The following is a 57,671-nucleotide window of genomic DNA, read 5'->3' on the forward strand; positions in this document are numbered from 1 at the left end:
CTTTGCTCCACTCACAAAAAACACCTCGCGGAATACTGCCCGTGAACAGTAACCTTGCGTCGTTACTAAATTCCCATTTATAAAAACAGATCTTGCAAATAAAATTGATTTGTGTTAGATTATAAGAACCCCATAAAACATTATGGCGGTGTAAATTGAAATTATATTCAGTATTATCAGAAGTCTATTTTTCTAAGGCGGGCAGAGAGTCAGACTGCGAAGCCGTTTATCATTGCCGACATTCCGGCATAATTTCTTTAGGTTTTGTATTTTTGAAAAGTTTGAATGCTTTTTTTAGTTCGCAGTTTTTTATCTTGATTGTACTTTAAGATTCGTGTTTCAGGCGAAAATTCTATTTTGTTTTTTTGTTCTTTTTTATTTTCTTAATTCCATTGTGCTCTTTTTAAATTCCTGGATTGCTCTTTTGAGTTCATTCCGGTTCTTTAAAGTTTCTTTTTTATTCCATTAAGTTTTTATTACAGATGGTTTGAGGTTTTATTTCACTCCGGTGTTTTATTGTCCGGCGTCCTGTTTTTGTGACGGTGGGGAGGAGGCGGCGTTCCCTCTGACATGGAGACAAGCGGCGGTTCAGCGCTGGCCGCTGCCGCATTCTAAGCCGTTGCACGACGTGTATTAAAAAGCAGTTTATCAAAAAAGTATTTCATTAAAAAGACAGAAAGAAGGGAGGAAAGACGTGAAAAAAGAAATATTCATATTAGTCATTTGCACAGCCTTCGCCGCATTGTCGGCGGGAGGTGTGACGCTTGCTTCTGCGGAGGGGGAAGGGGAGATAAAATACACGGTTTCTTTTGTGGATGCCGACAACTATGATACGGAGATATTTAATATGCAGCGGGGAACTGTCCCGGAAGGAACAACGCTGAATGTATCCTTTCCGGAACAGATTATCGGATCGGACGGGCATATCTGGAAATCGGAGGCTGCCAGCCCGCAGGAATTTACCGTGTACCAGGCCGGAACCCACAAGTATTATGTCGAATATAAACAGGGGGAAAAGGTATTGGAACCGGACGAGCCGGATGCGGGCGGCAAAGCAAAGCTTGAGGAATGGCTTCAAAAAGCCTGGAAGGCCGACTGTGCCATCACCGGACAGTCAGCGGAGGAAAGCAGGGATCCCGCTTTGACGGTGGATAATGATTCGCGGAATAACAGCCGGATAACAAATCTGATTTCCATGATCCGGGACGGGGAATGGCATTATTTTTACATGATTGGCAGAAATTATGTACCTCAGACGCTGGTGATTGGTACAAACTTTGATGCGGAATATTCTGCCGTGACGGAAGAAACATTCCCGGTTGACAGGGAGAACTATACCGTGCTGCGCATTGGAGTACGCAGAAACTGGCGTCCGGAAAGCTGTGCTCACGAATGGGAGGTAGTGGAAACGGTGGTGAACGGCTGTCTGGAATATGGCCGTGAGGTCTGCCGGTGCCTGAAATGCAGGATGGAGGAGACCGTATCACTTCCGGCTTCGGGGCACCGCGATACGGACGGAGACTCTCTCTGTGATCTTTGTGGAAAACGGGCCTTTGAGCAGACGGTGGGCGATACGATCCGGACCCTTATCAGGGCAGAAAACGGAGACATCCCGCTTGCATTCCGCTGCCTGGACACGGACTATAACGGAACAGGAATGATGATGTACCTGGCCGAAGAGAACCTGGGGGAAGAAATCACGGGAGTCTGTTTTGAGGAGAACGATTATAACGATTCTCCGCTGAGAAAGTACTTTAACATGGCTTTTGCAAATAACAGTTCCGTTGCGGCGGCCCTTCAGCCGATTGCAAGGGAGGATGGAGACGGCCGGGACGATTATGCGTCCCTGTTGTCGAAAGAGGAGTATGAACGGTATGAGGATTCTATCGGAGGGGAAGGAGACTGGTTCCTGCGCACCCTGACGGACGACGGTATCTATGCGGTCAATTCCGACGGAATGCTGACACAGGCTTCGGCTGCCGGAAATACCTCCTTTGGGGCAAGACCCTTCATTCTTTTGAAAAAGCCGGAGACCGGGGAGCAGGCCGAACCGGTGTGGTGGAAAAAGGATGATATCCAGATGAGGGAGATAGGAAAGAAATTATACCGGTTCCGGTGTATTGATGAAGATTACAGTGATAATCAGGATGGACACCGGAAATCCGCCCTGTTTCTATGTGACAGCGTAATCCGGGCCGATGTGGACAGAGACAGCCGGAACTTGAAGAAACTGACATTCGGGGAGGATAACAATTACAAAACTTCCGTTATCAAAAGATGGCTGGATCAAAACAGTTTAAACAGCAGCTTCAATCTGGAGCCGGTTTCCATCGGTGTCAGTACCGCGTACACGGGCAGTACGGCAGCCGGAACCCGGGAGCAGATGGAAGACAGCCGTCTGGTTCGTCACCCTATCGGATACCAGTTCATGCAGGGACGTCTGTTCTGTCTTTCCATGGAGGAAGCGCTTAAATACAGGGATACGCTTTGGCGGTTCGGTACTTTTCAGGGTGGGCCGGAGAGCCAGATAAGTCCCTATTCACAGGGATATTATCTAAGGACACCGTTCTACAGGGAGGGAAATGGCGGAGATTTTTGTTACGGTGACGACATTTATACGGTCGATCTGGTAAAGGGAAACATTCACACGGTAAAGACGTCAAGTGAGACGTATGGCATACGGCCGGCTTTTACGCTGCCGCAGGAATAAATCCGGGAGGAAGAAAAATGGAAAAGAGACTGGGAAGAAGAGGAAGAAACCTGACATCTGCGGTTCTTATTACGGCCATGCTGCTTACGGGGGCGGCACCGGCAGCCGCGTCCGCGGGCAGCTTTGTTTTTGAAGATTTAGGCGGAGCAGCCGGACAGGAACGCAGGCCGGACGGGAGATTTACCGGTACGGGGAGTGAACTTTACGGAGAAGATTCATTCGCCGCTTCAGGAAGCAGCATGGCGTCCGGCAGTGAAATACCGGCATCGGTTTCGGTTGCATTATTTGCAGCAGGAGCCAGTTCCCTCGGAGACATATGGGATGGATGGGGAGGTGATTTCTCTTTCCTGAACGGGAATTTTGGGGATGGTTCGGAGCAGAAACCGTACCAGATTAAAAATAAAAGCCAGCTTATGGGATTTTCACAGCTTGCCGCAATGGGAATGAGAGTCCAGGCCGGGGAAGGCGGCAGTGATATAATCGGTTCCTATGATGGGAAATACTTCAGGCTGATGAACCATATCGATCTGGGAGGCATGGACTGGAAACCAATCGGTTTTTACCGGGATTCCTCGGAGCTGGCCGGAGATGTGGCTGGTAAGTTCTGCGGACATTTCGATGGGAACGGGAAGACGGTATCCAACTTTAAGCTGAACAATACGTCATGGAACCATGTCGGTTTCTTTGGGGCGGTGGAAGACGCCACAATCAAAAACCTGACGCTGAAACCGGGAAAGACCGTATATGGCAGGGATCAAACTGCAATTCTTGCCGGCAGCGCAAAGAATTCCAAAATCACAGACTGCACGGTAAACGGCAGTGTGTCGGCGGCAGGTACGGCCGGAGGCATCGCGGGAACGGTAGAGGGAACGGCTCCTTCCGATTCGGTGATCGAGAATTGTACGGCCAGCGTTACCCTGGATACGGGCGGCCAAAGGGCAGCCTGCGTTGGAGGAATTGCAGGAAAGGCGGCGGGAAGCAGTATTGTGGACTGCCGCGTTGAAACAGGAGACAATGATACGGCCCGGATACAGGGGCGGGATGCTGTGGTTGGCGGTATAGCAGGTTTTCAGAATGGAACGGATATTTATAACAGCTACGTATCGGGCACCATCGGGGGTGTCGGATCGAAGGTTGTAGGGGGCATTACAGGTCAGTATGCGTCCGGTCATTTAAAAGTAGCCAGATTCGAGGGAACAATCGGCTTGTCGGGAACCGGAACAGCCGGTCACAGAGGACTCTTTATCGGCCACCGCGAGCCGGGCGATTACTACCGCTGGGGGACGGATATCGGCTATCTCTTCTCAGATTCAGAAGAAAAGATCGGTTTTAATGTATGCGGAAGTGAAATACCGGATGATAACGAATATACGTACTCAAGCAGAGTCGGCTATTCCCATTCCGGAGACTTGTACTGTTCCCTCGTGCAGGGAGGCGTGTCAAAGGATATATCCGATCGGTATTATTATGAGCTGCTGGAGGAGGGAATCCTCTCCATCCTCGATCTGGATCATGGAGGAGCCGGTGCGGAGGAAAACGGATATTCTCTCGACCATTTTGCGCCGAACGATGCCGGGCGGCCGACCAGGGGATATCTGGTATCGGTTCCCAGAATCGATACGGTATCTTCCGGAATTCATTATTATGATGCGGCGCTGCTGGAAGTCCGGGGGAACGGCAGCTATTACCGCACCATTGATAAAGAAAACAGGGGAGCCATTGCCCCGGGAAGGAGTGTTACGGTTACCACCTCGCCGAAAGACACGGAGGAGGCAAAATTCCAGATGGAAGGGGCGCCGACCTACATAAAAAACGGAAGAGAAACCGATACGGTATACAGGAGCGGCGGGGAGTATATTTTCACAATGCCGGCTGAAGATACGCAGGTCAATGCAGAATATAAAAAGGTTGCGGTGAAGGTATCCGTAATCCCTGACATTTTCAGCATCCATGTGGTGGAGGAACGCACCGGAAACCGTAAGAATCCAACAAAAATTACAAAGGTGACCGATCAGGGAGGAAAGCTGATTGCGAGCTATATCAACGGCGAACTTCAACAGGGCACGCAGATCCAGCCGGTTCAAATCCAGGCCGTTGTGGATGTCAATAACGATGTGGCCGATAATTCCGTAAAATGGTCGGTAGACGACCCCGACCTAATTCTTCTCTCTGCAAATGATGACGAGGACGCGGAAGGGTATACCAAAAAGAGCGCCACCATCCGTCTGAATATCAATGCATCATTTTTTACGTATACGCTCAGGAAACTGGAGAAAGACCAGGCGGAAAAGAATTACCGCTATCCGCTCCCCGACACTATTTTCGGGGCCGGACATCAAAACGGCGGCGTTGCCATCCTGACCGCCTCCACCAGACCGGCGGCCAGCTTTGAAGGGAAACCTTGTACCGGCAATTGCCGGCTTAACATCACCTTTCAGGTAAAGGATAAAACTTATGTGGGAAATGAGGGAGCCGCCCTGGATAAAGAGGAACTTGTCTTTACCGTTACACGGACTCTGAGCGGAGACAGGAGGAATCCGGATGAGAATATCCGGGTAACGCCGCCTCAGAACCTGACCGCCTCATTTACACCTGACTTCTTTGATAAAAAAGATATTTTCTGGTCGGTAGACGACCCGTCTTTACTAAGCGTCGACGGAGAGAATAAATCGGCAGGTGTGTCGGCACGGAAAGATGCAAAGTGGATTCTGGATATCATAAAATCGGATGCCGGTATTCATGCAAATGACCCATATGCAGCTTTGAACGGTTCCGGAAGCAGGACTGCCGGAGTGACCGTGACGGCCGATGATATGCTTGGCAGCCGCCGGACCGCGGTCTGCAATGCCGTAATTCGTTTTGTGACCGATGATCAGACAACGGTTTATGCAGAAGGAATATCGGCCGTTCCTGAGAGACTGAGTTTTGAACTGGGCTGCGAAAAGAGCGGAAACCGCAGTAATCCCGTCATTACCTGGACGGGCAACGGAGCGAGACAGCTCAATGTCGCCGTGTTCCCGGAGCAGGCATTTAACAGGGAATACCGTTTTACCGTCTCCGACGATTCACTGGAGATAAACGGAGATGGAACCGTGACGGTAAATACGGATGCCAAATGGATTCGAGAGGCCAATCAAACGTATCCCTATGAAGCAGGACATACGGCGGTCATCACCGCAGTGGCGGAAGACGGCGGATTTAAAGCACTCTGTGACGTTGCATTTAAATATAAGCTGACCGACAATACTTACAGCTCCGGAGGAAAAGGTTCGTCCGGGGGCTCGTCCGGCGGCGGAAGTTCATCGGGCGGAGGTTCCTCCTCCGGCGTCAGCCCGGACGGAGGCGTGGGTCCTGCCGGTAACGGTCCGGCGGCGGAGACGGCAGCTCCGGCAGGAAGCGTTGTTGGAACCTGGGTAAATACGGCAGACGGCCTTTGGGCATTCACGGCAGGCGGCAGAACCTACCATAACGAGTGGGCTTATATCCACAATCCATACGCAGGCGGGGAACAGAGCGGCACGGACTGGTTCCGGTTTGATGAAACCGGCCATATGGTAACCGGATGGTATAACGATACGGATGGAAACACGTATTATTTATGGCCGTTTCCAGATGGAACACAGGGCCGCATGGTGACGGGATGGCAGTGGATTGCCGGTTCGGATGGGAAAGAACGCTCCTTCTATTTTAATTCAATATCGGACGGCACCAGAGGAGCGATGTACCGCAGCAGAACAACGCCTGACGGGAAGAGCGTCAATGAGAAGGGAGAGCGGACGGTAAATGGGGCCGTTCAGATCAGGGAAGACGGCCGGTAAACAGAGTCGTCCGGATCAGGAGAGCGATCGGTAAACGGAAGCGCCCGGACCAGGAAACGGGTACGGTGAATGAAGCCGGTGAATGGAACCGTCCAGACCGGGATTAAACCGGGCGTACCGACCATTTATTTTCTTTGCGGTGAAAATACAGGGAAATCTGTTTTTTATATCCGTGATCAAGATATTCGCACTGGTAGATGGTCCCAAAGATAGAGTTCGGCTTTCTGCCTAAAATTTTCGTGATCGGAATATCGATGTAAGTTCCGTCGGAATTCATATGGCGGAAGTATAAAGGCATACATTCACCTTCAACATTGTAACTTGCTATCACAGAAACAAAGGTGTTTAAGGCCGGGTTGATCTGCTCAACCGGCGTCTGCTCTGATTCGTAAAACGGCATGACGCAAGTCTCCTTTCATAGAATAGGGGTAACTTTTTGTTACTGTTCACGGGCAGTCGTTTTGCAATGCGCAGAGAACTCGTGAAGATGATTTTATTGTAACGAACAAACGTTCTGATTTCAAGAGGGGGAAAATGGGAAATCGTATGGGAAAAGGTAAAACTGGAAAGCGTGTGACGGCACTGCTGCTTTCCGCCGTATTGTTTTTAGGCAGCATATCATTTTCGGATTTACATCCGGCATTTGCAGCAGCCGGGCAGGATATATCATGGACGCGGGAAGCGCTGGATGCCGCGGCGGCCAAAGGCTATATCCCGACCGGCCTGGCTTACCGGACCAGTACATCCGCGATAAAGCCGGAGTTTGGCTTTATGGGGGAGAAACAATATCTTCACGGTTCGGGAGCGTATTCAGAATTTGCCAACCGGTACATTTACTGCATTAATCTCCATAAAGACAACGGCGGTAAATTGCTTTATGATTCACAGGCATTCCACTCGGGCACTTATAATATCGACAAACTTCCGAGTGGGATTATAAAAGGCGCTTCCAGCGAGCAAAGGAAATTCAATTTCCTTGTGATTGTCTATGCCGCTTCCTATCAGGCAAAGCAGGAGGTCAAAACATTAGAACCGCCCAACGCCAATGTGGGAGTGGATATATTGACGGTCTGCAGCCCGATCATTCAGAATGCCGCCGACAATGCCGTATTTACCGGTGACTGGGCGGCCGATTTTGCCTGGTTTAAAAATGCGATTTATCCGTTGACTCTGGCATCGGTAGGTCCGGTCAATACGATGGGGGATGCGGCCACGTACCGACGCCTGACCTCCGCGGACATTCCGCAATGGACACGGGAAAAAGGATGCATCAACAGGGCTCAGGCAATATTCTGCTACATATGGACGGCAGCGAAGCTTTCCAGCCACGTTGAACTGAACAATGGAAAAGACACCTGGAAGTTTAAGGCGGCATTGGAGGAGGACGGGCTTTATCACGTCCGAATTCCGTTTGACGGCGAAAATAAGTATATTACGGAGTATTTGCGCGTCATCCGGGCCGAATGCTATGGAGACTGGCAAAAGCAGGAGGATACCGCCTGCCTGCACTTTATTTCCCCGACGGGGCAGACGCCGTCCGGAGGCAGCATTGCAAAGCTGACCTATGCCGACAGCGAGGGAATGATTGCCGGAAACCTTTCGGAGGCAAAGCTGTACGAATTTAAATTCTATACCACAGGAAACTGGGAAACGGGTTTTGATAACGTCCAAAGCTATTTTTCCGCTATTATGGATCGGGAGCTTGAAATCTATCTTGTAACGGGAGATGTATCCGGCGGCTTTGCCGGTACTCAGGTGAACCGGCATGAGCACGAAGAGTCCTGGAATGCCGATTACAACGTCAGGCTGATCAAATACGATTCAGAGACTGGAAAACCGCTGGAGGGAGCCCGTTTCGATATATTGGAGGCCTTTGATGATTCGCAGCTTGATGAAACGGCGTTGGATATACAGAACGGCGCCGGAACCGATGTATCTTCGGGTTCACTGAATTCCACGGTCTGGGGAGACGATACCATTGAGTCGAATTACAGCGGGGACACAGGCCTTTTGAAGACGGATGCTCTGCTTTATAATTGGGCCAATGAAGAGGGCAGCCAGTTTGAGCGGTGGGAAGATCCGACGGACGACCCCTGCATTGATGATTCCGATGTCACGGACTCTACGGGGAGGCTGACATATCAGGACGGAACCGGGACGCCGACCGGCGAACCGGCCCATTCGGATGTGCGGAGTTACATTTATCATAAGGGATACTGCGACGGTCATCCGGCTCCCGTGATTCAGTATGAAGAATCGGAGGATGAGGGAGGTGATGAAGACGGGGGCGACGGCGGTGAAGATGTGGAGGCCTATAACCAGCAGCTTCACGATGAAGCCTGGGCAGCCTGGTACGCAGAGGTGGAAACGTGTGCGGAGCTGACGGCGGAAGGCGGTTTCTTTCATGCGATTGAGCCGGAAATTGCCAGGGAGGCCATGGAGGCGGATCGGGACCGGTTCTATGAGGATTTTATATCACTGACCTATGATTACTCTGCCCGGGAACTGGAATCCCGGAAGGGGTATATCCTCCACGGCCTGCATGAGGATGACGTGGAAATTGAGTGGCGGACCGTAACTTCCAGCCAGTACAAGGACTTTATGAAAAACGGTATATCCCATTCGGAAGGCACAGGAGACGTTGATAATGATATCCGGTCTTCTGAAGCACCGTTGCAAGCAGAATTAATTACGGTGAAGGGGGATGAGGGTTCTCAAGAGACGGATGGAGATGGACAGTCTTTCGATAACGGGAAGAAGTTCCTGTTTATTGATGAGGAGGAACGATACACTTCTGTATTATACTCCGGGGGAAAAGAGAAAGCATATTCCAAAGGCAGCCCCTCAGACGCCGATATGGCGGCACCGGAAGAAGCAGCCAGCCCCTCGGAAGCGGCCACTCCGTCGGAGGCACTCCGAAAAAGAATCGCTTTAACCGGATTTATGGCGGAACAGCTTATAAACCGCAATGCCGGAATCGGACTGTATGCGCTTTGGGCAGACAGGGGAGGCAGCATAAGAAATTCCATATCCTTTGAGAAATCACAGGCAGGGACGGTGGAGCAGGGGGAAAGTGGCACGGTTGACTGGACGTTTATTCTCTATGACCACCGGACCGAAGGAGAAGTTCATATCGGCAAGCAGGACCTGGATTTAAACAGAGGAAAAAACGGTACTTATGACAGCTATGGCGACACCCAGGGCGACGGCACGCTGGAGGGGGCCGTATACGGTCTGTTTGCCGCTGCGGACATCGAGCACCCCGACGGAAAAACAGGTGTTGTATTTAAAAGGGATGAACTGGTAGCCGTGGCGGCTACCGATAAGAACGGAGAAGCCTCATTTCCCGCCATTACCGAGGCTCCGGGAACCCGTTTCAATTTTGATACCGGAGCGGTTGAGAGGCCGGAGGCCGCCGGCCCGGAGAATCTTTATACCGGCCGGGAAAAAGCGGACGCGGTACAGGATAATGAACGGTTTGAGGGACACAGTGGGAACGGGCGCAGCCTGGCGTTGCAGGAAAGTACAGACGGAGACGGTACGGGATACCGGAAACTGACTTCCAACCAGGGCGTCGATGGGACCGGGGACGGCGAGGCAGGCTACCGGATCCAGAATAATGAGGCCAACAATGGAAATTGCTGGATTGGACGTCCGCTGATCATCAGCCGGGAGGGCGGCAGCTATTATATCATGGAACTGGCGCGTTCCGAAGGATATGAACTGTCACGCTATGGCGCAGATGCGGACGTGACCAACCGGGAGGCGGATGCAGCCGGGAATTTACCATCTGCGGAGGGAACGGTCCACGTGTCTGAGCTGGAGATGAACCGAAAGGGCGGTTATAACCAGTTTTCGGCGCTCAGTAAGGATGCGGCAAACGGATATGACATTGCAGTGACCGGACTTCGGGACGGCGCAAAATTCTATACGGTCAAAACAGAGATTGTGGTAAATCCGGATGGAACTCATACGGAGCTGGTGCCGGTCAAAGAACCGGTTTACGGAATTCCGGGAAACCAGGTCATTATTGACGGAAAGGCCGTTGAGGCATCGGTTGGAGATATCGTTGCACTCCCGAACGGAGGCAGCGCGGCGGTCAAACGGATTTCAGACGCCCCCCGGCTTCTGACAGGGATTCGTCCGGGCAATGCTTTTTGGGTGGAACCTCCTGAGATCATCGGTGAAGAGAAAACAGCGGTGAAAGACGAGTTTATACAAAAGGTGAACGAGGGATTTAGAAAGGCCGGTTATAAAATACCGGAAGAAGGTTCCCCGTGGATTAAGGCAGCATTGAACGGAAACTCAGAAAAGAGCTGGTGTGAGGCGGTAAATGACAGCCTGAAGCGTTACCGGGTATTCAATGCATTCCTGCTGGAAGATGTGGTGGAGGAAAACGGGGAGTTTTATGGGATTCTGCGTTATACCTATCTCCAGGCCGGGATATCCCTGCCGGCTCTTTATGACGAGACCGGAAAAAGCGTCTGGATCAGGAAAAAGATGACCTACCAAACAGATGAAAAACAGGTGGACGGATATCTTTACTTTGAATATCCCTCCGGCCGTTATGATATCACAGAAAAAAATTCCGCCGGTTTTGTGACGGCGGCAACGATAAGGCAGCAGTCGCCGGAGAAAGGTACAGCGGCTTGGGGCGAGGATCTTTCCGGTATTCAACTTAAGGATGATTTGGGAAAACAGTACTGGGTCTATGCAGAACACGAGCAGGCATATGACAACAGAGGAAATCTGGTCTATAACACCCGCTATGAAAGTGAGGAGGCAGCCCCCGGATACGAAGAAAAAGTAACGGAAACTTTGCTTGACGGAAACTTCGATGAGGATACGATGCTCTATACCGTCCATGTGGCGCCGGAGCTGATACCGGCTGACGGCAGACTGGATTACAGGATCCGGTATGATGAAGAGTTTGTGGACGGTGGTAACACATCCTATCCCGATTATGTACAGAGGAATGCGATTGTGTCCGCATACCCGGTTAGAACCTTTCATGACACTTACATTAAAAATGTCCTGCTGACTTACCCCGGACAGACGCGGATATATCAGGATGCCGGGACAAGAGAACACCCGATTCCGGTATTTGAGCGGATTATCCGTCAGAAAGTAAGGATTGTGAAAGACATAGGAACGACGCCGGAAGGAACTTATGCCCATAACACCAATGCCGGAACCGGCCATCAGGATGGTTTTATATCCGGTCCGGGAGGGAAGGGGGCGAATGCGGACAAACTTCCGAACTTCCGTTTCAAAATATACCTGAAGTCGAACCTGGAGCGGCTGTACCGGAACGGGGGAGGCGAAATAAGCTGGATAGACCGAAACGGAAATGCAGTCAATATTGAAGCTTACAAAGCCTCTTATCCTGAGACGGAGCCATTCGGCAGCGTCCAGAAGCTGTATACCAAAGTGCCTCACAAGGCAGGCTCCCTTACCACGGGTTCTGTCAGCAACAATACATGGGAGGAGGCGGTAACGGCTAACAGGACTCTCTATTCCTTTGATGACGAAGGAAGAATAGGAGAAAACCAGAACACGGGTTATACCCGTCTGCTGGAAACGGTGACCCGGACAATGGAGGACGGAGCCGGTAAAACGAGACGGGTGGAGGGTTATAACTATGACAAGTTCTTTGAGGCCATCCGGACGGCCAATTATGATAAATGGGATGGAAACGGAGATGCCGGCACGTCCTTTAAACCGGCAGCTTTCATCCGGGGGCTTATATTTGGAACAAACGGAGGGGAGAAAGAGTATCCTGTTTCCCACAACAACAGTGTGGCAGAAAACCAGGCCAGCACATCAAAAGAAGCCAAAGAAAATGCGAAACGTTCCGATTCTGTGCGCCAGTTTGCAATCAACTGGTACCTGGATGAGGAAGTGAAGAAGCTGACGGAAGAGATCGGACAGGGAGAAAGCCAGGCGTCCGGCGGGGATGAATCCTATCAGGATGAGGTTTACGACAGGGCGTTGTATGCGGCTATTCTAAAGGCGGAGAACTACTTAAGCCCGTTTTTTGCCTATGATCTGGATGAAATATATGCGGTTGCCTGGGACGGTGAGGCGGGCGGAGGAAGCGACGGAGACAGGACTACGCTATCAGCGGATAAACTTTATGAAACGGCTGGATATTATTACGGAGTGTCAAAATATCTGCCGTACGGAGCCTATGTTGCGGTGGAACAACAGCCGTTCAGTGCAGAACTGGGAGACTTTTACAACAAACATTATAAGACGGATCAACCGAAAGAAATTGTTCTGCCTGCCCTTTATGAGGAGGGAGGAAATGAGGGGGCGCCGGAGGTCTATAACAGGAACTATCAATTCAACAGTGAGGATACTCCGGAAGAATTGCAGAAAAAATATGATATACGGGTCAATGAAGAGTGGAAAGAAAACCATACGGACGACTTAAGAAACTACGTAATCCGGGCTCACAATAATGATGGTGACTTTGAAATCTATAAATACGGACTGGACTCCGGCAGACTGACCGGCCGGATTACCTATCCGGGAGGCAGTTTTGACTATCAGGGGTTTTCGGTTACCCAGGAAGAATTTGATCCTTATAAAGATGTATACAATACAGAGAATGCGGCCAGTGTTTACCGGAGCGACGAAAAGGTGGGAATGTATTACCGTTATGCTTCCCTCTCAGAACGGGTCGGGACTGCCGACAATGTGCTGTATCAAGACGGAACCGCCGCCGATGACAACAACCCGTCCGGATTTTATTTTAAGGATGGCGTAAAAACAATCACGGGAGCCTTAACCGGGTACGATGGAATGTATTTTGCCGCCCTGGTGCCGTGGACAGTGACGGAACCGGTGGATGCCGGGATAGATAAAACGGATGGCTTTACCGGATATGCGGATGGGAAATACAGAAATACGTTCTATGTTTCGAAACTTCGGATTGAAAAGCTGGATTCGGAGTCAGGTGAAACGATTCTGCACGATGGGGCCGTATTTTCAATTTACAGTGCGGAACGAGAGGATGGAGAACACAGCAGCGGCCGGGTGAAATTTTATGAAACAGATACGGTTATCACCGGAAGCCGGGAATTTCTGACAGCGATGGGAGCGGCCGGAATCACACCGCTTGCCAGGCCGTCCCTTCCGTGGCAGGTGCCCTATAACGGAAAATATTATGGGACTGTGCCGGGTGGAACGCCGATCTGCCGGGAGAGCGAACAGATTATAATGGCCGATGAGGCAGGAGAGAAAACAGGACAGTTCCGGGCCTTTACGACCACAAAGGATCGGGGGACGGAAAACGGCAGCCAGAACGTGGGATATTTAGAAACTCCGGAGCCTTTGGGAGCCGGCTGTTACGTCCTGTGTGAAATAAAGGCGCCCTCCGGTTATGCCGGAAGCAGGCCGGTGGCGGTCGAACTTTATTCAAATGAGATTGCCTATTATCTGAATGGCTCTGCTGATAACCGGGTAGTGGCGGCGGTTTACAAGGAGAATGTCACAAGAACACAGGATAACGGTGGGGAGATTATAAATCCGGACGGCACGAAGCCAAACGGAAACAAGCCCCAGGACAAAGGAGCCACGGCAAGGATTTACCTGAACAATACGCCCATCCGCCTGGAAGTGGCAAAGACAAAACCGGATGGAGATATGGTGTCATATGAACTGAAAGGCCGCCTGGAGGGCAGTATTACAGAACTGAAAGGACGTTATGCCTTGGAAAATCTGGAACTGGCCTGCAGCGCTTCGGGAAAATATCTAGGCTATGGGTGGAAAAAGGGATTTTTAGATTCCCTGAAGAAAAAGCAGGAGGCGGGCGAGAGTATAGAAATCCTGTATGAAGATGGAGTTTTCACCGGTAATGCAAGGCTCTTCAAAGTTCCGGAAACAGCCGATGATGTGAACCGGTATCTGCCCGGCGCGGTGATGACCCTGTATGATGCGGTTGAAGTGAAACAAAACGGGGACAGGGAAGACTACCGGTTTGACGGTGTGAATGTGGAGCGGGACCGTTATGGGAATGTAAGCAATATGTACGTTCAGAAAGGATTTGCCGGAACAGGGCTCAGATTTGTCCTGGATAAAACAAAGGCGGACAGTGACGGCCTTGATGATTACAGGAACTACACCTGTGATGATCAGGAAAACGACAGGGGAGCGGGAACATGGACATATAAGACCGTAGAACGGGAGGATACCGATATCCTGTTTTATGACCTCGGGAGTCTTAATGTGCTCCGGAAAGAGAATGGTGTTCTGTATGGTTTTGATAAAGAGGGGAGGAAGATACGGGCCAAAAACAACAGTTCGCTTTTTGCGCTGAAAAACGGGACGCCGTTTCTGGAAATCATTTCACCGGACTATGAGACACTGCGGTATAACGAAAAAGACCGCGTGTTTGACCGGGTGCCGGAAGGAACGGTGCTGTACCATTTAGATGCGGAGAGGAACCGGGACAGCCTGGTTGATCCCTATACAGGAATGGCATACGTGGTAGAGGAAAAGACCGGGAAAATCCTGGTCTGGCCGATAAAGATTTCAAAGGATCAGTATGGTAATGTGACGGCAAGAGAGAAGATTACCACCGGACGTATCGCCACGATGGAAGCGGATACGGAACGGGAGTGGACCGTCGGAACGATGAAAAAGGGAGGGTTTAAAAAGACGGTAAATCCCGTTCTGAATGAGCACGGGCAGCCGGTTTATTACCGGAGAACGGATGAAACATATCAAAAAGGCAGCCCGATTTACGACAGGGACGGCGATTATATCCGGTATCGGTATGACGATAAGCTGAAACAATTTAATGATAACGCATGGAGGATTGACAGAATCCCCGCTCTTAAAGATATAGGCCCAGAACCGGAAAATCCAGCAGACGACCGTCCTCTCTATCACCGCCAGGGAGAAAGCTATATTATTGAAAACACATGGACGACCGGCGAGACAGCCCCAAACGATCCATTCCAAAGTGGGATGACGGACGGGCAGGTGGACGTGCTTAAGAGGGTTCCGGCCGGCCTGTACATCATGGAGGAATTAACGGCGCCGGAAGGATATGTAAAAACGATGCCGGTTGGTGTGACGGTGGAGGATAAAACAGAGATTCAGACAGCCAGGATAACCGACCGGCCAATCGGCGGATACCTGGAAAAGGTGGACGCTCCGGCGGCCTTCCGTGTAAAGGTCCGGGATTGCGATAAGGCGCTCGATGAAGCTGAGACACGGATGGAAGGAAAGGCATCTTATTCCTATGGCAGTGTAAAAGGAGCCAGGCTGGCTCTGTTCCGGGCGAAACGGGTCGCCACAAACGATCTGGACAAGCACCCTTCCGGCTACTATCTGGAAAAGACGGAAGAAACTCCGGCCAGGTGGACAAAACTTGATGAAAATAACCGGAAAAAAACGTTTGTGGCCGAATGGGTTTCCGGTGACAGCCCGGAGTATCTGGAAGCAATTCCAAAAGGATTTTACATTCTCGAGGAAATAAGCGCTCCCGCCGGTTTTATCCGGTCATCTATGGAACTGGAAATAAAAGAAACGGAGGAACTGCAGTATTTCCTGCTGCCGAATGATCATACCAAGGCAGAGATATATAAATATACGGAGAGGGATGGAATGAAACATCCTGTTACAAACGACAATCCCGCCGAATTTGCCCTGTATGACGGCGAGGGAGAGCTGTTCGACCGGTGGACGACGGATGACTGCGCTGAATACACAGCTGCCGTCGACACTTCAAAATATAAAAATCCGGGGTTTTTAAATGCGCTGCGTCTCAAATTCGGTGTATCAAAGGCTACCGGTCTGAGCGGCTTTACATATAATTACCGGAGTCTTTTCAAAGAATATGGGGCTGCGTTTGATGAGCTTTACTGGGATGTGGAGCGCACCGCCGTTAGGGATGCTGTATCAGACAAAGTATTCAGGACGTCGACCGGTTTTAAGATTATTGTGGGGCAGGACTCAATTACATTTCAGGAGGGGATGGATCCTGACGAGAGGGAGCGTTTTACAGAAGGGTACCGAAAGAACGAAAACGCACTTACCGTAAGCTGGCTGACCCGGAGAACGGCACGCAGGCTGACATCGGAAAATACAGATAAAAATGAGTCTGTGCGGCAGATCTGGGAGACAGATACGGGGAGCCAAATACTGATTTGTTCCGAAAAAAACCTGACGCCGGAAGGAAAATGGGACTACAATTTCGATTACAAGTTCAATTATAAAAGAATCAGGCCCGCTCAATACCCCTGTGCGGTAAGTTATGACACTCCGCAGGGAAATCATAGAATGGATTATATTCCACAGGGCCGGTACAGGCTGGCAGAGCTGAAAGCGCCTGAGGGGTTCGCCGGAATTTCCGAGCGGATTATCACGATAGAGGAAACCACCGATATACAATTGTACTCCGTGGAAAACAAACCACGCTGCCTCTATGTAGAGAAACTTTCGGAAGACGGAAAGGGGCTGGCCGGGGCCGGACTGGCATTATATCGTTCGGATGACCGGGGGAATTTTACACCGGCTCAGGAGTATCTTCAGGACACCTGGATATCGGGGGAAGAAGGATATTATACGGAGGATGACTATCACGAGGGAAAGATACCGGATGGTTTCAAGGCAGGAGATATGAAACCGCACCGGATTGAATTCCTGGCGGCAGGAACTTATTATCTGTCGGAAATCAGGGCTCCGGAAGGACTTGAAACGATGGAGCCGCAAAAGGTGGAAATTCCCGGCGGTGTGCAGAGTGGCAGTCCCCTTCTTGTCACGGCAGTGAATCGGATAAAAAAAGGAACGCTTCTCATTGAAAAGGCAGATGCAAAAGACAATGATAAAAAACTTCCCGGAGTAAAGTTTGAGGTGAAAAACGAGAGCACAGGTGAGAGGTATCTCCTTGTCACGGATGAAAACGGCCGTGCTGTGCTTTCGGGTCTGGTGACAGGTTCTCTCCGGGAAGGAAAATGGATTCCGTATCAATTCGCCGTGAGAGAACTGGCGCCTCCCGAACGGTATTCCCTGTCGATGGAAACGAAAACATTCAGTTTTACCGATTCAGAGGACAGCAAAACACTTACTTATCAGTGTGAATTTAAAGACGAACCTACCGATATTTTGATTTCGAAAACCAATTTTGAATCGAATGAATTTGTAAAAGGAGCCAGACTTGCCATCTATCGGGCGGTAGAAGAAGAGGGAGTGTTTGTGCCGTCGGGAGAACCGCTTGAGGAGTGGACTTCAGATGGAAGGAAACACCGCGTTATTGGAAAGTTGACGGCAGGAGGAGTCTATTTCCTCACAGAGCTTGAAGCGCCCGACGGATATCTAAGGTCATCCCCTATTCTGTTTGTCCTGGCCGATGACGGCAGGAAGATAAGCAGCATCTGCGATCAGGAACGAATTGTTGATTTTAAGACATCGGAACTGTTTAGCGATGCGGTGGAATCGGTCTCGGTTCAGGGAAGACGGCCGGTGGGGACGGAACGATGGCTGACCCATCTGGACACGGGAAAAATATACGTTATTCCGTCCTATCAGACCGCGCCTCTGACCGGAGCGGACGGTCTGTTAAACGGCGATCTGTATGAGGAAAAGGAAATCATCCGATACACGGACGGGAACAACCGGATCACGGGACGCCAGATCTTCCGCATGAGTCTGAATACGGAGGGAGAATACCGGCCGAAACTCAGGACAGCCGAAAAGACACTTTTAAAAATGGAGACGGAGAGCAGTGGCCTGGTTGAAGAATGGGAGGTGGAAAACAGAGAAGGAAGCGGGTACCGCCATGTGATTCAAAATCCCGTATATGAGGAAAAAAACGTGATAGAGGTGTCGGGAGAAAATGGAAAGAACGGTTCATCCGTTCAGACCGACAGCGTTATAAGATATAGTCTCACCTGTAAAAATATGCAGAAGACGGAAAAGGATATGGAAGTTTCTGTCCTTCTGGATCCGCAGCTTGAATACATGCCGGCCAATTCAGATAAAAGATGGAACAGAGAAAAGAACGGAAAACTTACGATGACATTTGAGAATATGGCTTTCGGGGAAGAAAAAAGTGTTTTCCTGACTGCGGCGGTAAAGCCGGATGCCGAAACGGCAGTTTCCTGCAGCGCGGAAATTGGAGGCGTTTCGTGCCTGTGGAAGAATCCGGTTGCAGGGGAGGGCAGTCTCGCAATTGTGAACCGTCTGACAGGGACGGCGGCAGACCAGACGACGGACCAGACGGAACGTGAACCGTATACATATACCGTTGAACTGCACGATGGAAACGGTCAGTCTTTGACAGGCAGTTTCGGATACATCGGGGATCGGCAGGGGAGTGTGAAAAGCGGCGGCCAAATTATGCTTAAAGGAAATGAAAGTATTGTAATCACGGGTCTTCCCTGGGGAACCGTATATAAAGTTTTCCCGTCGGACAGGGAAGATGCCGGTTCATCCGGCAAAACATTCGATACGGAGGGAACGGTTGGACGGGAGGCTAAGAGCGCAGTTTTCATCCTCAGGAAGAATGACGGCTCTATCCGTGAAGTCTTTAAGCGGGGAGACGTCTGCCACCTCACGGAAACAACGCTTTATGCAGACGGAAGCAGTCTTGTAACGGGAAAACTCACATTTACGCTGGATGAGTCCGCTGCCGCCGACGGTCTGGACATGAAGGATCAACCGGTCCGTGTCCTGATTTCCAAGACGGATTTAACGGGAGGAATAGAACTTCCGGGAGCGGAGTTCTGTCTGCGGGACAAAGGCGGTACTATTTTAGATGAATGGGTATCCGACGGCAAGCCTCACGAGACGGATGCCCTGCTGAAACCGGGAGAAAAATACTGTCTTTCGGAGGTGAAACCGCCTGACGGCTATGCGGCGGCCGAAGATATCTGCTTCACTGTTCCGGAAGACGGAGCGGAGACAACTGTCATAGTAAGTGACAGGCCGACGAGAATTCTCATTTCAAAGAACAGCGCTGAGGCAGCAGCAAATCTGTCAGCAGCAAGTCCGTCAGCAGCAAATCCGTCAGCAGCAAGCCCGTCAACAGCAAATCCGTCAACAGCAAATCCGTCAGCAGCAAATCCATTGGCAGCAAATCAGACAGGAGTAAACCTGGCGGGAGCTGAGCTGGAAATTATAGACAGTGAAGGAAACAGGATTGAAAAATGGATCTCAGACGGCACTGTCCACATCCTGGAGGGAAAACTCATAGCGGGAGGAACGTATACTTTGAGAGAACTCGCCGCTCCTCCCGGATACCGCATTGCGGAACCTGTCAGTTTTACCGTGCCGGAGGATGGCGGTGACGACATCGTTATCATGGAGGACGAGCCCACCAGGCTCATGATAGAAAAAGTCGGCTGTGAAGCGGACGGAAAAACGGAAACGGGGAGACTTGCCGGGGCATTGATTCGGATCGAGGATAAGAAGGGGCGGGAAGTATACCGTTTCCTGACCCGGGAAGACGGCGCCCATGAAATTACCGGAATACTGAAAGCAGGGGAGACTTATACGGCCGTTGAGGAGGAGCCGCCCTACGGGTACGAGTATGCCGAACCCGTAACTTTTACAATTCCTGAAGAGGATGAAGTGGTATGGATAAAGCTCATAGACCGGAAAAAAGCCGAGCCGCCCCATGAGAGAGAGGACGGGAAAACGTTCCCGGAGATAGCTGTCCGCAAGTATGACGGCGTAACATTAAAAGGAGTGGCTGGTGCAGAGTTCGCCGTTTACCGCAGTGATGGAAGTTTTCTGCTTTCAGTAAGTACGGGCGAAGACGGCAGGGCTGAAATTAAGATACATGAGCCGGGAATGTACACGCTGGTGGAGACAAAAGCGCCCCCGGGATACAGGCCGTCGGAGGAGGAATATCCATTTACGGTAACAGGGAATGAAAACGGAAGGAAAGAACTGTCCGTCGCAAATTATCCCGTTCCGGAAACAGCAGGTGTTATTACGGTACATTATGACAGGAGGCTTGAAGGAGACGGAAACATTTTCCTAAAGAGAAGAAGACTATTTCCGCTGCCAATGGCCGGTGACGGCCCGGCAGGGGCGGGAGATTTGATATTGGGGCTCATTCTCTTCGGGGCAGCAGCGATGTTGTGGGTGCGGAGGAGAAAACGGAAGAAGTAACCAGGCCGAACTGAAAGAACAGGAGGATAAACAGTATGAAAGAGGGCATGGGAAAAAAGATTATATTTGCCGTGGCCGCCGGTCTGTTTGCCGTGGCGGGGAGTATCCCCGCCATGGCGGCAGAGATTAAGAAAGTAAAGATAAAGCTGGTGGCAGAGACGTTTGATGAAAAAGGAAAGCCGGAAGTGGATTTCCTGACGGACAGCGATGAGTATGAAATCATTGGTTTTGAAGAACAGCCGGAGCATGTTTACGAAGTGGAACTGGCGGCGGAGGACGGCAAAGGTTTTGGAAGGCTGGAGCAGAAAGATATCAGGCTTACGGGGCTCAAAGCCACATGCAGCAGGGCCGTCAGGAAGAGCGGAAAGGAGGCGCTGGAACTTACAATCAAAGCGGAAGGGCTTGACGATGTCATCGGAGAAATAGGCCGGGCCGGTTTCAGGAATGGTTCGGCTGTGTGGGTCAAGGCCGACAACGCCTGCGCCTATTCCGTAATGCTGTTTAGAGATTCAAAGCGGATCGGATATACCCACAGAACGCAGGGAAACAGTTATAATTTTGCCCCTCTGATGAAAGAGAAGGGCATTTACCACTATAAGGTTTATCCTCTCTCCATAAATGAAAAAAAGGGAATTCCGGTTGAATCGGAGTGGTATTCGGTCGATGAGAGCGAGGCTGAGAAATACCGCTCGGAGTATGAGACGGTAAAAATGAAATTTCCCGGGTGGGAACAGGATGAAACAGGTTGGCGTTACTGGCAGAAGGACGGAATTTTTCCGCAGGAGAGCTGGCTTTTTCTGGATGGAAACTGGTATTATTTTGATTTTTGCGGATATATGGTGACGGACCGTTTGATACCCCGTAACGGCCGGCAATACTACCTGAATACAGACGGAACGGCACAGGAGTGGGAAGAAAAGTGAGGGGCAGCGGGACGATAAAAACGGCCAGGCCCAAAACATAGAAATGCTTATGAACGGCAAGGGTTTCGAGAGGATTTTGGCCCGACAGTAATAAGAGGGGGTAATAAGTGTAATTATTAAAATTATATAAATAAAATAAAAAAAGTGATTGAACATACAGGAGATCTATGATACCATGTAAAGCACAAATATATATCCTATCAGTTCCGTCCTGCATCTGGGCAGGCAACGGGAGCTTCCGTCTATAGAAGCGATAGGGTACTCTGGAGAGTCTCCATTTTGAGGAGCGCCGAAGGTGTAAGACAGATTCAAGTCCATGGTATCTGTTGATCTCTCAGGCAAAAGGACAGGGCATACATAAAAAGCAATGGGATAAGTCCCGTTGTATGCAAATGTTCTACTCTTTGGAGAGCTGGTATTTATCAGCTCTTATTTTATTGCCGCAAAACGGCAGCGCAATTAAAAACATAGAGGAGGATAACAAAAATGGACGCATTATTAGAAGTGGTAAAAACAGGTAACGATTTTCTCTGGAGTTTTCTTCTGATTGTACTGTTATGCGGTACGGGTGTGTACTACACAATCAGATTGAAATTTATTCAGGTGAGAAAATTCGGTGAGGGATGCAGGCAGGTATTCGGCCATATCAAGCTGAATGGCGAAAAGCATGAAAAGGGTGAGATGAGCCCGTTCCAGTCTATTGCAACGGCAATAGCAGCACAGGTTGGTACCGGAAACCTGGCAGGTGCGGCAACAGCCCTGATCGGCGGCGGTCCGGGAGCAATTTTCTGGATGTGGATCAGCGCTTTCTTCGGAATGGCTACTATTTATGCAGAGGCAGTACTTGCACAGACCTATAAAACTGAGGTAAACGGTGAAGTGACGGGAGGTCCTGTTTACTATATCAAGGCGGCCTTCAAGGGAACGTTTGGAAAGGTGCTTGCCACATTATTCGCCATTTTCATCATTCTGGCCCTGGGATTTATGGGTAATATGGTTCAGTCCAATTCTATCGGAGCCGCTTTCGTGGAGGTGTTCCATGTATTTAACCTGAACATTCCTCCGGTAGCCGTAGGTGTCGTTGTTGCAGCATTTGCAGCATTTATTTTCCTTGGCGGCACACAGAGACTTGCTGCGGTAGTTGAAAAGATCGTTCCGATTATGGCGGGCGTTTACATTGTGGGCAGTGTTATCCTGATTGCAATGAACTTTACCCAGATTCCGGAAGCATTCAGAGTGATTTTTGTGGGAGCCTTTGATCCGAAAGCAGTGCTTGCTGCAGGCGCCGGTATTGCGGTAAAAGAAGCGATCCGTTTCGGCGTGGCAAGGGGATTATTCTCCAACGAGGCCGGTATGGGTTCCACACCTCATGCCCATGCAAGAGCAAAAGCGGAGACACCCCATCAGCAGGGACTCTGCGCTATGATCAGCGTGTTTGTCGATACATTTATTATCCTGAACCTGACCGTATTCTCCGTGCTTACAACAGGAGCAATGAACTCCGGTAAAGACGGCACAGCTCTGACACAGGCCGCATTCATGCAGGGATTCGGCACATTCGGCATCATATTTGTGGCAATCTGTCTGCTGTTCTTTGCATTTTCAACAATCCTCGGCTGGCATTTCTTCGGCCTGATCAATGCAAAATACCTGTTTGGTGACAATGCCGCTAAGATATATTCCGTGATTGTTGTCATTTGTATTGTGATTGGCTCAACCCTGAAGCTGGAACTTGTATGGTCACTGGCAGACTTCTTCAACGGACTTATGGTAATTCCGAATATCATGGCGCTTTTGGCGCTCAGCGGAGTTGTTATAAAGGCAGGACAGAAGCTGAAATAGAGACTAAAATAGAAACTGAAATAGAGACTGATACAGAAACTAAAATAGAAGCTGAAATAGAGACTGATACAGAAACTCAAATAGAAACTGAAATGGAAACCATAAAATACAGCCGTGGAAAGCAGCAGAATAATCTGCCGGTTTCCACGGCTGTTTTATAGGTTTCTTTTTATGGCCGATACCCTGTTTTATCTTTATCGGTTATTTCACGAATTACTTTACAAGGGATACCGGCGGCCACGACGTTGGCGGGGATGTCTTTTGTTAAAACACTTCCGGAGCCGATAATTGTATTGTCACCGATGGTGATTCCCTGATTGATATGGACTCCGGCGCCAACCCAGACATTATTTCCGATTTTAACAGGTTTGGCGTAACAGGCTCCATTCACTCTTTCCCATGCATCGGCAGCATGGTTTGACGTATAAATGCCGACCCGGGGCCCGAATAGAACGTTGTCGCCTATCTCAATGCCGCCGCCGTCAAGCATCACACAATCAAAATTAGCATAAAAGCTGCTGCCGATTGATATATTACAGCCGAACTCACATCGGAAGGTGGGTTCGAAATGAACGTTTGTGCCTATCGACTTTAACAGGGTTTTCAAGATTGCTTCCCGTTCCGCCTGTGGCTTTCCAAAGCTTGCATTATATTCATTCGTAAGAAAAACCGTCTTTTCTCTCAGCTCAACCAATTCTTTTGTGAGGTCATTATACATTTGACCGCTTAACATCACTTGTATTTGTTCTTCTAAATTCATACAGGTTCTTTTCTCCCATTCTGATAGTCCGGGTCCTCCCGGGTTTACTGCTTTTCCGTCACCATCATATACCGGTTATGGGCGTCTTTCATACAGGCGATCAGCGGTTTTTGGGTCAGGGCAAAATAGCGCTCCTTGATTGTCCGCTCCAATTCATCCAGATCCGTTTTGATGCTTTTGCCGATAAACATGGATGCTACAAAATTCCTTGTGACGGCAAGGATGGTATTGCATTCGATGTCCAGGATCTTTCCCGAGTCTTTTTCAACTACGAGGCTGATGTAAAATTCTCCGTGGAGGGTATAGATGGCATCCTCCCGGCTCGGTTTGGCCTGGCCTACTATCAGCAGAGTATCATTATTATACATGGTATTAATTCTCCTTCCGGTCCTACTTCAATGTACCGTCTTCATATGTTTCAATTCTTTTCTCACCATGAGATTATATCAGTACCACGGCAATTTTTCCATACAAAAAAATCCTGATTTTGGTTTGTCTGCCGGAAGCAGGGAATTAATATGGCAAAATCCGTTTTTTCCACCGGATATCGGCACTATGGAAAGAGCGGGGAGGAATTTGTCTGGCGGGAAACGGAATGATGTGTTAAAATGACGTTGTTAAAGTTGGGGAAATGGGGGAGGCAGGAAGTCATGACGTTAAATCAGCTAAATTATTATGTGGAAATTGTCCGGCAGGGCAGTTTCACCAAAGCCGCAGAGAAACTCTTTGTAAGCCAGTCGACACTCAGTAAGGCAATCCGGGCTCTGGAGGAAGAGTTTCAGATGGAGCTTATTAACCGGGGAGCCAAGGAATTCCAGTTGACGGCGCAGGGCGATGTTTTTTACGAATATGCGGTCAGGATACTGGATTTTTATCATACACAGACGCAGGAACTGTTTCAGCGTCTCCACAGTGCAAACGGCACGCTGAAACTGGGAATTCCGCCGACGGCGGGAGCCATCTATTTCTTTTCGATTCTATATAAATTCCGCGAAACGTATCCGGGAATCAATCTTAAAATAGAGGAAATCACATCAAAAGCAGTTCATGAACTGGTGGCCGCCGGAAAACTGGATATGGGAATTGTGATAGAACCGTTTTCCGATGACAAATTTTACAAGCGGCCCAGCTACACCTCCGAGGCCGTTCTCCTGGTTTCCCGGAAGCATCCGCTTGCGGCAAAGCGCAGCGTTTCATTTTCAGCCCTCCGGGGAGAGAAGTTCCTGCTCGTAACACCGGATTATATGTTCCATGACGTTGTATTGGAAAAATGCCGGGAGGCGGGATTTGTACCCGATGTCACGTTTGAGAGTTACCAGTGGGAACTACTGTTTGAGATGGTTGCCGATAATCAGGGGATCTGCATACTGCCGAAACCGCTGGTAGACAAATTTAACAATACGCGGGTACATCAGGTTCATTTAAAAGATCCGGAGTTCCCCTGGACCCTTTCACTGATTTACCGCAAGGATAAATTTATTACGGTTCCGATGCAGTGTTTTCTGGATCTGTGTTTTGGAACCTGACACAAGGGACGAAAGTGACGTAACATAGTGGAAAGAACAGCAGAGTGCAGGATCAATGCCATTTGCAGTATGGCGCCGGTCCTGCACTCTGCTGTTCTTTGTTGTTTTGGGGTATGAATTGAATTCATACCCCATTAAAAAAGGCTATTTTCCATTTGAAAAACACCATGCTATAATCAAACCACAAAGCCGCAATGGCCATGCGGACCAAAGTGATTTTCAAATTCAATCAACAAAAAACGGCGCTGGAATTTATTGATAAGAGGGATTCAATCTGAAAAAGAAAGTTACAGTAAATGGGTTTCACTTGAAAAGAGGAAAGGAATTGTGAATTATGGGGAATCAACAAACAAAGGCTTCTTCATCGAGAGCTGTTATAATCGAGTTCGTAATGTTTTTCACCTATGCGTTTTTTGCGGTAAACTGGATTGCGGGGAGTACGCTGACACCGCAGATTATGGAACATTTTAACCTGAAAACTTTTGCTTCGGCAACCTTTATTTCCAATGCGATTACGCTGGCAAAGATTATCGGAAATTTCATGGCGGCAGGTATTTTAAGCAGACTGTACCCGAAAAAGGCCATCGGCCTTGGTTCCGGGCTGATTGTACTGGGAAGCACCCTGGCAATTTTCGCCCCGCAGTACTGGCTGTTCATTCTCGGCCGTTTCATCATGGGATTTGGAGGCGCATTATATGTGGTATATTTCAGCCCCGTGGTGATTCATTATTTTGAGTCCAGGAAACGTCTCACGGTCAATGCGCTGAATGGCGCGGCGTACAATTTCGGCGGTATTGTCGCCATGTTAATTGTAGGACCGGTTATTGCCTGGCTCAAAACCTGGCAGTACAGCATGGGATTTTTTGCAGTGGTCAGCGCCCTTCTCTGGGTTTTATGGCCGGTTATCGGCCAGGACTTTGAACTGAACCAGGGGACCGGGGCAAAACAGGCGCCGTATACGATCGGCCAGGCCCTGAAAGAAAAAATCAACTGGATTCTGCCGTTTACCTATTCCGGTCTGCTTACTTTTTACATCGTCATGCTGAATATCTTCCCGATTTCGGGAACGACGGCAATCAGCAGCAAGGCACTGAGCACGCTCGTGGCGGTGGGGGGAATCATCGGTTCCCTGCTTGCCATTGCAATGGGAAGAGTCTATTTTAAACGCCTTCCGGTGATTCGCATCTCCGGCCTTGCAATGACACTCTTCGGCGTGCTGATGTTCAGGACGGACAGCGGAGTCTTGTCGGCAGTGGCGGCTCTTCTCATCGGACTGTTTATGTTCCTGCCGGTCAGCTCCCTGATGATGATTCCACAGGAACTTCCGGGAATGACACCGGCCAAACTGACAACGATTATGGGACTTTTCTGGGCGCTGTCCTACATTATTGAGACCACCGCCTATTTTATCATCGGTTTTATTATCGACCGGTTTGGTTACGGAATGGGATTAAACTTTGCACTGATTATGAGCGTTACATTTTTCCTGGGTTCCTTCCTTCTGCCGGAAACAGGAAAGGACGGCACAAAGGAAACATCCGATGCAAAACTTAAATGCAGCTAAGGTTACCGCCGACAGCGGATATTATAAATAGAAGAGGAGAGTAAAAATGAAATCATTCGAAGAAATCTACCGTGAAAAAGTGATGACAGCCGACGAGGCCCTTGAACTGATAAAAGACGGAGACTATATGTTTTCCGCACAGGCGGCGGGAGAGCCGGCGGCAATCCTGTCCCATCTTCAGCACCTGAAAGAGACGGGAGTTAAAAATACAACCATCAATACCTGTCTTCCATTACAGTATTATGATGCATTCAAGGATCCGGAAATGCAGGGAGTGATGTCCCATAACGGATGGTTTTTCAGCCCCGGACTGCGCGATGCGCATAAAAAGAAACTGGTCAGCGCCATCCCACAGAGTTCCACCTCGGTTCTGCGCAAAGTACTGAGCCGTCTGGAATATGAGAAGCGCCGCCCGGTAGTCCTGGCAACGGTTTCTCCGATGGACAGCCACGGATATATGTCGCTTTCGGTGAGCGCAATCTATGAGCGGGATTTAATCAACAGCGGAGCGCTGACGATTCTGGAAGTGAACCCTAATTTCCCACGTACCTTCGGGGATACGCAGGTCCATGTTTCCGAGGCGGACGCCCTCGTGGAATCCGACCGTCCCATCCCGGTGAGCAAGCTTGCGCCGTATACGGAAGTGGACGCGGAGATTGGAAAATATGTGGCCTCCCTGGTAGAGGACGGTTCCACAATTCAATTGGGAATCGGCAATATTCCCAATGCCGTTGCCGCCGAGCTGAAGAGTAAAAAGCATCTGGGAATTCACACCGAAATGTTTACGGAGACCATGGTCGACCTGATCGAGTGCGGGGCGGTGGATAACTCCTGCAAGGGTCTTTTAGACGGATATTCGGTCTGCTCCTTTACGATGGGAAGTAAGCGCCTCTATGATTATATTGATAACAATCCGGCCGTACTGTTTAAATCATGTACATTTACAAATGATCCGTACACGATCGGACTCAACAACCGATTTGTCTCAGTCAATGCGACCCTGGAGGTGGATCTCACCGGCCAGTGCGCCTCCGAGACGGTGGGCTATGATCAGTGGTCGGGCACCGGCGGCCAGTCTGAGACGGTGCAGGGCTCCCAGATGTCCAAGGGAGGAAAATCTATCATTGCAATGCATTCCACATACAGGACCAAGGATGAGAACGGCGGGGAAGCGCTGCGCTCCAAGATTGTGCCCTTCCTGCACGAGGGGGCCGTCGTCACCACATCCAGGAACGATACGGATTATGTTGTGACCGAGTATGGAATCGCATGGCTGCGCGGAAGAAATGTGGCCGAGAGGGCGGAGGCATTAATCAATATCGCCCATCCCGATTTCCGCGACGAGCTGAGGGAGAAAGCAAAAGAATACGGAATTTGGTAAATAACAACGAAAAGCACGCTTCGCAAACTTTTCACTGCCACTCAGTAAAAAGAGCGCCCGATACCTGTTTTTAAGCAGATACCGGGCGTTCTGTCATTTATATGAAAACGGAAGATGTACGGATAAAAGTTACCATGCGATACCCTGGGCCATCATCGCATCCGCGACTTTCTGGAAGCCGACAATGTTGGCGCCTGCTACCAGATTATAGCCGAGGCCGTACCGCTTCGCCGCGTCGGCCGAGCCGTCATGAATTTCGGTCATGATCTGATGAAGTTTTGAGTCAACTTCTTCGGCAGTCCACGAAAGTCTTTCGCTGTTCTGGCTCATCTCAAGTCCGGATACAAGCACGCCCCCGGCATTGACGGCTTTGGAAGGAGCAACCACCATGCCCGGCTGTTCCATCAGGAATTTAAGCGCCTCATTTGTAGTGGGCATATTGGCGACTTCAATATAGTACTTAACACCATTTGAAACAATTTTTTTCGCCTGTTCCAGATCGATATCATTCTGGGTAGCGCAGGGCATGATAATGTCGGCTTTCTGTCCCCAGGGTTTCTCGCCGGGGTAGAACGGCACGCCGAATTTATCCGCATAGTCCTGGACTTTGTTGCGTCCGGACGCTCTCATTTCCAGCATGTAACTGATTTTCTCATCGGTCACAATGCCGTCCGGATCGTAAATATATCCGTCCGGTCCGGAGAGAGTAACCGCTTTGGCGCCCAATTCGGCCAGCTTCTTGGCGGCGCCCCATGCCACGTTGCCGAATCCGGCCAGGGCAACGGTCTTACCGGCCAGCGTGTCGTTCTCATGCTTCATAACCGCTTCTACATAATAAACGGAACCGTAACCGGTAGCCTCCGGGCGGATGAGGGAGCCGCCGAAGGATCTGCCCTTTCCGGTAAGGACGCCGTTCTTAAATCCGCCGACAATTTTACGGTACTGGCCGTACAGGTATCCGACTTCGCGGGCTCCGACGCCGAGATCTCCGGCGGGAACGTCCACATCCGGTCCGATATGGCGGTATAATTCAGTCATAAAGGCCTGGCAGAACCGCATAACTTCCCTGTCGCTTTTTCCGTTTGGATCAAAATCGCAGCCACCCTTGGCGCCGCCCATTGGAAGCGTTGTCAGGCTGTCCTTGAACGTCTGTTCAAATCCGAGAAACTTCACAACCGAAAGATTGACTTCCGGTGAAAAACGAAGTCCTCCTTTGTACGGTCCGATTGCGCCGTTAAACTGTACCCTGTAGCCCGTATTTACATGGATTTTTCCGTTGTCATCCTCCCAAGGGACACGGAATTCGATGACTCTTTCCGGGATGACCATCCTTTCCAGGAGCGCGTTATCCTCATATTCAGGATGTGCATCAATCACGGGACTTAAAGAAGTGAGAACCTCTTCAACCGTCTGGACAAACTCCGGCTCATTCGCATTTTTTTCTCTTACCTCATTCAGAACTTTTTCGATATATGCATTCATGGAAATACCTCCTCTAAAATTGATTGTTTTCGGAAAAATTAATAGGTCTGATGGCAGTACATTTTTTCAAATTCTTCCCGGATAACCGGTGAAATCCACTCGCTGGAGAACATCGGATGGGAAGTGGCGATTTTATAAACCTCCTGCCTGATTTCATCGAGCACGGCCGGATTGTCCTTGTTCTTAAGCCCCCGGCCCAGCATACGGCCGATATTGTACATTTCCTCTTCTTTGGCGCCTCTTGTGGTCATGGTAGGAGAACCGATTCTCAGACCGCTTCCAAGGCTGGGCGGAAGTGTGTCGTAGGGAATCATATTTTTATTGGTGATAATGCCGAGACTGCAGAGAAGAGTCTCCGCCTCCTGCCCGTTGGCAATGACGGGAGTCACATCCAGCATGACCATGTGGGTATCCGTGCCCCCGGTAATCAGCCGCATTCCCTCGTCTTTACAGCCCCTTGCCAGCGCTTTTGCATTCAGGCAGACCTGTTTTGCATATTCTTTAAATTCGGGCTGAAGCAGTTCCTGAAAGAGGACTCCGCGTGCGGCCAGCATGTCGCCCTTTGGACCGCCCTGAAGTCTTGGGAATACACCGCGGTCGATTTTCTGGCCCAGTTCCTTGCGGCAGAGGATAACGCCGCATCCGCGGGGCCCCCTGAGTGTTTTTTGGGTGGACATGGTGACAACGTCGGCGTAGGGAACCGGGCTGGGAATGGCGCCGCCGGCAATCAGGCCGCAGTCGTGGGCACAGTCTACCCAGAAATAGGCGCCTGCTTCATCGCAGATTTCCCGGAATGCTTTGTAATCAATGGTGCGCGGATAGGAAGACGCGCCGGTTACAATGAGTTTTGGTTTGTTTTCAAGGGCCATCTGCCGAATCTGTTCCATATCAATGCGCTCGGTCTCCTTATTTACGCCGTAATGAAGGGCGTTAAATTCCCGGCCGCTGTAGTGGAATTTGGCTCCGTGGCTTAAATGGCCTCCATTGTCGAGTTCAAGGGCAAGGAAGGTGTCGCCTTTCTTTAATAAACCGGTGAGAACCGCCATGTTGGCAATGGTAGCGTTGCCCGACTGGATATTGGCGTGTTCCGCGCCAAAGACCTTCTTGACACGTTCAATGGCAAGGAGCTCGGCCTGGTCTGCCAGCTGGCAGCCGCCTACAAACCGTTTTCCCGGGTAGCCTTCGGTGTTTTTGTTTGTAAATGCGGAACCTTCCAGGGCGGAGGCAAGTGGGGAAACAACGTTTTCTGAAGCAATAAGACCGATTGTTTCAAACTGGCGCTTTTCTTCGCGGTGAAGAAGGCCGGACATTTCAGGGTCAAAGACATCAAGTAATTTGACAGCATCCTGTTTTGTTGAGTTGGACATGAGAAAATCCCCTTTCATAGATAATTTATGGTTTATTTCGAACGCCTGCCGGCAATTCTACTCCTGTGAAATAAAAAAGGAAGAACAAACAGACATTGGTTGCAATGCCGGGTTTGTTCTTCCCTAAGATGATTAATCGGGGGTGACCGAATAATCTTTAAAAAAGATCGTATAATGGATGTTAAAACACTAAAGCTTAGCTTCCGGATACGCCATCAGATAACGGTTCTGCGCGTCCCTCAGAGCGACAAGGACCGCCTTTTGGGCCAGGGCCAGGAATCTTTTTTTGATGATTTCGCTGATGAGGGCGACGTCGGTGACAATGTTTTTCCCAACGAGGATTTCTCTTAAAAAGAGATTGGTGTCTTCCATAACCATGTTGGCGCTGGCATTGATAATCGTGTTCGTATGAATATCAATTACCATACTGAGGGAAAATGCACCGTACATGGCGTTGATGGCATCTTCCTTTGATACCTTGGCAACGCCTGTAATAAATACTGAATCTTCCGGAAAAATTTTGACCATACCAGTTCTCCATTTCTTTAAAACAACGAAAAGCACGGTTCGCGGACTTTTCATTACCAATAACAAAAAGACGAGAGAACTACTCCATAATGATAGTTCTTTCGCCTAATTTATTTTAGTTCTGAGAGGATATCCCAAAACCAATATATTCGACTGACATCAGAATAAATGATCTTGAAAAAATAGTCAATCATAAAAATAGCTAAAAATTAAGCGACAACTTTGTTCAATATTTCCATTGTCATCTTTTGAAAACTATGCTTTACTAATCTCAAAGTAAATGCTTCTGCGCAGAACATTGGCTTCAGACAATTGAAACCTTATATACACGTATATGGATGCAATGGATGCTCCCCCTATATGAATGTTTTTAAGGCTCAAAAGAATGGCATACATCTTAAGATGCATGCAGTTCTTTTGGGCCTTTTTGTATATAAGAATATCACAATATAACTTAAGTGAAATGAGAAGGGGAGGGGACAAAGATATGGAATTATCTTTAAATCTTTATCAGTCAATGGCATTGGCGGTTGCAGTGTTTTACCTTGGAAGCTTTTTAAAAACAAGAGTCAAATTTTTTCAGAGGTATTGTATTCCGAGTCCTGTCATCGGCGGAATTATCTTTGCTGTATTAAGCCTGGTTTTCTATGAACTCGGAATTTTGAATCTTACGGTTGATACGACGCTTCAGAGTGTATTTATGAACCTGTTCTTTACAAGCGTCGGTTTTACCGCCGGGTTCAGCATGCTGAAAAAGGGAGGAAAAACCCTGGTAATCTTTATGGCGGCGGTTGCAGCCTTAATCACTATTCAGAATGTGTGCGGCGCGGTGCTCTGCAAAGCGTTCGGACTGAATCCGCTTATGGGGCTGGCCCTTGGTTCGCTCCCGCTGACGGGCGGCCATGGAACGTCTTCCGCATTTGGTCCCCTGCTGGAGAATATGGGGGTTGAGAATGCGCTGACGGTGGCCGTAGCGGCGGCAACCTATGGCCTGATTGCAGGCAATGTGATCGGAAACCCGCTGGCCAGCCGTAGAATCAGAAAGATGAATCTGAAAAGCCGCGGTTCCTCCGAAGTGGCGCAGGAGGCTATGGATGAGTTAAAGAAAAATACCGACGTCACGGAGAAACTTGATGTTGGAAAGGGAACGCTTGGTCTTGCGCTGTTATTTGCCGCGACGGGAATCGGAACCCTGATCAGTATGGTATTTGAACTAGCGCATATTACATTGGCCTCTTATGTGGGAGCCATGCTGGTTGGTATTATTATCAGAAATGTCTGTGACAGCAGAGAGGTAAAAATTCCGGTTCAGGAGATCAGCACGATCGGTTCCATCTCGCTTAATTTCTTTCTTGCACTTGCCATGATGGGAATGAAGCTGTACCAGCTTGCCGATTTGGCGATGCCGATGATCGTAATTCTTTTGGTACAAACCGTGCTGACCGGATTATTTGTATACTTTATTACCTTTAATCTCTGCGGCAGGGACTACGATGCGGCCGTTCTGTCGGCCGGACACTGCGGATTCGGAATGGGAGCCACGCCGAATGCAATGGCCAATATGGATTCCCTGACACAGGTATACGGTCCGTCCGCGAAAGCCTATCTTATCATTCCGGTCTGCGGCGGGTTTTTCACCGATATTATTAATTCACTGCTGATTACGGCCTTTATGAATTTCCTGTAATTTATGTCACGATTCGTTTTGCCGCAATATGTTTAGTGAAGTACGCTTATATCAATACCTTTTATTTTTGTAGCCGATGTACTCGCGCTATGCTGATTTGAAAGGGTAGAAATCATATTCTGATTTCTACCCTTTTAAATTGAGTAAAATTCATCATTTCACCGGCGGCTGGCGGTGATTGGCTCACAAAGTTCATGTTCCATTATGTTTAAGGAGGTCAGAATTATGGATAATCGTCCGGTTGGTATTTTTGATTCAGGAGTGGGAGGGCTGTCGGCCGTAAAAGCCATGCTTAAGGCGGCGCCCAATGAGAGTATTATTTATTTTGGGGACACAGCGCGCGTTCCTTATGGGAACAGGAGCAGAAATGAGATAACCTGCCTTTCAATGCAGGATGTGAATTTCCTTCGTATTTTTAATTTGAAAACAATTCTGATTGCATGCAATACCATAACGGCAAACTGTATTGATGCGCTCAGGGCGGCCAATCAGGATATTCCGATTATCGGCGTAGTGGAATCGGCGGCAAGTGCGGCCGCAGAAGCGACCAGAAATAATAAAATCGGTGTAATTGCAACACAGGCAACGGTGGAAAGCGGAATTTACAGGCAGAAACTCGAAGATACTCTGCCCGGGGTTAAGGTCTTTGAACAAAAATGCCCGAAGTTCGTCCCCTTAATCGAGAGCGGACATATAAGTCCGGATGATCCGAAGCTGATCCCGGTGGTGGAAGAATACTGCAGGGACCTGAAGGATGAGAATGTCGACGTGGTAATACTCGGCTGCACCCATTACCCGCTAATCCAGGAAGCCGTACGGAACTATATGGGCAGCGGCGTAACCCTGATCGATTCCGGAGGGGAATCCGTCAAAGCGGTGCTGGAGGGACTTTCGGAAAACAACCAGAAAGCGGCTCCTCTCGTCAAGGGAAGCGATAAGTATTTCTGCAGCGGGGACGTTGGAAGATTCGGCACCGTGGCAAATATGTTTTTACAGAAGAATATCCAGCCGTATGCATCGGAAATTAATATAGAAAGATTCTAAGTGTTTGTTTGCAGGGGAGAGTTCATGAGGTGTTTTCGTACATTTTTGCATCAACATCCCGAGTTTTGCCGGAGCGAAACGGCATTTGAATAATCAGAATAATCACGATTTTAAAACAGGAGGTAGATCCATGGCTGAAATACTAGATGGTAAGGAAGTGGCCGCCAGATTGACGGAAGAACTCAGAATGAGGGCGGAAAACTTAAAAAGCAGGGGCGTAGTGCCAAAGTTGGCGATAGTGCGGGTGGGAGAAAGGGTCAGTGACGTCAAATACGAACAGAGCGCGGCGAAGAAATGCGCGAAAATCGGGATTGAGGTGGAACTGTTCCATCTGGGCGTAGAGGCTTCACAGGAGGAGCTGATTGCCGCGATAGAAGCGGTGAACCGGGACGGTTCTATCCATGGCTGCCTGATATTCAGGCCGTTCCCCGAAGGATTTGACGATGCACTGATACGTTCGAAGCTGGACCCGGACAAGGATGTGGACGGAATCACCAATGGCTCCCTGTCGGGCGTTTTTACCGGGACGAGGACGGGGTATACCCCCTGTACCGCAGACGCCTGCATGAGAATCCTGGAACATTACGGCTATGATCTGGAAGGGAAAAATGTGGTTGTCATAGGGGCAAGCCTTGTGGTCGGAAGACCGCTGGCCCTGATGTTTCTGACCAGAGAGGCCACGGTTTCACTCTGCCATATTAAGACACGGGACGTCAAACGTTATTGTGACAATGCCGATATCATCGTATCCGCCGCAGGACATGCGGGGCTTGTCACAAGGAATATGGTGAAGCCGGGACAGACCGTTCTCGATGTAGGCATTAATGTAAATAAAGAAGGAAAACTGTGCGGTGATGTTGATTTTGACGCGGCCGCCGAAGTCGTGGACGCAATTACTCCCGTGCCGGGAGGCGTCGGCTCCGTGACAACTTCCGTGCTGGCAATGCATACGATAGAGGCGGCGGAAGCTGCATGGGCTCAAAAGAACTGAGAATACACAGAACTACGCAGAGCGCTATAAAAGGCAGTCACCCGGAGCTCAAGTAGGGACAGATAAGGGTTATGAAAATAAGAGTAAGGTATCAAAGTGTCTATGGACGCTTAATTAACCTTACTCTTATTAAAGGCGGTAATCTGTCGACTGAGTGTGCAGTTTATCATTCCGGCACGTGAGTTGTCTGTCCTTTATAATCAATTCTCATGCCTGAAAGGGTCCTTTTATCTGTGATTTAACATCAAATGCCGCTCTTTACGCCTGCCGTCCGGAATAAAGAGAAAAGGTCCCGCTTTCATTTCATCCAGAGTCCTTTTGGTCAGTTCCGACACGGCTCTCAGGACGGACAGATGGGTGGCCAGGTCCAGATGGTCTACGGACAGGGTTCTTTGTTTCGTGCATCCGTCTACGCCGCCGGCGTCCACGACATGGCGGAGGAGTTCAGCTTCCTTTTCCTCTGAAGGAAGCAGGAAACGGCCGGTATTAATTGAGAGGAGAGCGGAGAGCCCCCATCCCCACCAGTTGGAAACGCCGCTTGCCAGAGCAAGTTCGGCCGATTCCAAGGCGCAGATTTCACTGCCGCAGGGAACATTTTCAAGGATTTGACGGCGGAAAGCGCCCATTCCCATCTCGTTGCCTCCATCTCCAATTGAGATGGTATGCGCTCCGCTCTTTTTTGCTTCGGATAAGAAGGAAGAAGAATCCGCAATCATATCATCAATGATTTCGCCGCGCATGTTGTGGTAATGGCCGTCCGATGCCTTCCCGGGCCGTTCCAGGCTGATAAAATGTGTCGGCCTGAATTCATAAAGAACCGTCCGGATAAAAGATAACGTATCATTGTCCGGAAGCAGTACGAGAGAAGCTCTGGGAGCGGCAAAATGCAACGCCTCTTTTAAAAGAGGGTAGGAGGCGGTATCCGTAACGACAACGGTCTGGCACCCGGTTTTTGTCAGCGCCGAAGCGAGGTTGGCGGTGCCGGACGGTCCATCCGTTTCACCGATAAAAGTTCCGTCCGGCATACGGACCGGAAAACCGGTCAAAATCACCGCACGCCTGGCGTCTGCAAGGACAGAGGCCGTCTCAGTAAGCGGTGAAGCGGGAAGCGAGGCTAAAAGGCCGCGTCCTCCCATATCCTGTTTCATAATCAAGTCCAGGGTCTTATAAAAGTTCATAACATCAATCCTCCAGGTATTTGCATAATGCAGATATGCGCAGCTTTTTTATCCGCAGGATAAATCCTGAAAATAAAAAAAGACCCACGCATCCTGTAAAGATTCATGGCTCTTATTTACGGAGGGAACATCCGGGCAGGAGTCCCGATAAATAAAAGAATCAATTTGTATTCCATCCTTATTGTAGTGGATGGGGAGGGATTTGTCAAATGGTATTTAAGTTGAGATGCGGGGACGCCTGGGGGAGATGGCGGACGGGGGACTGAAGACTCACAACCAAGAGGCTGCCCAAACGTTTGTTTTGCGTTTGGGCAGCCTCCCTATCTGTTTAAAAACCCCTGATATTATTCTTTCCCGCTCCAGCAATAAGTACAGAGCTTGCATGGTGAAATCCCGATGGAAGCGACTAAATCGTCAAGTCTGTGGTACTGAAGTGTCGTGAAGTTGAGTTTTTTCCGGATGCATTCTATCATGTCCTTATAATTCTGGCTGTCTGGATTCGCGTAATCTGCCAGGACCTCGGCCGATACGTTGTCGCCCTCGCGATCTCTTATGATCCTTCTGGTAATCAGGTCCAGATCGGAGTTGGAACGTGAGAAGTTCAGGTATTTACATCCGAATAAAAGCGGCGGACAGGCAGGGCGGATATGGACCTCCTTGGCTCCGCTCTGGTATAAAAATTCCGTTGTCTCGCTGAGCTGTGTGCCGCGTACAATGGAGTCGTCGATTAAGAGAAGACTCTTGCCTCGGATTAGGGAGTCAACCGGAATCAGCTTCATACGGGCGATCAGGCTTCTCTGGTTCTGGCTGGTCGGCATGAAGGAGCGCGGCCAGGTTGGGGTGTATTTAATGAAAGGACGTGAAAATGGAATGCCGGATTCGTTGGCATATCCGATTGCATGGGCGATACCGGAATCCGGGATGCCGGCTACCAGGTCCGCCTGCGCATGATCGCGTTTCGCCAGCATACGGCCGCAGTTGTAGCGCATCTCCTCCACATTGATTCCCTCGTAGGAGGAGGTCGGGTATCCGTAGTATACCCAGAGGAAGGAACAGATTTTCATTTCTTCCCTGGCAGGGCTTAAGACTTCCAGGCCATCCGGCTTCATCAGGACGATCTCACCCGGGCCCAGCTCCCGATAGTCGGAATAGCCCAGATTAATAAAGGAAAAACTTTCAAAGGCAGCACAGTATGCGCCTTCTTTTCTTCCGATGACGGCAGGGGTGCGCCCAAGCCTGTCCCTGGAAATATAGACGCCTTCCGGAGTCAGTAAAAGGATGGTCATGGATCCTTTGATCTTTTCCTGAGCCAGAAGAAGACCGTCTACAATGGATTCAGCCTGGTTGATGATGGCGGCAACCAGTTCGGTTGAGTTGATCTTGCCTCCGCTCATCTCAAGAAAATGAATGTGGCCTTTTTCATAAGCTTCTCTTACGAGTTCTTCCTGGTTGGCAATTTTACCAACGGTCGTGATGGCATAGCTTCCCAGATGAGACTGAATTAAGAGCGGCTGCGGCTCCATATCGGAAATACAGGCGATGCCCATATTGCCTTTCAGTTCTTCCGCATCCCTTTCGAATTTCGTACGGAACGGAGAATTCTCAATATTATGAATAGAACGGTTAAAACCATCGGGGCCATAGACGGCCATACCGCCTCTTCTTGTTCCCAGATGAGAATGGTAATCTACGCCGAAAAACAGATCCATTGTACAGTTTGTCTTAGATGCAACACTGAAAAATCCACCCATTTTTAACTTCCTTTCAATATTTGGTAAGTTTATTTTTTATTCATAGGAAATTATGTCCTATGAATAAAAAAACGCTCTGCGAGGATGCACATGCCGCGCAGAGGTAAATAGTTGCTGAAGCAACCGCGCGGCAGCGCAGGAATCCCGCAAGCGGGATTCTTTATTCTGTTGATCTTATATCTGAAGATACAAATTTTTTGCATGCTTGTAAGAATAAGAACATCATTTTCATCATAGCATATATTAGGGGGATTGGACAATAGAGTTTATTTATTAAAAATTTTAATAGATAACCCCGGTTTTCATGATAATGCACTGTTTGGCAGAAAAAGGCAGTAGAAATACCGCAATTCGGGTAAAACGGGGTTCCTTTGAGGGAACGCATGTGGTACAATTGGTGCAATATAATGAAAAACATACTCTGCAGTTTTCATTATTGAGTGGCGATGAAAAGTTCGCGAAGCGTGCTTTTCGTTGTTATCAGTGCTGGCAACAAAAATTTTCTAAGTTGAGGAGAGGAAAATGATTAAGTTAAACGCAAAAACAGGAAAAAGAATGGCGGCCATGCTTCTGGCGGCGGCCTTTATGATTGCAGCGGCGCCTGCTACGTATGCGGACGGGCCGTCCGGTCCGGCGTCGGATACAACGATAGTGGAAAGTACAAAGAATGCAGCCACGGGCCCTGGAGCCCAGAATCAGGAACAGCAGGCGGGACAGGCAGAGCAGCAGCCGGTACAACCCGAGCAGCAGCCGGTACAGCCCGAACAGCAGCCGGTACAGCCGGAGCAGCAGCCCACACAGCCGGAGCAGCAGCCCACACAGCCGGAGCAGCAGCCCGCTCAGCCGGAACAACAGCCGGCTCAGTCGACGGAGGGACTTGTTGCGAGCGGAGGCCGCTATCTTGATCCAACCAAGCCGATGGTAGCCCTGACTTTTGACGACGGCCCTTATGCACCGGTAGGAAACAGGATTATGGACAGTCTGGAACAGAATAACGGACGGGCTACATTTTTCGTCGTAGGCAACCGCGTCGCATCCTACAAGACGGAGATCAAGAGGATGCATGACAACGGCCACGAAATCGGCAACCACACATATGAGCACAAATATCTGAATAAGCTGGACGCAGCCCAGATCCGCAGCCAGATAGAGCGCGGCAATCAGGCGGTGGCCGCGGTCACAGGAGAGTCTCCGGCTCTTGTACGTCTTCCGGGAGGCAGCAAGAACAACACGGTACTGGCCAACATCAATCAGCCGATTATCATGTGGAATATCGACACCCTGGACTGGAAGACAAAGAATGCGTCCAAAACCATCCAGTCGGTGCTCGGCAGTGTAAAGGACGGCGATATTGTACTGATGCATGAGCTTTACACGGCTTCCGGTGACGCCGCCGTAGCGCTGATTCCGGCGCTGAGAGAGCGGGGGTACCAGCTTGTAACGGTCAGCGAACTGGCCAGATTCAGAGGCGGCCTCAGCAATAAAGGAGTTTACTACAGCTTCCCCAGGTAGTGGCGCGAACCGCTGTTTTATGCCGATTCTTTGCATCTCGGAGCGGTGATTATGAAGTACGGAACCTTTATGAACCAAATTGATAAAAAGCAGCAGCACAGGCTGGAAATCTCTGAATTCCCGCCTGTGCTGCTGCTTTTTTAAATCTTTGTCCCGGGCAAAAGAATTTTTTCATGCATTCTTTACTCCCATAAACCGTCCCACCGGAATATCCTAAAGTAAAGAAGGAAGAAAGCTGGGCATATTTTGTGGATCAGGCAAAAAAATGGATACATTGCGACGGGGCATACCGTCTCGGCCTGACTGGAAAAGGCGTAGGTGTAGCAGTCCTGGACACGGGGATTTTTCCGCATATGGACTTTGAAAATAGAGTTGTCGTATTTAACGATATGCTGAAGAGAAGATTCCTGCCTTATGATGACAACGGTCACGGTACACACATTTCGGGAATTATCGGAGGAGGAGGCCTGGCCTCCGAAGGAAGATACCAGGGCGTTGCGCCCGGGTGCAGCCTGGTCAGCGTGAAAGTCCTGGATCAGAAAGGGAACGGTTTTGCTTCCGATGTGCTGTCCGGGCTTAAATGGATTGAAAAGCACAGACAGGAGTATGGTATCAGGATCATCAACATATCTGTGGGCTCCTTCTCCAAGAAGGGGATGAGCGAGGATTCGGCTCTGGTCAAAGGAGTTGATGCCGCCTGGGATGCGGGGTTTGTCGTGGTAGTGGCCGCAGGCAATAACGGGCCGGGGCAGCATACAATCACGACGCCGGGGATCAGCCGCAAAGTAATTACGGTAGGCTGTTCCGATGACTATAAAGAAGTGGATGTGGCGGGAAGCCGCATGATTGACTATTCCGGCCGGGGGCCCACAAGCGCCTGCGTATGCAAGCCTGACATTGTGGCTCCCGGCTCCAGTATTATAAGCTGCGCCAACCGGCAGAACGGCTACACGGTAAAAAGCGGCACTTCCATGTCAACGCCTCTGGTTTCAGGGGCGATTGCCCTTTTGCTGGAAAAATATCCCTGGATGAGCAATAAAGACGTGAAACTCAGGCTGCGCGAGCGGGCCGTTGATTTGGGACTTCCCCATAACCAGCAGGGATGGGGCCTTTTAGATGTGGAACGTCTGGTGAATTAAGAATTTTTCAGAAAAAGATTTTCAGAAAAGGCCAATGCTTTTTCCAGACATGTCTGTAAAAAACACCGGCCTCTGTTGACTGGCTGTAAAAAATCATTCATTTAAAGGCGGTGTAAGGTTCGAAAACGTACCTTATATCGCTTACATAATCTGTCTGCTGTCCTTCAGCATAACGTCATGGGCTCCGCCCTCGACAATACTTGTGGAGGAGATCAGGGTCATCTTGGCATTCTTCTGCAGTTCCGGAATGGTCAGGCAGCCGCAGTTGCACATGGTGGAGCGTACCTTGCTCAGGGACAGGCCTACGTTATCCTTCAGGCTTCCGGCATAAGGAACAAAGGAATCCACACCCTCTTCAAAAGAGAGCTTTGCGTCGCCTCCCAGGTCATATCTCTGCCAGTTTCTGGCTCTGGCGCTTCCCTCGCCCCAGTATTCCTTCATATAGCTTCCGTTGATATTCACCTTTTTGGTAGGGCTCTCGTCAAAACGGGCAAAGTATCTTCCAAGCATCAGGAAGTCGGCGCCCATAGCCAGAGCCAGGGTGATGTGGTAATCATGAACGATGCCGCCGTCCGAGCAGATCGGCACATAGATACCGGTTTCCTTATAATAATCGTCACGCGCCTTGGCAACCTCGATCAGGGCGGTAGCCTGTCCGCGTCCGATGCCCTTCTGTTCCCTTGTGATACAGATGGCTCCTCCGCCGATGCCGACTTTAACAAAATCCGCACCCGCCTCAGCCAGGAAACGGAAGCCCTCGCTGTCCACAACGTTGCCTGCGCCAACCTTAACGGTGTCGCCGTAATTCTCTCTGACATAATCAATTACAATCTTCTGCCATTCGGAGAAACCTTCGGAACTGTCGATACAGAGCACATCGGCTCCGGCTTCGAGAAGAGCCGGGATGCGTTCCGCATAATCCCTTGTATTGATTCCGGCGCCCACCAGATAACGTTTGGAGGAGTCGATCAGTTCGTTCTCATTGGTCTTATGAGAGTTATAATCCTTGCGGAATACCATGGAAACAAGACGCTGCTCCTTGTCAATAATCGGCAGGCTGTTTAACTTGTGCTCCCAGATGATGTCGTTGGCTTCCTTCAGGGTGGTGGTTTCATCGGCCCAGATCAGATGCTCGAAGTTGGTCATGAATTCACCGACCTTAGTGTCAAGAGACATACGGCTCACCCTGTAGTCACGGCCCGTCACGATGCCTAAAAGTTTGCCTCCGGATGTTCCGTCGGAAGTTACGGCAACGGTGGAATGGCCTGTCCGCTCTTTCAGATCCAGGATATCCTTCAGGGTATTTTCAGGAGTGATGTTGGAGTCGCTGCTGACAAAACCCGCCCTGTAGTTCTTCACGCGGGATACCATCTGAGCCTGGCTCTCGACAGACTGGGAACCGTAAATAAAAGAAAGCCCGCCTTCTCTTGCCAGCGCGATAGCCATATTGTCATCGGATACCGACTGCATGATAGCGGAGGTCATGGGGATATTCAGGCTCAAGGCCGGTTCTTCGCCCCTTGCATATTTAACCAGAGGAGTTTTCAGGCTGACATTAGCCGGAATGCATTTCGTGGATGAGTATCCCGGAATCAGCAGATATTCACCGAATGTGTGGGAAGGTTCGTTCATGTAAATTGCCATAATGATTCGTCTCCTTATCTCTTAACTTTATTTGTATTATTCATTTCCATTTTACCTATTTTTATTATTATACTGAACTGGATCTCTGCCGTCAATGGGGCAGGATGAATATAATTTTATTTAAGCGGTTCTGATACATTGTACACGGAATTTATCCGCGCAGGGCGGACATTCCGGCGGAACATGGGGAGAATCCGGGTAAAATAAAGTCAAATGACGGCCGGCTCCGGCATTTTATTCTGTTTTATATGGGAAGAGGTAAAATGAGTCTCTCATTTTGTCGGAATTTATACAAAATACTTTACAAAATGAAGAAAAATAGCCGTGATTCAGTGCATTTTCAATAGACTGCGGAGCCAATCGGCGATATAATTAGGGCATCTGAAGAGTAAGGATACGAGCGTTAAGTATTGGCCGGACGGGGAGTTGCCGGCTGAGCGAAAAGCCCAGGCTTGCGGTTCGTATTCTGCATCCTGCTTCATACAGCAGTGGAACGGAAACGCTAAGAGCGGCCTTCTTTACTTGCTATATGAGCAAGGTTAAAAGGAGGTTATTTTTATGTCGACAAGACAGACAGCAAAAACGGGAACGAGGGCTTCTTTCGGGAGTCTGCAGGTACTTATCATGATGGCGCTGTTTATAGCGCTCAGTATTGTGCTGGGCAAACAGCTGTCATTCACGGCCGGGCCGTTCCGCATCAGTTTTGAAAACCTTACGGTGCTGATGGCGGGAATCTTTTTCGGTCCCCTGGCCGGACTTACGGTGGGGGCGTGCGCCGACCTGATCGGCTGCCTTCTGGTCGGATATGCGATTAATCCGATCATCACGGCCGGAGCGGCATCGGTGGGATTTATCTCGGGCCTTGTATACAAAAACTGCTTCCGTTCCAAACCAAAACTGAGGCTTGCGGCATCGGTGGGCGCAGCGCATGTCATCGGCTCAATGATTATTAAATCCATCGGCCTGCGTATTTATTTTGGCTACCCGCTGCAGATGATTGCATTGAGAGTGCCGTTATACATTGTAATCGGCTGTGCGGAAGGATATATCATTTACCTTCTCCTGCGCAACAAGGCGTTTGGCAGACAGCTTGAAAGGATGAAAGACAGATGAAATATGAAGAGGCAATAACCTATATAAAAGAATCGACTTCTCCCGGAACCATGCCGGGACTGGAGAGGGTAAGCAGACTGCTTGCCCTTCTCGGCGATCCGCAGAACGAACTCAAAATTATTCATGTGACGGGAACCAATGGAAAAGGTTCCGTCTGCGCCATGCTGGAATCCATTCTGGATGCGGCGGGCTACAGGACAGGGCTTTTTACATCGCCCTATATCAGAAAGATGAATGAATGCATCCACCTTGACAAAAAGCCCATTGACGACAAGAGCTTTGCGGATGTCATCGGCTTTATCCGTCCTTTGGCGGATACGATGGAGGAAAAACCGACGGAATTTGAAATCCTGTCCGCCGCAGCGATGAAGTTTTTCAGCCAGAAGAAATGCGACGTCGTTATCTGCGAGACCGGCATGGGTGCCAGGCTCGATGCGACGAATACGATGAAAGAAACGCTTGTCTCAATTATTGTAAACGTGGAGCTGGATCACATGGGCTTCCTGGGAGATACGGTTGAGAAGATCGCATTTGAAAAATCGGGCGTCATAAAACCCGGCTGCCCTGTTATTTTCGGTGGGACAAGAGAAGGAGCCAGGCAGGTTATCGCAGAGCAGGCAAAGCTTAACAAGGCAAAATTAACAGAGGTTGACTACGGAGCACTCCGGAACGTGGAATCGGATCTGGGAGGCTGTACCTTTGATTTTAAAGAGTACGGGAACGTGAGACTGACTCTGCCCGGCTTATATCAGCCGTCCAATGCCGCGGTTGCGCTCACGGCCCTGTCCGTTATGAAAAAAAGAGGCATTTCCGTCAGCGCCGAGGCGGTGAAGCAGGGATTGAAAGCCGTATCCTGGCCGGCCCGCTTTGAAACTTTGCTTAAAAATCCGCTTACGATCTATGACGGAGCCCACAATATGGCGGGCATGACGGTTGCCGTGGAGAGCATCCGGACCTATTTTAAGGGCGGCACGGTCAATATTTTCATGGGAGTCATGGCGGACAAGGAATACGATGCCATGGTTGAGATGCTGAAACCTTATACGGAAGCCGTGTATACCGTTACGCCGGATAACCCCAGAGCCCTGCCGGCGGAAAAACTGGCGGATTGCTTTAAAAAGCACGGAGTGGAAAAGGCCAGGCCTTTCGTCACGCTCAGGGAAGCGGCGCTCTGTGCGCTGGAGGACAGCGTAAAGACAGGAAAACCTCTCGTCGCGCTGGGAACGCTTTATATGTATGAGGAGGCGGAACGCACTTTCAGACAGTGCGCGGCTGAACTGGGCCTTGAAGAAGGTTCACAGCCCGTACAGGAATCAACCGACGGACGGTAATGAGGAAAACAGTATGAAAATATCAGTTTTAAATGAAAATACGGCGGGGAAAAGAGATTTCCTTGCGGAGCACGGCCTCTCCCTTCTGATCGAGCATGAGGGAAAGCGCTGGCTCTTTGATACGGGGCAGACGGATGTGTTCATGAAGAATGCGGCGCTGCTTCACGTGCCGCTTACGGATCTTACAGGTATTATCCTGAGCCACGGTCATTTTGACCACTGCGGAGGCCTTGAATTTCTGGTCAGGGAGTATCAGAAGAGCGGGAAAGAACTGCCTCCCGTTTACGTCAGGGAGAGTGCGTTTCTTGACAAGACGGCGATCAATAACGATCACAGAACATACCGTATCATCGGTATTCCCTGGAAACGGGAACTGATAGAGAGCGCCGTCCGCCTGACCCAAAGCCGGGAAGAGATAGCTCCCGGAGTGGCGGTTCTGGGGGATATTCCGTATACGCCGGGGCTAGAAAAAAAGCCGGATTGGTTCTTCATAGACAACGGTACGGAGAAGATCCCCGATTACATGAACGATGAACAGATGCTCGTATTTGAGACGGAAAAGGGGCTGTGCCTGTTTGCCGGCTGCTGTCATCCGGGGATATTAAACTGCCTGGAATACGTCTCACAGGCCTTTCCAGGGCAGAAAATACACAGTGTCTTTGCCGGAATGCATCTGGCCGGGGCATCCACCGAGCGGATTGCACGGACGGTGGAAGAGCTTGGAAAAAGAGATTTTGATCTCCTTATGCCGGTCCACTGTACCGGCATCGAGGCCATGGGCCGGATGAAAGCGGCATTCGGCGCCGGATGCCGTCTGGTGGAGACGGGAATGACGCTGGAACTTTGATTGTACGACGGCACGGGAGGGGGACGCGCAATGCGTTAGCCTCCCAGTGTCACGTCCTGTTTTCCATACCAGGCAAATGCCTCCTCCACATGGCGCGGAGTGAAATCGGGCCAGTAATCATCCACCACATAAAAATCGGAATAAACCGACTGGATCGGCAGAAAACCGGACAGTCTTCTTCTTCCTCCCCATCTGATAATCAGATCGATCCGGGAGATATCAGAGGTCTGAAGTTTTGGGCCGACATCCCCTTTCTTAAATCCAAGATCCCATTCCCAACTGTAATTAACAAGAAAATTAATCTTCATACCGCCGTTTCCAAAGTCCTTACGCGTCGTGTAGGGCAGCAGTTCCTCCGGAAACATGGCAGATTCGGTATTTCCCGCCACAAGCAGGCTGGCGTTCTCTTTGGACAGCACCTTTACCGCGGCAATGCACGCCTTTGTAAATGCCTGGCGCTGGAGGGAGGGGCGTTTTGTGTTATCCGCGGTGAAACCGTAGAAGGACATTTCTTTCACTCCAAGCTTCTGGCAGGTATGGAACAGCGACATGCCGGGTGAAATCCCGCGCTCATATCCGTCTTCCTTTTTCAGGCCGTTTCCGACGGCCCATCTTCTGTTTCCGTCGGGAATAATCCCAACGTGTTCCGGTACTCTCATTTTAGTTCCTCCGCTTATCAATCAATTTCTTCAAATTCCCGCACGGCAGCCGCGCAGGGGCCGGGGGAATCATCTTGTGTGGAGTATTGCCGGAAAATGGAAAAAGTATTCAGGGCAGGAGACGGGGCGGCGGTGAAACAGTGCGCTGCCACGCGGTTGCTTCAGCAACTATTTACCTCTGCGGGGCATGTGCATCCTCGCGGTGCGTTTTTTGATTCACAGGACGTAATTTCCTGCAAATTAAAAAATGCCCTTACCACCGGTTACTGCAAACCCGGCGGCAAGGGCATTCGTTATATTTAGTGGACAAAACGGTTGATATCACGGTTCGCTCCGAGAATCACCAGGATGTCCCCCGGCTTAAATACGTAGCTTGCTCCCGGAAGCGGGTGCAGGGTATCGCTGTATTTGATTGCCAGGATAGTGATATTGTATTTATTGCGGACATTCATATCGACGATGCTTCTGCCGACCCACGCGTCGGGAACCGGAATTTCATAAATAGAGTGTTCCTGGGTCAGTTCAATGTAGTCGAAAATATTATCGGAACTGTAGCGGACAGCCGAGCGGACAGCCATCTCCTTTTCCGGATAAACCACCTGGTCGGCGCCGTTTCTCAGCAGGAACTTGGCATGGATATCACGGCTTGCGCGGGAGAGGACGAATTTAGCACCCAAATCCTTTAAAAGGGATGTAATTTCAAGAGAACTCTGGAAATTATCTCCGATAGCCACAACGCAGACGTCAAAGTTGCGGATTCCCAGGGAACTCATATATTGTTCATTGGCACAGTCGCCAATCTGGGCGCTGGTGACGTAAGGGAGTACAGCGTTGATTCTCTCCTCAGAAGTATCGATAGCCATAACCTCATGTCCAAGCTCGTGAAGTTTCATTGCCATAGTGGAGCCGAAACGGCCCAGGCCGATGATAAGAACAGTTTTCATTTAAAATATCCTCCAAATGATATGATAATCAGCCGACGGTGACGCGTTCCTGGGGAAGGAGCACCGGAAGCTTCTTTTTGTTTGTGAGTGCGTAAAGCATGGTGAGGCCGCCGACACGGCCGAAATACATCAGTATAATCAAAATAATTTTTGAAAATACGCTTAAATGGCCCGTGATGCCAAGGGACAGGCCGACGGTCGCGATCGCCGAGGTAGTTTCAAAGGCCGCTTCCATCAGGTTGACGTCGTCCAGCCAGGTGATAAGAAAGGTGGCCGTCAGCATCAGGGAAATATACATCGCCAGTATTGCGATGGCGTTTCGGAGGATATCGTATGGAATCCTTCTTTTATAGCACTGGATGCTCTCCTGGTTCTGGAACGCAGAGCGTATGCACAGGATGGCGAGGGCGAATGTAGTCGTTTTGATACCGCCTGCCGTGGAGCCCGGTGAACCGCCGATAATCATCAGGATGACGATGAGCAGTTGGGCCGCTTCCGAAAGAAGGTTTAAATCCACACTGTTAAAACCGGCTGTCCTTGTCGTAACCGACTGGAACATGGAGGCCATAAAACGCTCCTGAAGCGTCAGTCCGTCCCAGCAGTCCCTGCTGAACTCAAACAGGAAGAGGAACAGGGCCGGAAAGATGATCAGACAGATCGTTGTGGTGAGAACAATCTTAGTCTGTAAATGGTAATATTTATGCTGGAGCTTATGAGTCTTAATATCGTCCCAGACAAAGAAACCAATACCGCCGATAATGATTAAAAGCATGATCGGAATGTTGATAAAAGGATTTCCCGTATAGCTTGTAACCGAAGAGGTAGGACCGCTGGTTCCTCCCATCAGGTCGAATCCGGCGTTGCAGAAGGCGGAGATGGAGTGGAACACGGAAAACCAGATTCCCTTCATGACGCCCATCTGCGGGCAGAACTGGAATGCCATGATAACGGCTCCCATGACTTCGAAAAAGATGGTCCCTTTTACGATAAAGTTGGTCATGCGGACGATTCCTCCTACCTGCGGGGCGGAAATGGATTCCTGCATAACATAACGCTGTTTCAAACCGATCTTCTTACCAGACAGGATTGTGATGGCAATGGCGAGCGTCACAACGCCCATGCCTCCTATCTGAATCAGTATAATGATGACTGCCTGACCGAAGGTGGACCAGTAAGTATAAGTGTCATGGACGATCAGGCCGGTCACACAAGTGGCTGAGGTAGCCGTAAATACAGCGTCGATAAATGGAGTCGCTTCACCGGTCTTCGATGCAATGGGAAGGCTCAAAAGAACAGCTCCTGTGATAATAATAAGGAAGAAACCGCCAAGAATAATCTTGGCCGGAGTCAGCGACCACACTTGTTTTCCTATCATATTGATTTTTCAGCTCCTGAATTCTTTCATTTTATTTTTATTATTGCCTATTGATTATATAAAGAACCGCCTGAGATGTCAACGTAAGAAAATGTAATGATTATCCCAGAAGCTGGAAATAATGTTGTTTATACCCGGATCCGGTCCGGTTTCAGGAATCTCTGTGGACATCCGGTCCGGGAAATGATATAATTCTCTTACTTCTGAAAATAAAGTTTTTACAACATGTCTTGCGGTGCCCGCTGTCGGCTGTGTACCGCCGTTCTGACCGGCTGCTGTTAACTACCGTGCCCAATCCCGCGTTTTATGATGCACGGAAACGTAAAAAGCCGTTTCGCGCCGCATATCCCGGCATTTTTACAAAAAGCACGCATAAACACCCTGCGGAATACATACCGCGTGAACAGTAACTCCGACTGCGATGTCCGCATAAAAACCGGGAAAATAAGGGTTGACATTTTAAGTCAGTTATACTATTATAAGAACAAGAAGAGAACATTTGTTCGTATTGAGAAATCATTGGAGGATGAGATGAACAGAGATGACAAGATGAAGGCACTCGATGCCGCACTGACACAGATAGAAAAAGCATACGGCAAAGGTTCCGTGATGAAACTGGGAGATTCCGGAACCAACATGAATATAGAGACAGTTCCGACCGGTTCCCTGAGTCTTGATATTGCGCTGGGACTGGGCGGCGTACCGAAGGGAAGGATCGTGGAAGTTTACGGACCTGAGTCCAGTGGTAAAACTACGGTCGCACTTCACATGGTTGCGGAGGTACAGAAGAGAGGCGGAATTGCAGGCTTTATCGACGCCGAGCATGCCCTGGATCCCGTTTATGCGCGTAATATCGGAGTAGATATCGACAACTTATATATTTCCCAGCCGGATAACGGCGAGCAGGCCCTGGAGATCACGGAGACGATGGTGCGTTCCGGCGCGATTGACATTGTCATTGTCGACTCGGTTGCCGCCCTTGTTCCGAAGGCGGAGATCGACGGCGAGATGGGAGACGCCCACGTAGGCCTTCAGGCCAGGCTGATGTCTCAGGCTCTTCGTAAGCTCACCGCTGTTATCAGCAAGTCCAACTGTACCGTTATCTTTATCAACCAGCTTCGTGAGAAGGTCGGAGTCATGTTTGGAAACCCGGAGACCACCACAGGAGGACGGGCCCTCAAGTTCTATTCCTCCGTACGTCTGGACGTCAGGAGAATCGAGACGCTTAAGCAGGGCGGCGAGATGGTCGGTAACCGCGTCCGTGTCAAGGTTGTCAAGAACAAGATTGCCCCGCCTTTCAAGGAGGCAGAGTTTGACATCATGTTCGGCAAGGGAATTTCCAAGGAGGGAGATATCCTTGATCTGGCCGCTAAAGAAGATATTGTGGAGAAGAGCGGAGCCTGGTATGCTTACGAAGGCAGCAAGATTGGACAGGGAAGAGAGAATGCAAAGAACTTCCTGATGGCCAACCAGGAACTGTGCGCCGAGATCGAGGCCAAAGTGCGCGAGAAGTACGGGCTGTGCGAAGGAGCTGCGGCCGGTGCGGCAGAGAAGAAGGACGGAACTTTACCGCCGGTAGATAAGAAGGCCGGAACTTTACCGCCGGTAGATAAAAAGGCCAACGCCGAATAGATACGGAGCAATCGGAGGACTGACAGCCGGAAGGTTCCAGAACTTCTATCTGCACATGAATATGAATCACAATTTGAAAATAAGAGAGTAACTGTTCAGGAGGCTTGATATGACAGTAGACAGAATTGAGCCCCTTGATAAACGAAGGAGCAAAGTCTTCATTGATGGAGACTTTGCCTTTGTTTTATATAATGGGGAGATACGGCATTACCATATAGAGGCAGGCGGAGAACTGGACGAAGCGGTTTACCGGGAGATACTTTACAGCGTAATCTGTAAAAGGGCCAGAGAGAAGTCCCTTTACCTTCTGAAGTGTACCGGCAGGACAGAGAGTGAAGTGAGGAGGAAACTGAAATCGGGCTTTTATCCAGAGACGGCCGTCACCGAGGCGATCGACTTTCTGAAACGCTACCATTATCTGGATGACCGTGAGTACGCGAGGAACTATGTGGAGCTGTACGGAGATAGAAAGAGCAGGACGGAGCTGATTACTTCCTTAATGAAGAAGGGGATAGACAAGAGAACGGTGGAGGAGTTCTGTAATGAGCTGCAGGCCGACAGTTCCGGCCAGATTACGAACCTGCTGAAGAAGAGACGGTACGACCCGGAATGCACGGACAAGAAGGAACGGCAGAAGCACGTGGCATATCTGATGAGAAAAGGCTTTTCCTATGAAGAAATACGAAACGCAATGGGAGCATTTGGAGAAGAAGATTACATGAATTAACGGATTTTCCAGCCTTTGTTAAATAGTAACGAAAAAAGGCGTAATTACCGCCGGAGATTCCGTAAGAAGTTTTTTGCGGATAAGTCTGGGCAAAAGCCGCAGTAAACGCGGGAGCAGCGGCGCGAAAGGGCGCCGGCGTCGGTTTTCATACATTGTAAAGCGTGTCATTGACAACGGTTTGGCCTGTTTTTGGAAGACTGTGAATAGTAACCGAAAAGAGGGTTTCAGATTCTTAATATACTTGACATAATGTATAAAACAGTTTAAAATTAGATCGTTGTATTCTTGTACAATGAAAACTAAATAAGGAGGTGCTCCTGTGTCACAAGTAATAATTCCGTTCATTACAGGTATTATTGTAGCTGTTATTACTTGGTTTGTGGCCATTAACTATCGTCAGAAAACGTATGAAACGAAGATTGGCGGTGCTGAGGAACGATCAAGGGAAATAATAGATGAAGCATTAAAAGTTGCAGAGACTAAGAAGCGAGAAGCTCTCCTTGAAGCCAAGGAAGAGTCCTTAAAGACAAAGAACGAGCTTGAGAAAGAAACAAAGGAAAGAAGAGCTGAGCTTCAGCGCTATGAACGACGTGTACTGAGCAAAGAAGAGAATTTGGACAAGAAGTCCGAGGCAATGGAAAAAAGGGAAGCAAGTCTGGCAAACAGGGAAGAGGCCCTCAAGAAGAGAACCGCCGAAGTGGAGGATCTCTATGATAAGGGTACGCAGGAACTGGAGAGAATATCCGGTTTCACTTCCGAGCAGGCAAAGGAATTCCTGCTTAAATCTGTTGAAGAAGATGTTAAGCATGACACTGCAAAACTGATTAAAGAAATGGAAACCAAAGCCAAAGAGGAAGCTGATAAGAAAGCAAAGGATTACGTGGTAACAGCCATTCAGCGCTGTGCTGCCGATCATGTGGCGGAGACGACAGTTTCCGTGGTGCAGCTCCCCAATGACGAGATGAAGGGACGTATTATCGGACGTGAAGGACGTAATATCCGTACCCTTGAAACACTGACAGGCGTAGAACTGATTATCGACGATACGCCGGAGGCAGTCGTACTTTCCGGATTTGAGCCAATCAGAAGAGAAGTGGCAAGAATTGCCCTGGAGCGTCTGATTGTGGATGGCCGAATTCATCCGGCCAGAATTGAGGAAATGGTAGAGAAAGCACAGAAGGAAGTAGAGACTATGGTGCGCGAAGAAGGAGAGGCAGCTCTTCTGGAAGTCGGCATTCATGGAATCCATCCGGAGCTTGTGAAACTGCTTGGTAAGATGAAGTTCAGGACAAGCTATGGACAGAATGCGTTAAAGCATTCAATTGAAGTGGCCCAGTTGGCGGGTCTGCTTGCCGCAGAGGTAGGCGTAGACGTCCGCACGGCGAAGCGCGCAGGTTTATTACATGATATTGGAAAAGCTGTTGACCATGAGCAGGAAGGTACTCACGTGGAATTAGGCGTTGCCCTTTGTAGAAAATACAAGGAGTCAGCGACGGTAATTAACGCAGTTGAGTCCCATCATGGCGATGTTGAACCGCAGAGCCTTATTGCATGTCTCATTCAGGCCGCTGATACAATTTCAGCCGCCAGGCCGGGCGCAAGAAGGGAAACTCTGGAGACATATACGAACCGGTTGAAACAGTTGGAGGATATCACTAATTCCTATAAGGGAGTAGACAAGTCCTTCGCAATCCAGGCGGGACGTGAAGTCCGCATAATGGTAGTGCCCGAGCAGGTCAGCGACGATGATATGGTGCTGATGGCAAGGGATATATCGAAGAGAATTCAGGAAGAGCTTCAGTATCCTGGTCAAATTAAAGTAAATGTGATCCGCGAATCAAGAGTCACCGATTACGCGAAGTAATTCTCCGAAATGAAAGATAAATGCCCTAAAACCGTAAGAATCAAAGATTCTATGGTTTTAGGGCATTTTTTGAATTCTTATATCTTTAAATTCTTATTAATTGATACTTTTATAATCTTATACCATTCCCATCCGTTACAAGTTTTCCTTTGTAATATAACTCCCCCGTTTCCCCCCTTGAAAAATGGCAGAAAAATTCATCATAATAGAACCAGGGATCCTGAGGCGTTATTGCATGCGGCTTTTCCAAAGTAGTAGTATACCGTACCATGGGCACGCCGCCTTCTGTTTTCCACTCCCGGTTTAAATACCTGCCGCTTCTCCAGCAATCCGGTGTTTCCTCGTCCGAAAGTTTGTACCTCGTTACCCAGTAATGAACCGTTCTTGCTGCATTGGCATTAGTTAAGAGAGTCCCGCCTCCCACATCTTTTTCCCCCATCTGAATCCATATGGGAACTGGAATATCGGTACGGACGCCGGGAGTACCGAAATCTCCCATAAAACCGCCTGTAACGACGCCTGAGTTGCTGGCTGCCGCTGCAAAGACGTCCGGCATGGCAAGTGCCGCACGCTGGGCCATTGCTGCGCCCATGGAGTGTCCGCAGGCGTAAATCCGTCCTGGATCCACTGGATACCGCGATTGGATATCAGCTAACATATGGCGGATCAATTTCTCATCATCCATATGATCCGAAAGCCTGGCTGCATTCCAGGCCGGATGCGGCATTACGTTCGCCTGTTTCCGCATGGTCCCCGTCGGCATAGCCAGGATAAATCCCCTTTCCCTGGCTGTCTGTACCCATTCATGAGAGTAAAGACCACTGAGGGCGCTGGCAGAGCCGCCATGAAAAAATACGACCACGGGAATTTTATCATCTGCCAAAACGGCAAGCCGTTCCGGAACATATTCGTACCAATGGCGCCTGAATCCGTCTATCTGAACTTCCTTTCGTCTGATTCCCCATTGTTCTTCCGTGCGGTAAGGATGGAGGTCGTCATTCAGAATTCCGGTGGCCCGGACTGTTTTAGACAAGAAGCGCTCCCATATTTTTTGACTCACATCATTTCCAAACGAATCCGTATCCAGCCACGCCACACGCGCAACCGGCTGGTGGTCGACCGCAGAACCGTGCTGTGCCGCATCGGGAAGCCATACGGTCATATTGTCCTGCTGATAAGCTTTTTCTTCCGTTTTGGCGGCACGGCGCCAATAGCGGATTACATACTCGGGATACAATTCCCGACGGCCGATAAAACATACCGGGCAAGCCACTTCTCTTTTGAGAATGTCTGAAGCCGCAGTCCCTTTTGCCCCCTCTTTCTCAAGTTCATCCCGGCTCATCACGATTTTGCCGAAAAAAGCCGCTGATGCATAGAGGGCAGGATTTGCACTCACATAACGGTGTCCATGTTCCGCGCCCTCCCCGTATGCCGCAAAATAGCTGAATGCCCTTTGCGTATCCATGTAGGTCCTGTCGTTTCTTATCCGATTTAATGATGCCAGCCGGGATGCGGCTTCCCCGCCGGTCAGCCACGGATCCTCACTGCTTCCCGCCATCAGGAGAAGAAGCTTTTCCTTCAGAGAAATCTCTATCCATCCGGTTCTTTCTAAAAACGTGTCCACGCTCTCGGAATTGGGAACCAGAAGAACCAGATGCTTACAACTGTATTCCATGCCCTCGGGGAAATAAACCCAGTATTGATGGATTCCGTTTTCCGTATCCATTGTCCCACGGTAGCCGCCGGTCAAAAGCGTCTCATAAGGATGCTCCGAAGATATATTTGAATACTGTTCCATAAAATTATTGGGAAATTTTTTCCACTCCATATTCTTATTCCTCCTACCACCGCATTCCATTTTCAGGATTTTTCTTTAAATAAATTCTTCCGTAAATTGCACCATAGATAATTACCGCGACAGAAATTACCGCCATAATATTGTACACGCCGCTATATCCGCCGAACATGCCCGCCCAGACGGGAATCATGATATTGGCAACCGTCATTCCGATGTCATTGCCGATTCCGACCGTACTGCTGGCAACCGCCTGTTTATCCACGGGCATCCGTTTCATGGCCATTGTTCTGCCCGCCATTGCATTTCCGCCACAGAGAACTCCATAAATGACCGCCGCCATAATAAGACCCGTCATGGAAGTACTCCGCGCCATCACCAGACAGGCCAGGGCGTATCCGGCTCCCGATGCATAGACACACCACCTGGCGCCGTATTTATCCATGACGCGTCCGAAATACGGTTTGGTCACATACATAATCAGGTTGGCAACCGTTGCAAACAGACCGGCATTCATGATATTAAGCTCCGTTTTTGCAAATTTTACAACCCAGGAAGCGCCCATCATAATGCTGACAAACTGGAATGCAAAAGAAATTACCAGGATTGGCAGACATTCAACGGAAAACAAATTCTTAAGCCGGATACTCTTTAAAGCAGCCAAAAACTTTTCCTGACCTTCTTTTACCTTTGATTTGTAGGGAAGTGAAACAATCAGAAGCAGGGAGAACGCCGTAAAAACAGAAGTGGCAATAAAGCTGGCTTCAAATCCCAGGCTGTTGGCAATTGCAAGGATCAGCACTGCACTGAAACTGGAAGCAATGACCTGTGCCATGGAATAGACGGACATTGCCATGCCAAGATCATCCTTATCCACAACCTCTCCTACCATAATAAAACCTGCGCTGTTCTGTAAGGCCCATGCCGCCCCGCGCACAATCTGCGCCGCATATAATCCGCTGACGGATCTGATGAAAATCAGGATAATGCTGGACAACGTCAGCATTGCATAACCGACTAACAACATTTTTTTCCTGTTAAATTTGTCTACCAGAATGGCCGTAACCGGCCGCATTACTAAACCGATCATCGATACCATGCCGGCAATCGAACCGACTATCACTGCCTCAAGTCCCAGCTCATCCGTTCCGTATGTAACAAATTCACTTCCCACACTGGAGAAGGCCAGACAGGCAAACAGATAGCTTATGATCAGTGTCAGAAAGTTCCGTGAAAAAATGACCTGAAAAATACTTTTTGTTGATTTTTGCTGAGTTACCATGTGATTTCCTCGCTTTCATTGTGTATTAATCCCTTTATCAGACTATACGAAATTTCACTTTGAAAAGGAATATGCACCCTGCACAAGAAGCGCTTTAAAAATTCAGCAGCCAAACGGCCGCTGGCTATTTGGGCTGCTCCGGCGGCCGGTACTGCACAGGAAATCGGTACCGGAATGGCCCGGATGTTGTGTGGTTTAGGGGGGAATTAATTGCATTCATACCGGAAATCTGATAATCTGGACCCTGGACCCGCAGAAAACAGGTATTTCTGCGGAGGCAGAGTGATTTTAATTAATTATAGAAATTGGCAGCGCTTTCTAACCGTACTTTAACCATACATCCTGTATAATGAACACGTGATCACAACACATCAGCAATAAAACAACGAAATAACAAACAGTAAAATTGCAGCAGCAAAATTACAGGCAAAAAAGCCATAACAAAAAAACACAACAAAAAATCACAAACCACAGGAGGTAACAAACTATGTTAAAAAACAAAACTACAATCGCTCTGGCTATTGCAGCCGTTACAACGATGTCAATGGCATTTTCCGCATTTGCAGCAGAGAAGGAACATAAGGAGACCACGGCGGCGCCTGCAAAATCGGCCACCTGCGATTACAGTATCGCCGCAAAGGATCTGGACGGCAAAACGGAAATTTCCTTATCCGAACTTAAGAAGGATAAAGACGGTAATTTTTATGCAATCGCACCGGACGGTACGAAAATCACCATCTCCACAACCAGGCCGGAACAGGGTGGGAACGATGATATCATAGTAAGTTTTGTGACAAAGGAGTCTTCCGGCAAGTAATCTGACCGGGCGCGGTATAGAGCCGTTGGGAATACGTTAGGAATACTGTTCTAAAAGGAATATAAACAAGAATTCATAAAGAAGTTAAAAGGTATTGAAAATGAAAGGATTTGGTGGGATATGAGGCTTTTAGTAGTAGAGGATGAGGAGGATATGCAGGAGGCGCTGTGCTACGGCCTCAGAAAGCGCGGCTATGCGGTCGATGCATCGGGCGACGGCGCGGATGCCGCGGAACTTTGCCGGATTAATGATTATGATCTGGTGGTTCTTGATTTAAACCTTCCCGGCCTGGATGGGATGGAAGTGCT

The 57,671-nt window shown here is 49.4% G+C and carries 36 protein-coding genes and 2 riboswitches (1 of these 38 running past the window's edge); of the genes, 22 read left to right on the forward strand and 14 right to left on the reverse strand.

Annotation, left to right across the window (positions count from 1 at the left end):
- Positions 1-694 precede the first annotated feature (694 nt).
- Positions 695-2,710 carry a hypothetical protein gene (locus QZT18_RS02980; RefSeq protein WP_294144059.1) on the forward strand — a complete coding sequence of 672 codons (2,016 nt, stop codon included), beginning with the start codon at positions 695-697 and terminating at the stop codon, positions 2,708-2,710.
- A gap of 17 nt (positions 2,711-2,727) precedes the next feature.
- Positions 2,728-6,528: a peptidase A26 gene (locus QZT18_RS02985; protein WP_294144061.1), complete on the forward strand. Its 3,801-nt coding sequence runs from the start codon at positions 2,728-2,730 to the stop codon at positions 6,526-6,528.
- Positions 6,529-6,631: 103 nt separating this feature from the next.
- Here QZT18_RS02985 and QZT18_RS02990 read toward each other — a convergent pair whose 3' ends face one another.
- Complete coding sequence (locus QZT18_RS02990) at positions 6,632-6,928, reverse strand: hypothetical protein (RefSeq protein WP_294144063.1); 297 nt, start codon at positions 6,926-6,928, stop codon at positions 6,632-6,634.
- A gap of 134 nt (positions 6,929-7,062) precedes the next feature.
- On the opposite strand from QZT18_RS02990, the gene QZT18_RS02995 reads away from it, so the two are divergent.
- From QZT18_RS02995 to QZT18_RS03005, 3 genes are all read left to right on the forward strand, one after another.
- Positions 7,063-20,658 carry a SpaA isopeptide-forming pilin-related protein gene (locus QZT18_RS02995; protein ID WP_294144065.1) on the forward strand — a complete coding sequence of 4,532 codons (13,596 nt, stop codon included), beginning with the start codon at positions 7,063-7,065 and terminating at the stop codon, positions 20,656-20,658.
- Positions 20,659-20,693: 35 nt separating this feature from the next.
- Entirely contained in the window at positions 20,694-21,581 is an 888-nt protein-coding gene (locus QZT18_RS03000; protein ID WP_294144067.1) for a hypothetical protein, read from the forward strand.
- Positions 21,582-21,834: 253 nt separating this feature from the next.
- Positions 21,835-21,941, forward strand: a riboswitch (glycine riboswitch).
- A 126-nt stretch (positions 21,942-22,067) separates the two neighbouring features.
- On the forward strand, positions 22,068-23,423 hold the full coding sequence (locus tag QZT18_RS03005) for a sodium:alanine symporter family protein (RefSeq protein WP_294144069.1): 1,356 nt from the start codon (positions 22,068-22,070) through the stop codon (positions 23,421-23,423).
- 169 nt (positions 23,424-23,592) lie between these two features.
- On the opposite strand, the gene QZT18_RS03010 is transcribed toward QZT18_RS03005, so the two are convergent.
- Together QZT18_RS03010 and QZT18_RS03015 are read right to left on the reverse strand one after the other, a co-directional pair.
- A complete protein-coding gene (locus tag QZT18_RS03010; protein WP_294144071.1) occupies positions 23,593-24,183 on the reverse strand; it encodes a sugar O-acetyltransferase in 591 nt (196 codons plus the stop codon).
- 44 nt (positions 24,184-24,227) lie between these two features.
- Complete coding sequence (locus QZT18_RS03015) at positions 24,228-24,551, reverse strand: DUF3870 domain-containing protein (protein ID WP_294144073.1); 324 nt, start codon at positions 24,549-24,551, stop codon at positions 24,228-24,230.
- A 282-nt stretch (positions 24,552-24,833) separates the two neighbouring features.
- Between QZT18_RS03015 and QZT18_RS03020 the strand changes: the two genes are divergently transcribed.
- The 3 genes from QZT18_RS03020 (at position 24,834) to QZT18_RS03030 (ending at position 28,654) form a co-directional block, all read left to right on the forward strand.
- Positions 24,834-25,709 carry a LysR family transcriptional regulator gene (locus QZT18_RS03020; RefSeq protein WP_294144074.1) on the forward strand — a complete coding sequence of 292 codons (876 nt, stop codon included), beginning with the start codon at positions 24,834-24,836 and terminating at the stop codon, positions 25,707-25,709.
- 334 nt (positions 25,710-26,043) lie between these two features.
- On the forward strand, positions 26,044-27,273 hold the full coding sequence (locus QZT18_RS03025) for an MFS transporter (RefSeq protein ID WP_294144076.1): 1,230 nt from the start codon (positions 26,044-26,046) through the stop codon (positions 27,271-27,273).
- A 46-nt stretch (positions 27,274-27,319) separates the two neighbouring features.
- Positions 27,320-28,654 carry an acetyl-CoA hydrolase/transferase family protein gene (locus QZT18_RS03030; protein ID WP_294144078.1) on the forward strand — a complete coding sequence of 445 codons (1,335 nt, stop codon included), beginning with the start codon at positions 27,320-27,322 and terminating at the stop codon, positions 28,652-28,654.
- Positions 28,655-28,783: 129 nt separating this feature from the next.
- On the opposite strand, the gene gdhA is transcribed toward QZT18_RS03030, so the two are convergent.
- From gdhA to QZT18_RS03045, 3 genes are all read right to left on the reverse strand, one after another.
- The gene (gene gdhA / locus QZT18_RS03035; protein ID WP_294144080.1) at positions 28,784-30,136 is read right to left on the reverse strand and encodes an NADP-specific glutamate dehydrogenase; all 1,353 of its coding nucleotides are present in this window, start codon (positions 30,134-30,136) and stop codon (positions 28,784-28,786) included.
- 38 nt (positions 30,137-30,174) lie between these two features.
- Complete coding sequence (glyA, locus tag QZT18_RS03040) at positions 30,175-31,503, reverse strand: serine hydroxymethyltransferase (RefSeq protein ID WP_294144083.1); 1,329 nt, start codon at positions 31,501-31,503, stop codon at positions 30,175-30,177.
- 189 nt (positions 31,504-31,692) lie between these two features.
- A complete protein-coding gene (locus tag QZT18_RS03045) occupies positions 31,693-32,031 on the reverse strand; it encodes a DUF3870 domain-containing protein (protein WP_227030680.1) in 339 nt (112 codons plus the stop codon).
- A 487-nt stretch (positions 32,032-32,518) separates the two neighbouring features.
- Here QZT18_RS03045 and gltS point away from each other — a divergent pair, with 487 nt between their 5' ends.
- The 3 genes from gltS to QZT18_RS03060 all read left to right on the forward strand — a co-directional run bounded on the left by gltS (position 32,519) and on the right by QZT18_RS03060 (position 35,753).
- A complete protein-coding gene (gene gltS, locus QZT18_RS03050) occupies positions 32,519-33,718 on the forward strand; it encodes a sodium/glutamate symporter (RefSeq protein ID WP_294144089.1) in 1,200 nt (399 codons plus the stop codon).
- A gap of 225 nt (positions 33,719-33,943) precedes the next feature.
- Positions 33,944-34,762: a glutamate racemase gene (murI, locus tag QZT18_RS03055; RefSeq protein ID WP_294144091.1), complete on the forward strand. Its 819-nt coding sequence runs from the start codon at positions 33,944-33,946 to the stop codon at positions 34,760-34,762.
- A gap of 130 nt (positions 34,763-34,892) precedes the next feature.
- On the forward strand, positions 34,893-35,753 hold the full coding sequence (locus tag QZT18_RS03060; protein ID WP_294144093.1) for a bifunctional 5,10-methylenetetrahydrofolate dehydrogenase/5,10-methenyltetrahydrofolate cyclohydrolase: 861 nt from the start codon (positions 34,893-34,895) through the stop codon (positions 35,751-35,753).
- A 227-nt stretch (positions 35,754-35,980) separates the two neighbouring features.
- Here the strand turns inward: QZT18_RS03060 and QZT18_RS03065 are convergent, their stop codons facing one another.
- The gene (locus QZT18_RS03065) at positions 35,981-36,931 is read right to left on the reverse strand and encodes a DUF4392 domain-containing protein (protein ID WP_294144094.1); all 951 of its coding nucleotides are present in this window, start codon (positions 36,929-36,931) and stop codon (positions 35,981-35,983) included.
- A 344-nt stretch (positions 36,932-37,275) separates the two neighbouring features.
- Complete coding sequence (locus QZT18_RS03070) at positions 37,276-38,682, reverse strand: amidophosphoribosyltransferase (RefSeq protein ID WP_294144096.1); 1,407 nt, start codon at positions 38,680-38,682, stop codon at positions 37,276-37,278.
- 522 nt (positions 38,683-39,204) lie between these two features.
- Between QZT18_RS03070 and QZT18_RS03075 the strand changes: the two genes are divergently transcribed.
- Both QZT18_RS03075 and QZT18_RS03080 read left to right on the forward strand, forming a co-directional pair.
- On the forward strand, positions 39,205-40,194 hold the full coding sequence (locus tag QZT18_RS03075) for a polysaccharide deacetylase family protein (protein WP_294144100.1): 990 nt from the start codon (positions 39,205-39,207) through the stop codon (positions 40,192-40,194).
- Positions 40,195-40,442: 248 nt separating this feature from the next.
- Positions 40,443-41,333: a S8 family peptidase gene (locus QZT18_RS03080; RefSeq protein ID WP_294144102.1), complete on the forward strand. Its 891-nt coding sequence runs from the start codon at positions 40,443-40,445 to the stop codon at positions 41,331-41,333.
- Positions 41,334-41,474: 141 nt separating this feature from the next.
- On the opposite strand, the gene QZT18_RS03085 is transcribed toward QZT18_RS03080, so the two are convergent.
- The gene (locus tag QZT18_RS03085; protein WP_294144106.1) at positions 41,475-42,977 is read right to left on the reverse strand and encodes an IMP dehydrogenase; all 1,503 of its coding nucleotides are present in this window, start codon (positions 42,975-42,977) and stop codon (positions 41,475-41,477) included.
- 382 nt (positions 42,978-43,359) lie between these two features.
- Positions 43,360-43,458, forward strand: a riboswitch (THF riboswitch).
- Between the two features lie 77 nt (positions 43,459-43,535).
- Here QZT18_RS03085 and QZT18_RS03090 point away from each other — a divergent pair.
- The 3 genes from QZT18_RS03090 to QZT18_RS03100 are packed head-to-tail and all read left to right on the forward strand — an operon-like array spanning position 43,536 to position 46,268.
- Positions 43,536-44,090, forward strand: a complete 555-nt coding sequence (locus tag QZT18_RS03090) for a folate family ECF transporter S component (RefSeq protein ID WP_227030671.1) — start codon at positions 43,536-43,538, stop codon at positions 44,088-44,090.
- On the forward strand, positions 44,087-45,421 hold the full coding sequence (locus QZT18_RS03095) for a folylpolyglutamate synthase/dihydrofolate synthase family protein (protein ID WP_294144110.1): 1,335 nt from the start codon (positions 44,087-44,089) through the stop codon (positions 45,419-45,421). The genes QZT18_RS03090 and QZT18_RS03095 overlap by 4 nt, the downstream gene beginning before the upstream one ends.
- A gap of 13 nt (positions 45,422-45,434) precedes the next feature.
- Entirely contained in the window at positions 45,435-46,268 is an 834-nt protein-coding gene (locus tag QZT18_RS03100) for an MBL fold metallo-hydrolase (protein WP_294144112.1), read from the forward strand.
- 35 nt (positions 46,269-46,303) lie between these two features.
- Here QZT18_RS03100 and QZT18_RS03105 read toward each other — a convergent pair whose 3' ends face one another.
- Positions 46,304-46,927 (reverse strand): undecaprenyl diphosphate synthase family protein, encoded by a 624-nt coding sequence (locus tag QZT18_RS03105; protein WP_294144114.1) that lies wholly within the window; start codon positions 46,925-46,927, stop codon positions 46,304-46,306.
- Positions 46,928-47,023: 96 nt separating this feature from the next.
- On the opposite strand from QZT18_RS03105, the gene QZT18_RS03110 reads away from it, so the two are divergent.
- Positions 47,024-47,230, forward strand: a complete 207-nt coding sequence (locus tag QZT18_RS03110) for a hypothetical protein (RefSeq protein ID WP_294144116.1) — start codon at positions 47,024-47,026, stop codon at positions 47,228-47,230.
- Here the strand turns inward: QZT18_RS03110 and QZT18_RS03115 are convergent.
- Together QZT18_RS03115 and QZT18_RS03120 are read right to left on the reverse strand one after the other, a co-directional pair.
- Positions 47,227-47,871 carry a TrkA family potassium uptake protein gene (locus QZT18_RS03115; RefSeq protein WP_294144117.1) on the reverse strand — a complete coding sequence of 215 codons (645 nt, stop codon included), beginning with the start codon at positions 47,869-47,871 and terminating at the stop codon, positions 47,227-47,229. The two genes, QZT18_RS03110 and QZT18_RS03115, sit on opposite strands and share 4 nt — an antisense overlap.
- 28 nt (positions 47,872-47,899) lie before the next feature.
- Positions 47,900-49,246 (reverse strand): TrkH family potassium uptake protein, encoded by a 1,347-nt coding sequence (locus QZT18_RS03120; RefSeq protein WP_294144120.1) that lies wholly within the window; start codon positions 49,244-49,246, stop codon positions 47,900-47,902.
- A gap of 531 nt (positions 49,247-49,777) precedes the next feature.
- On the opposite strand from QZT18_RS03120, the gene recA reads away from it, so the two are divergent.
- From recA to rny, 3 genes are all read left to right on the forward strand, one after another.
- Entirely contained in the window at positions 49,778-50,878 is a 1,101-nt protein-coding gene (gene recA, locus QZT18_RS03125; protein ID WP_294144122.1) for a recombinase RecA, read from the forward strand.
- A gap of 109 nt (positions 50,879-50,987) precedes the next feature.
- Entirely contained in the window at positions 50,988-51,605 is a 618-nt protein-coding gene (locus QZT18_RS03130; protein WP_294144123.1) for a regulatory protein RecX, read from the forward strand.
- A 319-nt stretch (positions 51,606-51,924) separates the two neighbouring features.
- On the forward strand, positions 51,925-53,469 hold the full coding sequence (rny, locus tag QZT18_RS03135) for a ribonuclease Y (protein ID WP_294144125.1): 1,545 nt from the start codon (positions 51,925-51,927) through the stop codon (positions 53,467-53,469).
- A 109-nt stretch (positions 53,470-53,578) separates the two neighbouring features.
- Here the strand turns inward: rny and QZT18_RS03140 are convergent, their stop codons facing one another.
- Together QZT18_RS03140 and QZT18_RS03145 are read right to left on the reverse strand one after the other, a co-directional pair.
- Complete coding sequence (locus QZT18_RS03140) at positions 53,579-55,297, reverse strand: PHB depolymerase family esterase (protein WP_294144127.1); 1,719 nt, start codon at positions 55,295-55,297, stop codon at positions 53,579-53,581.
- Between the two features lie 13 nt (positions 55,298-55,310).
- On the reverse strand, positions 55,311-56,546 hold the full coding sequence (locus QZT18_RS03145; RefSeq protein ID WP_294144129.1) for an MFS transporter: 1,236 nt from the start codon (positions 56,544-56,546) through the stop codon (positions 55,311-55,313).
- Positions 56,547-57,033: 487 nt separating this feature from the next.
- Here QZT18_RS03145 and QZT18_RS03150 point away from each other — a divergent pair, with 487 nt between their 5' ends.
- Both QZT18_RS03150 and QZT18_RS03155 read left to right on the forward strand, forming a co-directional pair.
- Positions 57,034-57,363: a hypothetical protein gene (locus QZT18_RS03150; RefSeq protein WP_294144130.1), complete on the forward strand. Its 330-nt coding sequence runs from the start codon at positions 57,034-57,036 to the stop codon at positions 57,361-57,363.
- 120 nt (positions 57,364-57,483) lie between these two features.
- A protein-coding gene (locus tag QZT18_RS03155) for a response regulator transcription factor (protein ID WP_294144132.1) crosses the window boundary here: on the forward strand, positions 57,484-57,671 show its 5' portion. It continues 496 nt past the right edge of the window; 188 of the gene's 684 nt are visible here — the first part of the coding sequence; its start codon is at positions 57,484-57,486; its stop codon lies beyond the right edge, outside the window.

The sequence above is a fragment of the uncultured Clostridium sp. genome (genome assembly GCF_900547735.1).
Lineage (GTDB): Bacteria > Bacillota > Clostridia > Lachnospirales > Lachnospiraceae > Otoolea.

Excerpts from the sequence above, each read along its gene's own strand:
- QZT18_RS02985 (WP_294144061.1), top strand. The coding sequence starts at position 2,728 with ATGGAAAAGAGACTGGGAAGAAGAGGAAGAAACCTGACATCTGCGGTT.
- QZT18_RS02990 (WP_294144063.1), bottom strand. The coding sequence starts at position 6,928 with ATGCCGTTTTACGAATCAGAGCAGACGCCGGTTGAGCAGATCAACCCG.
- QZT18_RS02995 (WP_294144065.1), top strand. The coding sequence starts at position 7,063 with ATGGGAAATCGTATGGGAAAAGGTAAAACTGGAAAGCGTGTGACGGCA.
- QZT18_RS03000 (WP_294144067.1), top strand. The coding sequence starts at position 20,694 with ATGAAAGAGGGCATGGGAAAAAAGATTATATTTGCCGTGGCCGCCGGT.
- QZT18_RS03005 (WP_294144069.1), top strand. The coding sequence starts at position 22,068 with ATGGACGCATTATTAGAAGTGGTAAAAACAGGTAACGATTTTCTCTGG.
- QZT18_RS03010 (WP_294144071.1), bottom strand. The coding sequence starts at position 24,183 with ATGAATTTAGAAGAACAAATACAAGTGATGTTAAGCGGTCAAATGTAT.
- QZT18_RS03015 (WP_294144073.1), bottom strand. The coding sequence starts at position 24,551 with ATGTATAATAATGATACTCTGCTGATAGTAGGCCAGGCCAAACCGAGC.
- QZT18_RS03020 (WP_294144074.1), top strand. The coding sequence starts at position 24,834 with ATGACGTTAAATCAGCTAAATTATTATGTGGAAATTGTCCGGCAGGGC.
- QZT18_RS03025 (WP_294144076.1), top strand. The coding sequence starts at position 26,044 with ATGGGGAATCAACAAACAAAGGCTTCTTCATCGAGAGCTGTTATAATC.
- QZT18_RS03030 (WP_294144078.1), top strand. The coding sequence starts at position 27,320 with ATGAAATCATTCGAAGAAATCTACCGTGAAAAAGTGATGACAGCCGAC.
- gdhA (WP_294144080.1), bottom strand. The coding sequence starts at position 30,136 with ATGAATGCATATATCGAAAAAGTTCTGAATGAGGTAAGAGAAAAAAAT.
- glyA (WP_294144083.1), bottom strand. The coding sequence starts at position 31,503 with ATGTCCAACTCAACAAAACAGGATGCTGTCAAATTACTTGATGTCTTT.
- QZT18_RS03045 (WP_227030680.1), bottom strand. The coding sequence starts at position 32,031 with ATGGTCAAAATTTTTCCGGAAGATTCAGTATTTATTACAGGCGTTGCC.
- gltS (WP_294144089.1), top strand. The coding sequence starts at position 32,519 with ATGGAATTATCTTTAAATCTTTATCAGTCAATGGCATTGGCGGTTGCA.
- murI (WP_294144091.1), top strand. The coding sequence starts at position 33,944 with ATGGATAATCGTCCGGTTGGTATTTTTGATTCAGGAGTGGGAGGGCTG.
- QZT18_RS03060 (WP_294144093.1), top strand. The coding sequence starts at position 34,893 with ATGGCTGAAATACTAGATGGTAAGGAAGTGGCCGCCAGATTGACGGAA.
- QZT18_RS03065 (WP_294144094.1), bottom strand. The coding sequence starts at position 36,931 with ATGAACTTTTATAAGACCCTGGACTTGATTATGAAACAGGATATGGGA.
- QZT18_RS03070 (WP_294144096.1), bottom strand. The coding sequence starts at position 38,682 with ATGGGTGGATTTTTCAGTGTTGCATCTAAGACAAACTGTACAATGGAT.
- QZT18_RS03075 (WP_294144100.1), top strand. The coding sequence starts at position 39,205 with ATGATTAAGTTAAACGCAAAAACAGGAAAAAGAATGGCGGCCATGCTT.
- QZT18_RS03085 (WP_294144106.1), bottom strand. The coding sequence starts at position 42,977 with ATGGCAATTTACATGAACGAACCTTCCCACACATTCGGTGAATATCTG.
- QZT18_RS03090 (WP_227030671.1), top strand. The coding sequence starts at position 43,536 with ATGTCGACAAGACAGACAGCAAAAACGGGAACGAGGGCTTCTTTCGGG.
- QZT18_RS03095 (WP_294144110.1), top strand. The coding sequence starts at position 44,087 with ATGAAATATGAAGAGGCAATAACCTATATAAAAGAATCGACTTCTCCC.
- QZT18_RS03100 (WP_294144112.1), top strand. The coding sequence starts at position 45,435 with ATGAAAATATCAGTTTTAAATGAAAATACGGCGGGGAAAAGAGATTTC.
- QZT18_RS03105 (WP_294144114.1), bottom strand. The coding sequence starts at position 46,927 with ATGAGAGTACCGGAACACGTTGGGATTATTCCCGACGGAAACAGAAGA.
- QZT18_RS03110 (WP_294144116.1), top strand. The coding sequence starts at position 47,024 with ATGGAAAAAGTATTCAGGGCAGGAGACGGGGCGGCGGTGAAACAGTGC.
- QZT18_RS03115 (WP_294144117.1), bottom strand. The coding sequence starts at position 47,871 with ATGAAAACTGTTCTTATCATCGGCCTGGGCCGTTTCGGCTCCACTATG.
- QZT18_RS03120 (WP_294144120.1), bottom strand. The coding sequence starts at position 49,246 with ATGATAGGAAAACAAGTGTGGTCGCTGACTCCGGCCAAGATTATTCTT.
- recA (WP_294144122.1), top strand. The coding sequence starts at position 49,778 with ATGAACAGAGATGACAAGATGAAGGCACTCGATGCCGCACTGACACAG.
- QZT18_RS03130 (WP_294144123.1), top strand. The coding sequence starts at position 50,988 with ATGACAGTAGACAGAATTGAGCCCCTTGATAAACGAAGGAGCAAAGTC.
- QZT18_RS03140 (WP_294144127.1), bottom strand. The coding sequence starts at position 55,297 with ATGGAGTGGAAAAAATTTCCCAATAATTTTATGGAACAGTATTCAAAT.
- QZT18_RS03145 (WP_294144129.1), bottom strand. The coding sequence starts at position 56,546 with ATGGTAACTCAGCAAAAATCAACAAAAAGTATTTTTCAGGTCATTTTT.
- QZT18_RS03150 (WP_294144130.1), top strand. The coding sequence starts at position 57,034 with ATGTTAAAAAACAAAACTACAATCGCTCTGGCTATTGCAGCCGTTACA.